This is a genomic window from Pseudomonas sp. SMV71, from assembly GCF_052042015.1.
Classification (GTDB): domain Bacteria; phylum Pseudomonadota; class Gammaproteobacteria; order Pseudomonadales; family Pseudomonadaceae; genus Aquipseudomonas.
Window position 1 is genome coordinate 1 of sequence record NZ_JBKGGU010000003.1, and the last position, 57,671, is coordinate 57,671.

Annotated in this window: 46 protein-coding genes, 1 tRNA gene, 1 pseudogene and 1 riboswitch (1 of these 49 running past the window's edge); of the genes and pseudogenes, 32 read left to right on the plus strand and 16 right to left on the minus strand. The window is 62.0% G+C overall.

The window, feature by feature from the left end; translation table 11 throughout:
• The first annotated feature begins 138 nt into the window (after positions 1-138).
• Positions 139-369, plus strand: a riboswitch (cobalamin riboswitch).
• 98 nt (positions 370-467) lie between these two features.
• From cobW to ACLEJQ_RS03315, 15 genes are all read left to right on the plus strand, one after another.
• The gene (gene cobW, locus ACLEJQ_RS03245; RefSeq protein ID WP_440792136.1) at positions 468-1,532 is read left to right on the plus strand and encodes a cobalamin biosynthesis protein CobW; all 1,065 of its coding nucleotides are present in this window, start codon (positions 468-470) and stop codon (positions 1,530-1,532) included.
• A 3-nt stretch (positions 1,533-1,535) separates the two neighbouring features.
• The gene (cobN, locus tag ACLEJQ_RS03250; protein WP_440792138.1) at positions 1,536-5,309 is read left to right on the plus strand and encodes a cobaltochelatase subunit CobN; all 3,774 of its coding nucleotides are present in this window, start codon (positions 1,536-1,538) and stop codon (positions 5,307-5,309) included.
• 195 nt (positions 5,310-5,504) lie between these two features.
• Positions 5,505-6,509 (plus strand): ATP-binding protein, encoded by a 1,005-nt coding sequence (locus ACLEJQ_RS03255; protein ID WP_440792140.1) that lies wholly within the window; start codon positions 5,505-5,507, stop codon positions 6,507-6,509.
• Positions 6,510-6,529: 20 nt separating this feature from the next.
• A complete protein-coding gene (locus tag ACLEJQ_RS03260) occupies positions 6,530-7,174 on the plus strand; it encodes a vWA domain-containing protein (RefSeq protein WP_440792142.1) in 645 nt (214 codons plus the stop codon).
• Positions 7,175-7,385: 211 nt separating this feature from the next.
• A complete protein-coding gene (locus tag ACLEJQ_RS03265) occupies positions 7,386-9,032 on the plus strand; it encodes a phospholipase D-like domain-containing protein (RefSeq protein WP_440792144.1) in 1,647 nt (548 codons plus the stop codon).
• Positions 9,033-9,096: 64 nt separating this feature from the next.
• On the plus strand, positions 9,097-9,345 hold the full coding sequence (locus ACLEJQ_RS03270; protein WP_440792146.1) for a type II toxin-antitoxin system Phd/YefM family antitoxin: 249 nt from the start codon (positions 9,097-9,099) through the stop codon (positions 9,343-9,345).
• An 87-nt stretch (positions 9,346-9,432) separates the two neighbouring features.
• Positions 9,433-9,756, plus strand: coding sequence for a hypothetical protein (locus ACLEJQ_RS03275; RefSeq protein ID WP_440792601.1), 324 nt, complete (start codon positions 9,433-9,435; stop codon positions 9,754-9,756).
• Between the two features lie 349 nt (positions 9,757-10,105).
• Positions 10,106-10,954 (plus strand): transporter substrate-binding domain-containing protein, encoded by an 849-nt coding sequence (locus ACLEJQ_RS03280; protein WP_440792148.1) that lies wholly within the window; start codon positions 10,106-10,108, stop codon positions 10,952-10,954.
• Positions 10,955-11,008: 54 nt separating this feature from the next.
• Positions 11,009-11,671 carry an amino acid ABC transporter permease gene (locus ACLEJQ_RS03285; protein WP_018608019.1) on the plus strand — a complete coding sequence of 221 codons (663 nt, stop codon included), beginning with the start codon at positions 11,009-11,011 and terminating at the stop codon, positions 11,669-11,671.
• 9 nt (positions 11,672-11,680) lie between these two features.
• Entirely contained in the window at positions 11,681-12,343 is a 663-nt protein-coding gene (locus tag ACLEJQ_RS03290; protein WP_440792150.1) for an amino acid ABC transporter permease, read from the plus strand.
• Positions 12,340-13,131 carry an amino acid ABC transporter ATP-binding protein gene (locus tag ACLEJQ_RS03295; RefSeq protein ID WP_440792152.1) on the plus strand — a complete coding sequence of 264 codons (792 nt, stop codon included), beginning with the start codon at positions 12,340-12,342 and terminating at the stop codon, positions 13,129-13,131. The genes ACLEJQ_RS03290 and ACLEJQ_RS03295 overlap by 4 nt, the downstream gene beginning before the upstream one ends.
• 25 nt (positions 13,132-13,156) lie before the next feature.
• The gene (locus ACLEJQ_RS03300; RefSeq protein WP_440792154.1) at positions 13,157-13,546 is read left to right on the plus strand and encodes a RidA family protein; all 390 of its coding nucleotides are present in this window, start codon (positions 13,157-13,159) and stop codon (positions 13,544-13,546) included.
• A 214-nt stretch (positions 13,547-13,760) separates the two neighbouring features.
• Entirely contained in the window at positions 13,761-14,525 is a 765-nt protein-coding gene (locus ACLEJQ_RS03305) for an IclR family transcriptional regulator (protein WP_440792156.1), read from the plus strand.
• Between the two features lie 41 nt (positions 14,526-14,566).
• Positions 14,567-15,784, plus strand: a complete 1,218-nt coding sequence (locus tag ACLEJQ_RS03310) for an amino acid deaminase (protein ID WP_440792158.1) — start codon at positions 14,567-14,569, stop codon at positions 15,782-15,784.
• Positions 15,785-15,935: 151 nt separating this feature from the next.
• Positions 15,936-16,853: a sugar kinase gene (locus ACLEJQ_RS03315; protein WP_440792160.1), complete on the plus strand. Its 918-nt coding sequence runs from the start codon at positions 15,936-15,938 to the stop codon at positions 16,851-16,853.
• A 134-nt stretch (positions 16,854-16,987) separates the two neighbouring features.
• Here the strand turns inward: ACLEJQ_RS03315 and ACLEJQ_RS03320 are convergent, their stop codons facing one another.
• Both ACLEJQ_RS03320 and ACLEJQ_RS03325 read right to left on the minus strand, forming a co-directional pair.
• On the minus strand, positions 16,988-17,263 hold the full coding sequence (locus ACLEJQ_RS03320) for a peptidylprolyl isomerase (protein ID WP_440792162.1): 276 nt from the start codon (positions 17,261-17,263) through the stop codon (positions 16,988-16,990).
• Between the two features lie 45 nt (positions 17,264-17,308).
• Entirely contained in the window at positions 17,309-19,846 is a 2,538-nt protein-coding gene (locus ACLEJQ_RS03325; RefSeq protein WP_440792164.1) for a PAS domain S-box protein, read from the minus strand.
• A 123-nt stretch (positions 19,847-19,969) separates the two neighbouring features.
• Here ACLEJQ_RS03325 and ACLEJQ_RS03330 point away from each other — a divergent pair, with 123 nt between their 5' ends.
• Positions 19,970-21,085: a PilT/PilU family type 4a pilus ATPase gene (locus tag ACLEJQ_RS03330; RefSeq protein WP_440792166.1), complete on the plus strand. Its 1,116-nt coding sequence runs from the start codon at positions 19,970-19,972 to the stop codon at positions 21,083-21,085.
• A 128-nt stretch (positions 21,086-21,213) separates the two neighbouring features.
• On the opposite strand, the gene ACLEJQ_RS03335 is transcribed toward ACLEJQ_RS03330, so the two are convergent.
• The 4 genes from ACLEJQ_RS03335 to ACLEJQ_RS03350 all read right to left on the minus strand — a co-directional run bounded on the left by ACLEJQ_RS03335 (position 21,214) and on the right by ACLEJQ_RS03350 (position 27,284).
• Positions 21,214-23,169 carry an acetoacetate--CoA ligase gene (locus ACLEJQ_RS03335; protein WP_440792167.1) on the minus strand — a complete coding sequence of 652 codons (1,956 nt, stop codon included), beginning with the start codon at positions 23,167-23,169 and terminating at the stop codon, positions 21,214-21,216.
• A 220-nt stretch (positions 23,170-23,389) separates the two neighbouring features.
• Positions 23,390-24,163 carry a 3-hydroxybutyrate dehydrogenase gene (locus tag ACLEJQ_RS03340; RefSeq protein WP_440792603.1) on the minus strand — a complete coding sequence of 258 codons (774 nt, stop codon included), beginning with the start codon at positions 24,161-24,163 and terminating at the stop codon, positions 23,390-23,392.
• A 10-nt stretch (positions 24,164-24,173) separates the two neighbouring features.
• Positions 24,174-25,565, minus strand: a complete 1,392-nt coding sequence (locus ACLEJQ_RS03345; protein WP_440792169.1) for a GntP family permease — start codon at positions 25,563-25,565, stop codon at positions 24,174-24,176.
• A gap of 303 nt (positions 25,566-25,868) precedes the next feature.
• Positions 25,869-27,284: a sigma-54 interaction domain-containing protein gene (locus ACLEJQ_RS03350; protein ID WP_440792171.1), complete on the minus strand. Its 1,416-nt coding sequence runs from the start codon at positions 27,282-27,284 to the stop codon at positions 25,869-25,871.
• 163 nt (positions 27,285-27,447) lie between these two features.
• Here ACLEJQ_RS03350 and ACLEJQ_RS03355 point away from each other — a divergent pair, with 163 nt between their 5' ends.
• Both ACLEJQ_RS03355 and ACLEJQ_RS03360 read left to right on the plus strand, forming a co-directional pair.
• Complete coding sequence (locus ACLEJQ_RS03355) at positions 27,448-27,663, plus strand: TIGR02450 family Trp-rich protein (protein WP_440792605.1); 216 nt, start codon at positions 27,448-27,450, stop codon at positions 27,661-27,663.
• 157 nt (positions 27,664-27,820) lie between these two features.
• Positions 27,821-29,155 carry a methyl-accepting chemotaxis protein gene (locus ACLEJQ_RS03360; RefSeq protein WP_440792173.1) on the plus strand — a complete coding sequence of 445 codons (1,335 nt, stop codon included), beginning with the start codon at positions 27,821-27,823 and terminating at the stop codon, positions 29,153-29,155.
• Positions 29,156-29,174: 19 nt separating this feature from the next.
• Here ACLEJQ_RS03360 and ACLEJQ_RS03365 read toward each other — a convergent pair whose 3' ends face one another.
• The 6 genes and pseudogenes from ACLEJQ_RS03365 to ACLEJQ_RS03390 form a co-directional block, all read right to left on the minus strand.
• Positions 29,175-30,749: an ABC transporter ATP-binding protein gene (locus tag ACLEJQ_RS03365; protein ID WP_440792175.1), complete on the minus strand. Its 1,575-nt coding sequence runs from the start codon at positions 30,747-30,749 to the stop codon at positions 29,175-29,177.
• A gap of 14 nt (positions 30,750-30,763) precedes the next feature.
• Positions 30,764-31,786: an ABC transporter permease gene (locus ACLEJQ_RS03370; protein WP_440792177.1), complete on the minus strand. Its 1,023-nt coding sequence runs from the start codon at positions 31,784-31,786 to the stop codon at positions 30,764-30,766.
• Positions 31,786-32,844, minus strand: a complete 1,059-nt coding sequence (locus tag ACLEJQ_RS03375) for a microcin C ABC transporter permease YejB (protein WP_440792179.1) — start codon at positions 32,842-32,844, stop codon at positions 31,786-31,788. The genes ACLEJQ_RS03370 and ACLEJQ_RS03375 overlap by 1 nt, the downstream gene beginning before the upstream one ends.
• Complete coding sequence (locus tag ACLEJQ_RS03380) at positions 32,844-34,712, minus strand: extracellular solute-binding protein (RefSeq protein WP_440792181.1); 1,869 nt, start codon at positions 34,710-34,712, stop codon at positions 32,844-32,846. The genes ACLEJQ_RS03375 and ACLEJQ_RS03380 overlap by 1 nt, the downstream gene beginning before the upstream one ends.
• Before the next feature lie 246 nt (positions 34,713-34,958).
• Positions 34,959-35,243, minus strand: a pseudogene (locus ACLEJQ_RS03385) (peptidylprolyl isomerase); the annotation flags it as partial.
• A gap of 90 nt (positions 35,244-35,333) precedes the next feature.
• Positions 35,334-36,209, minus strand: a complete 876-nt coding sequence (locus ACLEJQ_RS03390) for an esterase/lipase family protein (RefSeq protein ID WP_440792183.1) — start codon at positions 36,207-36,209, stop codon at positions 35,334-35,336.
• Between the two features lie 299 nt (positions 36,210-36,508).
• Here ACLEJQ_RS03390 and ACLEJQ_RS03395 point away from each other — a divergent pair, with 299 nt between their 5' ends.
• On the plus strand, positions 36,509-37,579 hold the full coding sequence (locus ACLEJQ_RS03395; RefSeq protein ID WP_440792185.1) for a hypothetical protein: 1,071 nt from the start codon (positions 36,509-36,511) through the stop codon (positions 37,577-37,579).
• A 582-nt stretch (positions 37,580-38,161) separates the two neighbouring features.
• Here the strand turns inward: ACLEJQ_RS03395 and ACLEJQ_RS03400 are convergent.
• Entirely contained in the window at positions 38,162-39,232 is a 1,071-nt protein-coding gene (locus ACLEJQ_RS03400; RefSeq protein ID WP_440792187.1) for a 3-deoxy-7-phosphoheptulonate synthase, read from the minus strand.
• 628 nt (positions 39,233-39,860) lie between these two features.
• Here ACLEJQ_RS03400 and ACLEJQ_RS03405 point away from each other — a divergent pair.
• The 5 genes from ACLEJQ_RS03405 (at position 39,861) to ACLEJQ_RS03425 (ending at position 43,617) form a co-directional block, all read left to right on the plus strand.
• Positions 39,861-40,295, plus strand: a complete 435-nt coding sequence (locus ACLEJQ_RS03405) for a GNAT family N-acetyltransferase (protein WP_440792189.1) — start codon at positions 39,861-39,863, stop codon at positions 40,293-40,295.
• Between the two features lie 122 nt (positions 40,296-40,417).
• A complete protein-coding gene (gene gacA, locus ACLEJQ_RS03410) occupies positions 40,418-41,059 on the plus strand; it encodes a response regulator transcription factor GacA (RefSeq protein ID WP_003182764.1) in 642 nt (213 codons plus the stop codon).
• A gap of 2 nt (positions 41,060-41,061) precedes the next feature.
• Positions 41,062-42,885 carry an excinuclease ABC subunit UvrC gene (gene uvrC, locus ACLEJQ_RS03415; protein WP_440792192.1) on the plus strand — a complete coding sequence of 608 codons (1,824 nt, stop codon included), beginning with the start codon at positions 41,062-41,064 and terminating at the stop codon, positions 42,883-42,885.
• A gap of 32 nt (positions 42,886-42,917) precedes the next feature.
• A complete protein-coding gene (gene pgsA, locus ACLEJQ_RS03420; protein ID WP_440792194.1) occupies positions 42,918-43,478 on the plus strand; it encodes a CDP-diacylglycerol--glycerol-3-phosphate 3-phosphatidyltransferase in 561 nt (186 codons plus the stop codon).
• Between the two features lie 63 nt (positions 43,479-43,541).
• A tRNA-Gly gene (locus tag ACLEJQ_RS03425) sits at positions 43,542-43,617 on the plus strand.
• Between the two features lie 212 nt (positions 43,618-43,829).
• Here ACLEJQ_RS03425 and ACLEJQ_RS03430 read toward each other — a convergent pair.
• The gene (locus tag ACLEJQ_RS03430) at positions 43,830-44,744 is read right to left on the minus strand and encodes a LysR family transcriptional regulator (RefSeq protein ID WP_440792196.1); all 915 of its coding nucleotides are present in this window, start codon (positions 44,742-44,744) and stop codon (positions 43,830-43,832) included.
• A gap of 111 nt (positions 44,745-44,855) precedes the next feature.
• Here ACLEJQ_RS03430 and ACLEJQ_RS03435 point away from each other — a divergent pair, with 111 nt between their 5' ends.
• Both ACLEJQ_RS03435 and treS read left to right on the plus strand, forming a co-directional pair.
• Positions 44,856-45,683, plus strand: coding sequence for an SDR family oxidoreductase (locus ACLEJQ_RS03435; protein WP_440792198.1), 828 nt, complete (start codon positions 44,856-44,858; stop codon positions 45,681-45,683).
• A 177-nt stretch (positions 45,684-45,860) separates the two neighbouring features.
• Positions 45,861-47,927, plus strand: a complete 2,067-nt coding sequence (gene treS / locus ACLEJQ_RS03440) for a maltose alpha-D-glucosyltransferase (protein WP_440792199.1) — start codon at positions 45,861-45,863, stop codon at positions 47,925-47,927.
• A gap of 185 nt (positions 47,928-48,112) precedes the next feature.
• Here the strand turns inward: treS and ACLEJQ_RS03445 are convergent, their stop codons facing one another.
• The gene (locus ACLEJQ_RS03445) at positions 48,113-48,853 is read right to left on the minus strand and encodes an SDR family oxidoreductase (protein ID WP_440792201.1); all 741 of its coding nucleotides are present in this window, start codon (positions 48,851-48,853) and stop codon (positions 48,113-48,115) included.
• A 119-nt stretch (positions 48,854-48,972) separates the two neighbouring features.
• On the opposite strand from ACLEJQ_RS03445, the gene ACLEJQ_RS03450 reads away from it, so the two are divergent.
• From ACLEJQ_RS03450 to ACLEJQ_RS03465, 4 genes are all read left to right on the plus strand, one after another.
• Positions 48,973-49,908 carry a LysR family transcriptional regulator gene (locus ACLEJQ_RS03450; protein WP_440792203.1) on the plus strand — a complete coding sequence of 312 codons (936 nt, stop codon included), beginning with the start codon at positions 48,973-48,975 and terminating at the stop codon, positions 49,906-49,908.
• A gap of 58 nt (positions 49,909-49,966) precedes the next feature.
• Positions 49,967-50,473, plus strand: coding sequence for an RNA polymerase sigma factor (locus ACLEJQ_RS03455; RefSeq protein WP_440792205.1), 507 nt, complete (start codon positions 49,967-49,969; stop codon positions 50,471-50,473).
• The gene (locus ACLEJQ_RS03460) at positions 50,470-51,396 is read left to right on the plus strand and encodes a FecR family protein (RefSeq protein WP_440792207.1); all 927 of its coding nucleotides are present in this window, start codon (positions 50,470-50,472) and stop codon (positions 51,394-51,396) included. The genes ACLEJQ_RS03455 and ACLEJQ_RS03460 overlap by 4 nt, the downstream gene beginning before the upstream one ends.
• Before the next feature lie 126 nt (positions 51,397-51,522).
• Positions 51,523-53,922, plus strand: coding sequence for a TonB-dependent siderophore receptor (locus ACLEJQ_RS03465; RefSeq protein ID WP_440792209.1), 2,400 nt, complete (start codon positions 51,523-51,525; stop codon positions 53,920-53,922).
• A 147-nt stretch (positions 53,923-54,069) separates the two neighbouring features.
• Here the strand turns inward: ACLEJQ_RS03465 and ACLEJQ_RS03470 are convergent, their stop codons facing one another.
• Positions 54,070-56,283: a TonB-dependent siderophore receptor gene (locus ACLEJQ_RS03470; protein WP_440792210.1), complete on the minus strand. Its 2,214-nt coding sequence runs from the start codon at positions 56,281-56,283 to the stop codon at positions 54,070-54,072.
• Positions 56,284-56,572: 289 nt separating this feature from the next.
• On the opposite strand from ACLEJQ_RS03470, the gene ACLEJQ_RS03475 reads away from it, so the two are divergent.
• Together ACLEJQ_RS03475 and ACLEJQ_RS03480 are read left to right on the plus strand one after the other, a co-directional pair.
• On the plus strand, positions 56,573-57,376 hold the full coding sequence (locus ACLEJQ_RS03475; protein WP_440792212.1) for an ABC transporter ATP-binding protein: 804 nt from the start codon (positions 56,573-56,575) through the stop codon (positions 57,374-57,376).
• Positions 57,373-57,671 carry the beginning of a FecCD family ABC transporter permease gene (locus tag ACLEJQ_RS03480; RefSeq protein ID WP_440792214.1) on the plus strand. 685 nt of this gene lie beyond the right edge of the window, so only the first 299 of its 984 coding nucleotides appear in the window; the start codon lies at positions 57,373-57,375; its stop codon lies off the right edge, out of view. The genes ACLEJQ_RS03475 and ACLEJQ_RS03480 overlap by 4 nt, the downstream gene beginning before the upstream one ends.

Sequence of the window (57,671 nt, forward strand, 5' to 3'; positions counted from 1 at the left end):
TTTTGGGTGGGGAGGAGCGCGAGGGGGCCCCCTGAGGTGTAAGGAGGAACCACCCCCCCCCCCCACAACGATGTCCATCCATAACAATTTCCCGTGTCATGGAAAAGCAGCAGACATTGACCCGCCCCCACACCCTGCGTAGCCTTGCGCCTTCGAGGTTCTTCGATACGCGTCGAAGCTAAGAAGGGAACGCGGTCCAAGCCGCGGCTGCCCCCGCAACTGTGAACGGTGATGTTGCTGCAAGGCCACTGTAGATGCCTTTATCCAGGCACACGGGAAGGCGCAGCGAACGCCAGTGCCAGGCTTTGTTTGAAAAGCCGGGACCGGCCCACCGTCAGCCAGGAGACCTGCCTCGAGACAGATTCTCACTACAACCGGGCGGGGTGATCCGGTGGCGAAATCTTCCGCGCACGCCTGTGCCTGCGGTTGTCGTCCCGTTTGCCCGCCACCTTGCCAAAGGGCATCCGATGAAAACACTGGCCAAACTTCCCGTCACCATCGTCACCGGTTTCCTCGGCTCGGGTAAAACCACCTTGCTGCGACACATGCTCGATAACGCCCAGGGCCGGCGTATCGCGGTGATCGTCAACGAGTTCGGCGAGCTGGGCATCGACGGCGAGATCCTCAAGCAGTGCTCCATCGGTTGCAGCGAAGAAGAGGCCAACGGTCGCGTCTACGAGCTGGCCAACGGCTGCCTGTGCTGCACGGTGCAGGAAGAGTTCTTCCCGGTGATGCGCGAACTGGTGGCGCGGCGTGGCGATCTTGACCATATCCTCATCGAAACCTCCGGCCTGGCCCTGCCCAAGCCGCTGGTGCAGGCCTTCCAGTGGCCGGAAATTCGCAGCGCCTGCACCGTCGACGCGGTGATCACGGTGGTCGACAGCCCGGCCGTGGCCGCCGGCACCTTCGCTGCATTCCCCGATCAGGTCGATGCCCAGCGCAAGCTTGACCCGAACCTGGATCACGAATCCCCGCTGCACGAGCTGTTCGCCGATCAACTGGCCAGCGCCGACCTGGTGATCCTCAACAAGGCCGACCTCATCAGTCCCGAAGACCTGGCGAAAGTGCGCCTGGAAGTCGCCGAAGAGCTGCCACCGGCGGTCAAGGTCATCGAAGCCAGCAGCGGTCGCCTGCCGCTGGACGTGCTGATCGGCCTGGGCGCCGGCTCCGAAGAGCACATCGACAGCCGCCACAGCCATCACGATCATCACCATGACGGCGACGAGGACGATCACGATCATGACGCCTTCGACTCCATTTCCATCGAACTGCCCGAGGCCGACGAAAGCCTGCTGCTGGATGCGCTGACGCAACTGGTGGTCGAGCACAACGTGTTGCGGGTCAAGGGATTCGCGGCGATCCCGAACAAGCCGATGCGTCTGCTGATTCAGGGGGTTGGCACGCGTTTCGACAAGCATTTCGACCGCCAGTGGGGCGCCGGGGAAGCGCGGGTCACCCGTCTGGTGCTGATCGGCCAGACGCTGGACGCGACGCAGCTTGAAGCGCAGTTGCGCGCCGCCCTCAGCGCCTAAGCCATGCACCTGCTCAGGACCCAGCCCGGCGGCTTCGTATCGGACGACAACATTGCCGACCTGGGGCAAACCCCCGCCGAGCTGGTGATCCTGTGCAGCGGCGATTCCAGCCTGGCGCTGCTGGCTGAAGCGGCGCGTCAGTTGCCGGACGATTACCCGCCGTTTCGCCTCGCCAACCCGATGCAGGTACAGAACCATGCGTCGGTGGACCTGTATGTCGAAGACGTGCTGCGTCACGCCAAGGTTATCCTGCTGTCGCTGCACGGCGGCATCGGCTATTGGCGCTACGGCATCGAGCGCCTGATGGAACTGGCCGGACGCGGTGTGAAGTTGATCCTGGTGCCGGGGGATGATCGACCGGATCCGGAACTCAGCGACCTGAGCAACGTGCCCGTCGAGGACCGCGACCGGCTCTGGCAGTTTCTGCGCCAGGGTGGGCTGGGCAATGCCCTGGATCTTTTCCACAACCTCGCCAGCCAATGGTTCGGCCGCGATTATCCATGGGGCGAACCCCAGGCCTTGCCGCGCACGGCGATCTACCATCCAGGGAAAACCGCCGCGACCCTCGCGGACTGGCGGGCCGACTGGCACGCCGGGCAACCGGTGGCGGCGCTGCTGTTTTATCGCTCCCACCTGCAAGCGGCCAACACCGCGTTCATCGACGTATTCTGTCAGCGCCTGCAAGCGGCGGGGCTCAATCCGCTGCCGATTGCCGTGGCGAGTCTCAAGGAGCCCGGTTGCCTGGCATCGGTCGAAGACTGGCTGGATCAAGTCGAAGCCGCGGTGATCCTCAACACCACCGGATTTGCCCAATCCAGTCCCGAGGCCCCACACCTGCGGCCGTTTCGTCGCGACATCCCGGTGATCCAGGCGATCTGCGCCCAGGACAACGAACCGGGCTGGCGCGCCAGCGAGCAAGGACTCGGCCCGAGGGATCTGGCAATGCACATTGCCTTGCCCGAGCTGGATGGACGGATCATCAGCCGTCCCATCAGCTTCAAGGACCTGGCCTGGCGCAGTGAGCGCAGCCAGAGCGACGTGGTCTGCTACCGTGCGGTGCCTGAGCGCATGGATTTTGTTGCCGAACTGGCCCGGCGCTGGACCCGCCTGGCACGCTTACCCAATGCAGAAAAGCGCGTGGCGCTGATCCTCGCCAATTACCCGACCCGGGACGGGCGCATCGGCAACGGCGTCGGCCTGGACACCCCGGCGGCGGCGTTGAACATCCTGCGGGCGTTGCAGGCCGAAGGCTATCCGCTACCGGCGCAACTCCCTGCCAGCGGCACGGCGTTGATCCAACAACTGCTCGGCGGCGTCAGCAATGACCTGGACAGTCTCGACCTGCGACCCTGCCATCAGAGCCTGGCGCTGGACGCCTACCAGACAATGTTCGACGCGCTGCCCGAGGCCAATCGCCAGGCGGTGCTGGAACGCTGGGGCCCGCCCGACCACGACCCGATGTTCCGCGACGGGCGCCTGATGATCGCCGGCCTGCGCCTGGGCCTGACCTTCGTTGGCATCCAGCCGGCCCGGGGCTATCAGGTCGATCCGAGTGCGGTTTACCACGATCCGGACCTGGTCCCGCCCCATGGTTACCTGGCGTTCTATTTCTGGCTGCGCCACACCTACGGTGCCCACGGGGTGATCCACGTCGGCAAGCACGGCAACCTCGAATGGTTGCCGGGCAAAGGCGTCGGGTTGTCCGAGCATTGCTGGCCGGACGCGTTGCTGGGACCGCTGCCGAACATCTATCCGTTCATCGTCAACGATCCGGGCGAGGGCGCCCAGGCCAAGCGGCGCACCCAGGCGGTGATCATCGACCACCTGATGCCGCCGCTGACCCGAGCCGAGACGTACGGGCCGCTGCGCAATCTGGAGCTGTTGGCCGACGAATACTACGAGGCGCAACTGCTCGACCCACGCCGCGCCCGGGAATTGCAGCGGGACATCCTCAACCTGGTGCGCGAGACCCACATCGACCGCGAGCTGCAACTGGATGCCAGCCTCGACAGCGATGCGGACGCAGCGATCTGGTTGCCGCGCCTGGACACCTACCTGTGCGACTTGAAAGAGTCGCAGATCCGCGACGGCCTGCACATTTTCGGCGAGTCGCCCAGCGGACGCCTGCGCATCGACACCCTGCTGGCGTTGCTGCGCATCCCCCGTGGCGATGGCAAGGGCGCGCAGTCGAGCCTGCTGCGGGCGCTGGCGAAGGCGTTCGAGCTGGGTTTCGATCCGCTGGATTGTGCCTTGGCCGAGCCGTGGACTTGCGTCCGTCCCCCGGCGTTGGTCGAGGTCAGCGCGGAGCCCTGGCGCACCGTCGGCGATACCCGCGAACGCCTGGAATTGTTCGCCGGGCAGTTGATCGAGCAGGCCCTGGCGGGGGAGGTCGAGCGACTGCACGCACCCGGCTGGGAGACGGTGGGGAGCATCGTCGAGCATCTGCGCTCGGTCGTGGCGCCGCGCCTGGACGCCTGCGGTCCGGCGGAGATCAGCGGCCTGCTCGATGCGCTGAACGGGCGTTTTGTGCCTGCTGGCCCCAGCGGCGCACCGAGCCGTGGGCGTCTGGATGTGTTGCCCACCGGGCGCAATTTTTTCTCGGTCGATGTGCGTAACCTGCCCACCACTACGGCGTGGCGCATCGGGTTTCAATCGGCGAACCTGATTCTCGAGCGGCACTTGCAGGACCACGGCGACCACCTGCGCCAGCTCGGCCTCTCGGTATGGGGCACTGCCACCATGCGCACCGGCGGCGACGACATTGCCCAGGCCATGGCGCTGATGGGCGTGCGTCCGGTGTGGGCCACGGGAAGCCAACGGGTCGACGACTTCGAGATCCTGCCGTTGAGCCTCTTGGACCGGCCTCGGGTCGATGTCACGTTGCGGGTCTCCGGATTTTTCCGCGACGCCTTCGCCAATTTGATCCGCCTGTTCGATGCGGCGGTTCAGGCGGTTGCCGGGCTCGATGAGCCGGCGGACATGAACCCGCTGGCAGCCAAGGTGCGCAGCGAGCGCGATGCGTTGTTGGCGTCTGGCCTTGAACCTGCGGTCGCTGCGCGTCAGGCCGGTTGGCGGATCTTCGGCGCCAAGCCCGGGGCCTATGGCGCGGGCGTGCAGGGCGCCGTTGACGGTCGGTTGTGGCAGAGCCGTGAGGACCTGGCCGAGGTCTACTTGAATTGGGGCGGTTACGCCTACGGCGGCAGCGATGAAGGCACTGCGGCCCGCGATCCGTTCTCCCGGCGTCTGAGTCAGGTGCAGGCGGTGCTGCAGAACCAGGACAATCGCGAGCACGACCTGCTCGATTCCAACGATTACTACCAGTTCCAGGGTGGCATGCTGGCGGCAGTGGAGACCCTGAGCGGTGCCGCAGCGGCCAGTTACCATGGCGATCACAGTCAGCCGGATTTGCCCAAGGTCCGCACCCTTAAGGAAGAACTCAACCGGGTCATCCGCTCCCGTGCGGCCAATCCGAAGTGGATCGAGGGGGTCAAGCGCCACGGCTATAAAGGTGCATTCGAACTGGCGGCCACCGTGGACAACCTGTTTGCGTTCGACGCCACCACGCAGTTGATCGATGATCACCAGTACGCCTTGTTGGCCGATGCCTACCTGCTGGATCCCGACACCCGGGAGTTCGTCCGCCAGCACAACCCCGATGCCTTGCGCGACATGACCGAGCGCATGCTCGAAGCGCAGCAGCGGGGGATGTGGCAGGCGCCGGGGGAGTATCGCAAGGCGCTGGAGAATCTGTTGTTGGATATCGAGGAAGACAGCTAGTGGCAGCGACAGACGCACCCCTGTGGCGAGGGAGCTTGCTCCCGCTGGGCTGCGAAGCAGACCCATGATTTCAGCCATCGCGTAGCAACGGGCGCTGGCGCGCCCAGCGGGAGCAAGCTCCCTCGCCACGACGGCCCCTTCACCCTAGTAAGCTACTGCCTACAGGAACCACCGATCACCCATGAGACATCACCCATGACCCACACCCCACATTTCCCGCTCTGCGCCGTGGTCGGCGCCGATGACCTGAAACTGGCGCTGTGCCTGGCTGCGATCGATCCGAAAATCGGCGGCGTGTTGATCGAAGGCCCACGGGGCATGGCAAAGTCGACGCTGGCTCGCGGCCTGGCGGATCTGCTCGCCAGCGGTCAATTCGTCACCCTGCCCTTGGGCGCCACCGAGGAGCGGCTGGTGGGCACGCTGGATCTCGACGCGGCGCTGGGGGAAGGGCGTGCGCAGTTTTCTCCCGGCGTGTTGGCGAAGGCCGACGGTGGCGTGTTGTACGTCGATGAAGTGAACCTGCTACCCGATCATTTGGTGGACCTGCTGTTGGATGTGGCCGCCAGCGGCACCAACCTGATCGAGCGCGACGGCATTTCCCACCGACATCCGGCGCGCTTTGTGCTGATCGGCACCATGAACCCGGAAGAGGGCGAGCTGCGTCCGCAACTGCTCGACCGGTTTGGCCTGAACGTGGCCCTGAGCGGCCATGCCGCGCCTGCCGAGCGGGGGCAAATCATCCGCCGGCGGCTGGATTTCGACAGCGATCCGCTGGCGTTCTGCGCGCAGTGGGCAGCGGCTCAAGAGCAATTGCGCGAACGTTGCCGGCAGGCCCGGGAGCAACTGGCCGCGATCTCCCTGGATGATCAGGCCCTGGAGCAGATCACCGAGCGCTGCTTTGCCGCCGGGGTCGATGGCCTGCGCGCCGACCTGGTCTGGCTGCGTGCGGCGCGGGCTCATGCCGCATGGCGCGGGGCCGAGGCCATCGAGGCTGAAGACATTGACGCAGTGGCGGAGTTTGCCTTGCGTCATCGCCGACGCGGGCATTCGGCGACCGCGCCGGCGCCGTCCCAGGCACCGACGACGGCCGACAGCGCCTCGCAGCCACAGGAAGGCCAGGGCCAGTGGGGCGACTTGCCGGCCCGGGCGTTACCGACCGGCGCCCGGCGTGACGTGCCGAGCTGGCCAAAAAAGCCCTAGGCATTCGTCCCCGCTCGGCTATGGGGGCGAATGCCAAGCCCCGAGCAGGCCGGTTGGACCAGGGGCGCAAGGGCCGCAGCAAAGCCGCCGCCAGTGGTGCGGTGAACTGGCCGGGAACCTTGCTCAAGGGCCGTCCACGGCTCCGGGAGGATTTGCTGTTTCAGGCTCGGCATCGCTCGCCCCATGAGCTGTGGCTGGTGATCGTCGATGCGTCGGCATCGACCCGGCGCCATCACGCGCTGAGCGACGGCAAAGGTCTGTTGGCGCAACTGTTCGACGACGCTTACCGAAAGCGCGCCCGCTTGGCACTGCTGACGGCCAGCGGTAGTGCGCCGAACTGGCAGATCCAGGGCCTCAAGGCCTCCGCCGGGCTTCGGGACTGGCTCGACAGCCTCGGCGCCGGTGGCGGTACGCCGTTGCTGGCGGCGCTGAACGAGGCCGGACGCTGGCTGGCGGCCCGGCGCAAGCGCTATCCGGCGGAGCAGCAACGGGTGCTGGTGATGACTGACGGGCGGGTGAAGGACGGTCTCTCGCCGCCGTTGCTGGATTGTCCATGCCTGCTGATCGACATTGAGCGCGGCCCGATCCGCCTGGGTCGGGCCCGGCAGTTGGCGCAGGGATTGGGGGCTGAGTATCGGCATCTGGATGAGGGGTTGCCTGGCTAAGGCATCTGTTGGCTGAAGGGCCTCATCGTCGGATCGCCGCCCGGAGCAAGCTCGCTCCCATGAGGATCTGTGGGGTGAATCAGTTATGTATACACAACACATCCTATGTGGGAGCGAGCTTGCTCGCGATAGCATCGCCTCGGTACTTGGTTCTGCCTACCCAAATCGAATCGCTGAACTATCCTCAGCCAGCCCTCACAAGGAGTGAACCATGCGCACCCTCGTCACCAACCCTCAGGACGATTTCCGGGTCAAGGCCTACGCCGGCACCAACGGCGTGCTGCTTGCCATGGACCTGGCTGAAAACCGGCGCAAGGGCTTGCTGGGCTTTGCCATCGAGAAACAACAGGGCGACAAGCCGTGGTTGTTCCTGTTCAACAGCCTGACCTTTCCCGGCAAGGCCCACACCTTTCCCCAGTTCCACGCCCCCCCCAGCGACAAGGCACCCCTGCAGAAATTTCGTTGGGCTGACTACGCTGTCAATCCGGGCGTGACGATGCACTACCGCGTGCATCTGGCTTATGGCAGTCCCGATGCACCGCAACTGGGCGAATTCCTTGAAGTCACGGTCACCAGCGACGACGGCCAGCCGGCCAACCAACAAGTGATCTTCAACCGCGCCGTGGCCGCGAGCCAGGCTTTCCAGCGCAAATTCCCCGAGCTGGATGCGCTGATCAGTGCCAACCGCAACCTGTCCATCGAGGACTGGCCCGATGCGCCGCGCCGTTGGCTGGAAAATGGCCTGCTGGGACGCTTGATCGGTTTTATCGACCGGGCGCTGGATGCCGCTTGGGCCCTGGACGTCGCGATCTATGAGTACGAGCTGCCGGTGATTGTCGACGCGGTCAACGCTGCCCATGCTCGCGGCGCCCGAGTGCGGGTGCTCTATCACGCCGAGCCGGGCGACGACACCACGCTGCGCAATGAGGCCAGCCTCGAAAAGCTTCCATCGGCCAACAAGCGGGGCCGGGTGACCCAGAGCATTTTCCACGACAAGTTCATTGTCCTGAGCAAGGTCGACGGCAATGGCGCGTTACAACCCGAAGCCGTGCTGTGCGGCAGCACCAACTTCACCGCCAACGGCGTCTACCGTCAGGCCAACGTGGTCCATGTACTGGACGATGCACGGGTCAGCGACAGTTATCGCCAGGTATTCGAGCAGATCTGGGCCGCGCCGCAGGACGTCGATGCCACTCGCCAATGGTTGACCCTGAACAACCCCATGGCGCCGGAGCAGCCATTGTTCGCCGGGTTCTCGCCACGTACGGGGCAGGGTGACCTGGACCGTTTCGTCGACATCATCCATGCCGCCCGCAAGGACTTGTTGTTCGTCACCGCGTTCGTGTTGCCGGACCGGATCCTCGACGCCTTGCTCGGCCAGCCCAATGACGATGTGCTGCGCTACGGCCTGCAAAACACCGCCAGCCGCATCACCGGGTTCCACGCCGACCGCACCGCCGAGTTCGCTGCCACCGCGTTGCTCAACACCGGCCTGGAAGGCTGGCTGCGGGAAAACATGAAAGGCCAGAAAGGCAACCTGCTGGTGCACACCAAGGCCATCGTCACCGACTTCACCAGCGACACGCCGACCATCATCAGCGGCAGCCACAACCTGAGCGCCGCGGCCAGCGGCAGTAACGACGAGAACTACCTGATCATCCAGGGCGACACCGACCTGGCCGACCGCTACGGGTTGGAACTGTTGCGCTTCTACGAGCATTACCGGTTTCGCTACTTCGCCAGGAAACTCGCGCTCAAGCAGGTCAATCCGCTGGCGGTGGATGACAGTTGGAGCGATGACTATTACCGGGATGGGGATCTGAGGATGATGTCTCGGGTGAGGTTTTGCGGGCGCTGAGCACGTCCAAACCATTTAAGAATGCTTCTATTGATAACATCAAGAGCGCTCAAGGACTCCTTTCATGCCACATATTGTGCTGTCTCAAGTTGTATCTGGCGTTACTGAATTCAAGAAAGACCCTATGGGTACTGTCGCGGCAGGTGAGGGGGCTACGGTAGCGATACTAAATCGCAACGTGCCGGTCTTTTATTGCGTCCCCGCTAGGGAATATGAATGCATGATGGACAGGCTTGAACATTATGAGTTGGCTGTGCTTTGTGGCGAACGGGAGAACGATCCAGTGATCAAGGTTGCTCTCGAAGACTTATAAGCTGGTAAGTCTCGGCGTTAGGTCTAATTCAGTGCTAGCATAGAGCCATCTATCAGCCTGGACGCTGTTATGCACCTCTGTCACGGAATGTCGGGTCAGCTTCGCGCCAGTGTGGCGATTCTGTTGTTGATCGTCTGTGCCTCGGCCATCGCCGCGAACAAGCCGTGCTCCGGGAGCAAAGGCGGAATCGCCGGGTGCGACGGGGACACGTTCCTGTGCAATGACGGGTCCATCAGCGCGTCGAAAAAATCCTGTTCCGCTGAGCTGGGGCTTCGCAATGAAGCCCGGCCGCAGTCGTTGCTCAAACAGGCCAACGGTTGCCAATGCGGCAGCGGCAATTATTGTGTTGGTCCTCGAGGTGGGGTGTATTGCCTTACGCCCGGCGGCAGCAAGAGTTACAAGCGCAAGTAGCGACACCACCGACCCCCTGTGGGAGCGAGCCTGCTCGCGATAGCGTCAACTCAGACACCCTTCATATTGACTGATTCACCGCTATCGCGAGCAGGCTCGCTCCCACATAGGGCAAGGTGTGGCACCGGTCTGGGGCGCTGCTACCCGCTAGCCGTATCCAACGGTAGCAATCCCCAGGCTTCTTCCTGGCCGTCCCGGCACGACCCGTTTCTCCATCTCCCTGATTTGTATCGCTTTCCTTTTTCCCTCCCCAAAGGCCTCGGCCCTGTGGCACACTTTCTGCTGTCTATTCCGTTGTTACATACCATGTTCCGGTATAGCGGAATAAACCCATCCTGGAGTGCTTGCCATGCAATGCCGACCTTCCTTGTTCAAAGCGTGTGTTTTTCTCTTCGCGGCCACGACGGCTGCCATGGGTGTCGCTCAGGCGGCCGACAGCAAGCTGGACAGCGTGCTGCAACGAGGGAAATTGATAGTGGGCACGGGCAGTACCAACGCGCCGTGGCACTTCCAGGGAGCGGATGGCAAGTTGCAGGGCTTTGATATCGACATTGCGCGAATGGTCGCCAAAGGGTTGTTCAACGACCCGGAGAAAGTCGAGTTCGTGGTGCAGTCTTCCGATGCGCGCATTCCCAACCTGCTGACCGACAAGGTCGACATGAGCTGCCAGTTCATCACCGTCACCGCCAGCCGTGCCCAGCAGGTGGCGTTCACCTTGCCGTATTACCGTGAAGGGGTTGGCCTGTTACTGCCGAACAACAGCAAGTACGAGGAAATCGAAGACCTGAAGGCGGGCGGTGATGGCGTCACCGTAGCGGTCTTGCAGAACGTGTACGCCGAAGAACTGGTGCACCAGGCGCTGCCCAAGGCCAAGGTCGACCAGTACGACAGCGTCGACTTGATGTACCAGGCAGTGAACTCCGGTCGCGCCGATGCCGCCGCCACCGACCAGTCGTCGGTCAAGTACCTGATGGTGCAGAACCCTGGCCGCTATCGCAGCCCGGCCTACGCCTGGAGCCCGCAGACCTACGCCTGCGCGGTCAAGCGCGGCGACCAGGACTGGCTGAACTTCGTTAACACCACTTTGCATGAAGCCATGACCGGCGTGGAGTTCCCCACCTACGCCGCGTCGTTCAAGCAATGGTTCGGTGTCGAGCTGCCATCGCCGGCCATCGGTTTCCCTGTCGAATTCAAATGACCCCGTGAGCCCGGAGCGTCGTTTCAGGGCGCTCCGGCGCAGGTACTGCGAACCATGAATTATCAGTTGAATTTTGCCGCTGTCTGGCGCGATTTCGACACGCTGCTGGCGGGGCTCGGCCTGGGGCTGTCCCTGGCGCTGGTGTCGATCGCCATCGGTTGCGTGATCGGCCTGGCGATGGCCTTCGCGCTGCTCAGCAAGCATCGCGTCTTGCGAGTGCTGGCGTCGGTGTACGTCACGGTGATCCGCAATACGCCGATCCTGGTGTTGATCCTGTTGATCTATTTCGCCTTGCCCAGCCTGGGCATCCGCCTGGACAAGCTGCCGTCGTTCGTCATCACTCTGTCGCTGTACGCCGGAGCCTACCTGACCGAAGTGTTCCGGGGTGGGTTGCTGAGCATCCACAAAGGGCAGCGCGAAGCGGGACTCGCCATCGGACTGGGCGAGTGGCAGGTCAAGGCCTACGTCACCGTGCCGGTGATGCTGCGCAACGTGCTGCCGGCCCTGTCGAACAACTTCATTTCGCTGTTCAAGGACACCTCCCTGGCGGCCGCGATTGCCGTGCCGGAGCTGACCTACTACGCCCGCAAGATCAACGTGGAAAGCTACCGGGTGATCGAAACCTGGCTGGTGACCACGGCCCTGTATGTCGCGGCCTGTTACCTCATTGCCATGGTGTTGCGGTATTTCGAGCAACGCCTGGCGATCCGCCGTTAGGAGCGTCCCATGTACGAATCCCCCAGTTGGTTGCATGAGTTGTGGGTCGCCCGGGACACCCTGTGGGCGGGCTTCCTGACCAGCGTGCAGTGCTCGCTGCTGGCGATTTTGCTCGGCACCCTGATCGGCCTTTTCGCCGGGTTGGTGCTGACCTACGGTCGGACCTGGATGCGCGCGCCGTTTCGCTTTTACGTCGACCTGATTCGCGGCACACCGGTGTTCGTGCTGGTGCTGGCCTGTTTCTACATGGCGCCGGCCCTGGGCTGGCAGATCAGTGCGTTCCAGGCCGGGGTACTGGGTCTGACGCTGTTTTGCGGCTCGCACATGGCCGAGATCGTGCGCGGTGCCTTGCAGGCGCTGCCGCGTGGCCAGATGGAAGCGAGCCAGGCCATCGGCCTGACGTTTTTCCAGGCGTTGGGTTATGTGCTGTTGCCCCAGGCGTTGCGGCAGATCCTGCCGACCTGGGTCAATTCCTCCACTGAGATTGTCAAGGCGTCGACTCTGCTGTCGGTGATCGGCGTCGCCGAACTGCTGCTCAGCACTCAACAGATCATCGCCCGGACCTTCATGACCCTGGAGTTCTACCTGTTCGCCGGGTTTCTCTTTTTCATTATCAATTACGCCATCGAGTTGCTCGGGCGGCACATTGAAAAGCGGGTGGCCTTGCCATGAATGAAGTTTCCAACCTTTCGAACGCGCAACCGCTGCTGGATATTCGCGGTCTGCGCAAACAATACGGCCCGCTGGAGGTGCTCAAGGGCGTGGACCTGAGCATGCAACGTGGCAACGTGGTCACCCTGATCGGCTCCAGTGGCTCGGGCAAGACCACGCTGCTGCGCTGCGTGAACATGCTGGAAGAATTCCAGGGCGGCCAGATCGTGCTCGATGGCGAATCCATCGGCTATGAGGATGTCGGCGGTAAGCGTGTTCGCCATCCCGAAAAAGTCATCGCCCGGCACCGGGCCATGACCGGCATGGCCTTCCAGCAATTCAATCTGTTTCCTCATCTGACCGCGTTGCAGAACGTCACCCTTGGCCTGCTCAAGGTGAAGAAAATGCCCAAGGACGAAGCAGTGGCCCTGGCCGAGAAATGGCTGGAGCGGGTCGGGTTGCTGGAACGTCGTGATCACTTCCCCGGTCAGTTGTCCGGCGGTCAGCAGCAGCGCGTGGCGATTGCCCGTGCGATTGCGATGAATCCCAGCCTGATGCTGTTCGACGAAGTTACCTCGGCCCTGGACCCGGAACTGGTCGGCGAGGTGCTCAACGTGATCAAGGGCCTGGCCGAGGATGGCATGACCATGCTCCTGGTCACTCACGAGATGCGCTTTGCCTTCGAAGTGTCGGACAAGATCGTGTTCATGAACCAGGGCCGCATCGAAGAGCAGGGCCCGCCAAAAGAATTGTTCGAACGCCCGCAGTCCCCGCGTCTGGCGGAATTTCTCAAGAACACTCGTTTTTAATCCCATTCAACAAGGAGAAACACCCATGAGTATTACGCGCTATGGCACCGGCAGCACCGCAGGTGGCGGTCAGCCACGCCCATTCGCTCGCGCGGTGGAAGCCGATGGTTGGCTGCACGTGTCTGGCCAGGTGCCGGCGGTGAACGGCGAGATCATTGTCGGCGGGATCGTCGAACAGACGCACCAGACCATGAAGAACCTGATCGCCATTCTCGCTGAAGCCGGTTATGGCCTGGAGGACGTGGTGCGCTGCGGCGTGTGGCTGGACGACCCGCGGGATTTCTGGAGCTTCAACAAGGTGTTCGGCGAATACTTCAGCCCCGAACACGCCCCGGCCCGCGCTTGTGTGCAGGCGAGCATGATGGTCGATTGCAAGGTCGAGATCGATTGCATTGCCTACAAGAAAAAAACCTGAACCCAGTGACAACACTGTTACTCAAGGCTTGTTTGATTCATCGTGGCGAGGGAGCTTGCTGTGGCGAGGGAGCTTGCTCCCGCTGGGTGGCGTAGCCGCCCCAAAAAGCTCAGGGCCGCTGCGCGCTGGAGCGCCAGCCCGGCCCAGCGGGAGCAAGCTCCCTCGCCACAGTGAAGACATGCAATCTACGAGTGACTGATCGGGAACCCAAGACATGACCGAAGACACCATCAAACGCCGGGCCCGGGGACTGGATCGGGCGTTCGATATCCTCGATTTCCTCAAGGAAATCGGCCAGCCGTTGCGCCCGAACGATATTGCCAGTGGCATCGGCAGCCCCAAGTCCACGGTCTACGAACTGGTGGCCTCGCTGCTGGAACGGCGCATCCTGGAGCCCGTTGGCAAGGACGGCCATGTCTACCTGGGACGTCAATTGTATTTCCTGGGGCAGGCGCACCTGCGGCATTTCGACTTGAGCCGCGAGGCCGACCATGCGTTGCAGGAGATCGTCAGCCAGACCCGCGAGACCGCCCAGATGTGCCTGCTCAACGGGCGCAAATACACCGTCGCGCTGATGAAGGAGGGCGAGCGGCATTTCCGCATTTCTTCGGACATCGGTGAAAACGCGCCCATCCCCTGGACGGCCTCCGGTCGCCTGCTGCTGGCGCATTTGAGCGACCAGCAGATCGTCGACTTGATCGACCCTGACGACTTCATCCTGCCGGACGGCGAACGCCTGCCCCTTGAGCAATTCCTCAAGGAAATCCGCCAGGCCGGGCTCGATGGATTCTTCTCGTTCGACAGTGTGGCCGACACCTTCACCCATTGCTTCGCCGCGCCGGTCAAAGACCCTAGTGGCGTCGCCATCGCGACCCTGTGCATCGTCGCCCCCCGGGCCGACGCGAAAAACAACTACGCCGACTACCGCCGGGTGCTGATCGAAAGCGCCAACAACCTGGCCCGGCGCATCAATGATTAGATAACCACGGCTGTTCACGGCCGTGCGTGAGGAGTTCGACCATGTCTTCTGCCATTCATAACGCCAACGTGGAGAAGGGCGCGGCCAGCGTCGGTGCGCATCTGCTGCGCGATGTCAGCCTGCCGGCGTTGGTCCTACACCGTGAGGCGCTGGAGCACAACATTCGCTGGATGCAAAAATTCGTCAGCGGCAGCGGCGCCGAACTGGCCCCCCACGGCAAGACCAGCATGACCCCGGCGTTGTTTCGCCGCCAGCTCGAGGCCGGCGCCTGGGGCCTGACCCTGGCCACTGCGGTGCAGACCCGTGCCGCCTACGCCCATGGCGTGCGCCGGGTGCTAATGGCCAACCAACTGGTCGGCGGGCCGAACATGGCCCTGGTCGCCGATCTGCTGGCCGACCCGACGTTCGAATTCCATTGCATGGTCGATCACCCGGACAACGTGGCCGACCTGGGGGCGTTCTTTGCCGCTCGCGGTCTGAAGCTCAATGTGATGATCGAGTACGGTGTGGTGGGTGGCCGTTGTGGATGCCGGACCGAGGCCGAGGTGCTGGCCCTGGCCGAGGCGGTCGGCGCACAGCCGGCGCTGGCGCTGACCGGTATCGAAGGCTATGAAGGGGTGATCCACGGTGACCACGCCATCAGCGGCATCCGTGGGTTCGCCGCGTCCCTGGTACGCCTGGCGGTGCAATTGCAGGACAGCGGCGCGTTTGCCATCGACAAGCCGATCATCACCGCCTCGGGTTCGGCCTGGTACGACCTGATCGCCGAATCCTTCGAGACCCAGAACGCTCAGGGACGTTTTCTCAGTGTGCTGCGCCCCGGCAGTTACGTGGCACACGACCATGGCATTTACAAAGAAGCCCAATGCTGTGTGCTGGAGCGCCGCAGCGACCTGCACGAAGGTTTGCGCCCGGCCCTGGAGGTCTGGGCCCATGTGCAATCGCTGCCGGAGCCGGGCTTCGCGGTGATTGCCCTGGGCAAGCGCGACGTGGCCTACGACGCCGGGCTGCCGGTGCCGCTCAGGCGCTACAAGGCCGGTGCCGATGCGGTGCCGGGGGATGACGTGAGCGGCTGCAAGGTGACGGCGGTGATGGACCAGCATGCATTCATGACCGTGGCGCCGGGGGTTGAGCTGCGGGTGGGCGATGTGATTGCGTTTGGTACTTCTCATCCGTGCCTGACCTTTGACAAGTGGCGGGTGGGCTGCCTGGTGGATGAGGGGTTGCGGGTGGTTGAGAGCATGGAGACTTGTTTCTAGGGCTTGAGACCGCGTCGCTGCAATCGCGAGCAAGCTCGCTCCCACATTGGCCCGCTGTGAACACAACGTTGGTGATCACCATCATTCCCTGTGGGAGCGAGCTTGCTCGCGATAGCGGCCTGCCAGACACCACAGATTGATCAGGAGCCCCATGAGCAAACCAAAACCCCGCATCGCCCTGATCGGCGAATGCATGATCGAACTCCAGCAACGCGCCGACGGCAGCCTGCAGCAAAGCTTCGGCGGCGATACCCTCAACACCGCGGTGTACCTGGCCCGCGCCTTGGGCGACAAGGGCTCGGTGGATTACGTCACGGCCCTCGGCGATGACAGTTTCAGCGACGCCATGTGCCGCAGCTGGGCCGAGGAAAACATTGGCCTGGAGCGGGTCCAGCGCTTGCCCGGACGCTTGCCGGGTCTGTACTGCATCCAGACCGACGCAGCCGGCGAGCGGCGGTTTCTGTACTGGCGCAACGAGGCGGCGGTCCGTGATTGTTTTACCACGCCGGCTGCCGCGCCGATTCTGGCGGCGCTGGTGGACTACGACGTGCTGTATTTCAGCGGCATTACCCTGGCGGTGCTCGGCGAGCAAGGGCGCGCCAGGCTCATCGAAACCCTGGTCGAAGCGCGGCGCCGTGGCGCCCAGGTGGTGTTCGACAACAACTACCGGCCCAGGCTCTGGGCTTCGGTCGAGGCGGCCCGCGCGGCGTATGGCAGCGTTCTGCCGTACGTGGAGCTGGCGCTGTTGACGGTGGACGACGAGCAGGCGCTGTTCGGACATGCCGACACGCAGGCGGTGTTCGCCGCCTATGAGCGCTTCGGCACGCCCGAGGTGGTGCTCAAGCGCGGCGCCGAGGCCTGTCTGATCCGCTGCGACGGCCAGTCCTGTGAAGTGCCCGCCCGGCGCGTCGAGCGGGTAGTGGACACGACGGCGGCGGGGGATTCCTTCAGTGCCGCATACCTGGCGAGCCGTTTGCTGGGCGGCGGCCCGACCGAGGCGGCCGAGGCGGGGCATTTGTTGGCGAGCCGGGTGATTCAGGTGCCGGGGGCGTTGATTCCCAAGGACTGAAACACCGAAGCCTGGGGCGGCCCCTGTGGCGAGGGAGCTTGCTCCCGCTGGACTGCGCAGCAGGCCCAAAAATTAGCGGCTGCTGCGCAGCCGAGCGGGAGCAAGCTCCCTCGCCACAGGGGCGCTGCTCCATGCTAATCCCGGTAGAACACCTGCACCAGGTGATACCCGAACTTGCTCTTGATCGGCCCATGCACCACCCGCAGCGGTTTCTTGAAGATCACCGCATCGATCATCCCGACCATCTGCCCCGGGCGCACTTCGCCCAGGTCGCCGCCGCGTTTGCCGGAGGGGCAGGTGGAGAACTTCTTCGCCAGCACGTCAAAGGCTTCGCCCTTGGCGATGCGTTGCTTGAGCTGTTCGGCTTCTTCGGCGGTTTTCACCAGGATATGGCGCGCTTGGGCTTTCATTGCTGCGGTGACCTGAACGTAACGGGGCGGCGATTATGCCTCAAGTCAGGAGACATGGTTGATCATCGCTCGGATCTTGGTCGCCAGCAGGTCCAGGGTGAAGGGCTTGGCAACCATGTCCATGCCATGTTCGAGGAAGCCCTGACGCTCGGTGGCTTTCTGCGCATACCCGGTCATGAACAGCACTTTCAGATCGGGCCGGTGCTGGCGAGCGATCTCGGCCAGTTGTCGGCCATTCATTCCCGGCAGCCCCACATCGGTCACCAACAAGTCGATTCGGCGGTCGGTTTCCAGCCAATCGAGGGCCTTTTTCGCGTCCTGGGCTTCCAGAGCCGTGTAGCCCAACGCTTCCAGTAGATCGAAAACCAGCATCCGCACCGCGGGTTCGTCTTCCACCAACAACACGGTTTCCCCGGCGATGGCCGCCGGCACGTCGGTCGTTTCCACCGCCGCAGGCTGTTCGACGGGCGTTACGTGCAGTCGCGGCAGGTATAGCTGCACCCGCGTGCCCTGGCCTGGCACGCTGTCCAGGCTCAAGTGCCCGCCGGACTGCTGGGCGAACCCGTAGATCATGGACAAACCCAAGCCGGTGCCCTGGCCGATGGGTTTGGTGGTGAAGAACGGATCGAAGGCCTTGGCCAGCACGGCGGGGGTCATGCCGCTGCCGTTGTCGCTGACGGCGATCATCACGTAGTCCCCGGCTTTGACCGGTTCCAGGGTACTGATATCGCTGCCGTCGAGGTAGACATTGGCGGTCTCGATGGTCAGCTCGCCGCCGTCGGGCATGGCGTCCCGAGCGTTGATGACCAGGTTGAGCAGGGCGTTTTCCAACTGGCTGGCATCGGTGCTGACTGGCCACAGATCGTCGGTCAGTTGCAGGCGCAGCAGGATGTGATCGCCGGTGGTGCGGCTCAGCAAGTCTTCCAGTGACTGGACCAGTTCATTGGCGTCCAGCGGCTTGCGGTCCAGGGACTGGCGCCGGGAGAAAGCCAGCAGGCGATGGGTCAGCGCCGCGGCGCGGTTGGCGGAGGACACCGCTGCTTCGGTGAAGCGACCGATCTCGGCAGCCCGGCCGTTGGCGATGTAGCGCTGAATCAGGTCCAGGCTACCCAGAATGCCGGTAAGCATATTATTGAAGTCGTGGGCGATGCCACCGGTGAGCTGGCCCACCGCTTCCATTTTCTGCGCGTGGCGCAGCGCTTCTTCGGCACGCTCGCGCTCGAACATCTCGCTCTGCAGACGCTGGTTGGCTTCGGCCAGTTGCTGGGTGCGGGCGATGACCCGCTCTTCCAGCGTTTCGTTGAGGTTGCGCAGCGCTTCCTCAGTTTTCTTGCGCTCGGTTTCATCGATCACAAAGATGTAGAACCCGTTCACCGCGCCGTCTGCCCCGTGGCGGGGCAAGTAGTTGGTCAGCGCGTGACGTGGGCGGCCGTCACGATGCGCCGCTTCTACGGGGAAGCTGCAAGGCTTGCCCGCCAGCGCCCCGGCGATCTGCTCGGCCCGGACTGCGTAGGCTTCTTCGCCCAGCACCTCGCGGATGGTCTTGCCGTAGAGCTCCTGTGGGGTCAGGCCGTACCAGTCCAGGTAGGCGCTGTTGTTCAGCCGGAACCGCTCTTCCCGGTCGACGTAGCTGATGAGGATCGGCATAGCGTTGATGATCAGTTGCAGCTCAGTCTGGCTCTGGCGCAGCGCCTGTTCGGTGCGCTTGCGCTCGCTCAGGTCCAGGGCGGCGCCGAGAAAGCGCTTGGGCCGCCCGTGACGGTCCTTGTAGCAGCGGCCGCGCACATACACCCAGCGCAGTTCGCCGTCGGGCTGCAGCAGGCGATATTCCTCGGCGTATTCGGTGCCGTGGGTGATGCAATGCTTGATGCTGCGGGCAACGGCGGCCCGGTCTTCGGGATGCACACCCTCCAGATAAGCGCTGATAGGCAACTGCCGCGACAGACTCGGATCGACGCCATGCAGCAGGGCGAAGTGCGCGTCGGCAACGAAACGATCCTCGCTGATGTCCCAATCCCAGGTACCCAGTGCGTCGGCGGCGGCCAAGGCCAGTTGCAGACGTTCCTCGCTTTCCTGCTGGGCCTTGAGACTGGCCTCCGAGCGCCGTTCGAACTCCAGGGCCAGGCGACGTCGTTCGCTGGTCTCGATGGCGGTGATCAGGACGCCGGCGACGCTGGCATTTTCGTCGTGTACCGGGCTGTAGGTCAGGTCCAGCCAGACATCGCAAAGGCGACCGGCAAAGGGGACGCGCCAGAGTTGATCGCGACAGGTGTGGGTCTGTCCTTGCAACACGCGCTGGTAGATCGCTTCGGTAACGCCCTTGAGTTCGGGCCACGCGCTATGCGTAGGTTGGCCAAAGGCATGGGGATGCTTGTCGCCGGCCAGTCGGGAGAAGGCATCGTTGTAGAGCTGGACCAGCTGCGGCCCCCACAGCAAGGCCATCGGCATCGGGGAATGGAGCACCATGTCCACCGCGGTGCGCAGGCTCTGCGGCCAGGTTTGGCTGGCGCCCAGCGGGCTTGAGGTCCAGTCCATTCGGGCAAGCAGGCGTTGTGTATCGCTGCCGGCGGGTATTGCGTTCATCACGGAATCCCTGGATGTCGTGGTGTGTCGACTATCCTCTGAAGAAGGAAAGCGCGGGTTGGTCTGTAAGGTCGCATGTTCGGGTCAGCTTGTTTCATTGATGTCTCGCGGAAGCTTCAGTCCATGGAAATCGATCCATTGTTACGAATCCTGGCCAGCCAGGATGGTTCCGACCTCTACCTGTCCACCGGTGCGCCGCCGTGCGCAAAATTCGAGGGTGTGCTCAAGCCGTTGGGCACCCAGGCGTTCAAGGTCGGCGACATTGCCAGGCTCGCCGAGTCATTGATGGACGCCGAACAGCGCCTTGAGTTCGATCGAGAACTGGAAATGAACCTGGCGATCTCCCTGGCCGGCGTCGGGCGGTTCCGGGTCAATATCTTCAAGCAGCGCAACGACGTGTCCATGGTGATCCGCAACGTCAAGCTGGACATCCCGCGTTTCGAAGACCTGAAACTGCCGCCGGTGTTGCTCGAAAGCGTCATGCACAAGCAGGGCTTGATCCTGTTCGTCGGCGCGACTGGCTCCGGCAAGTCTACCTCGCTGGCGGCGCTGATCGACTTTCGCAATCGCAACAGCAGCGGCCATATCATCACCATCGAAGACCCGGTGGAGTATATCCACCGTCACAAGAAATCGATCATCAACCAGCGTGAAGTGGGTGTCGACACCCGCAGTTTCCATGCAGCCCTGAAGAACACCTTGCGCCAGGCGCCGGACGTGGTGTTGATCGGCGAAATCCGTGACCGAGAAACCATGGAACATGCCCTGGCATTTGCCGACACCGGGCATCTGGTGATCTCCACCCTGCATGCCCATAACGCCAACCAGGCCCTGGATCGAGTGATCAATTTCTTCCCGGAAGAGCGTCGGCCGCAATTGCTCCATGACCTGGGCAACAACCTCAAGGCGTTCGTGTCCCAGCGATTGGTACGCACCCGAACCGGCGGACGCCGGGCGGCGGTGGAAGTGTTGCTGGGCTCACCGACGGTGGGCGACCTGATCCGCCGCAACGAACTGGGCGAACTCAAGGGCATCATGGAAAAGTCCGAAGAGATGGGCATGCAAAGCTTCGATCAGGCGTTGTTCAACCTGGTAGTCGAAGGCGCCATTGATGAGGAAGAGGCGCTGAAAAACGCTGATTCGGCGAATAACCTGCGCCTGCGCTTGAAGCTGCATGCCGAGTCGGGCGCGGCGGCTGCGCCTGATAGCGCGGCGGGGGATTGGGGGTTGGTGGAGTGATTTGATTCGGGCAGGATTTCCTGTGGCGAGGGAGCTTGCTCCCGCTCGGGTGCGAAGCAGCCGCAAGAAGGCCTGCTCCGCAGTCCAGCGGGAGCAAGCTCCCTCGCCACAACAGCGTCTTGCAGTGCCTATGTAGCCAGCTCCGGCCGGTCCCGAAATTGCTCCAGCGCCTCTGGGTTGGCCAGCGCATCGGTGTTCTTCACCACTTCGCCATGCACCACATTGCGCACCGCCAGTTCCACCACCTTGCCACTGATGGTCCGCGGGATGTCGCTGACCGCCAGGATCTTCGCCGGTACGTGACGGGGCGTGGTGTTGGCACGGATGACCTGGCGGATCTGCGCCTCCAGGTTTTCATCCAGCGTCACACCGTCGCGCAACCGCACGAACAGCACCACCCGCACATCGCCTTGCCACTGTTGACCGATGGCGACGCTGTCCAGCACCTGTTCGACCTTTTCCACCTGGCGATAGATTTCCGCGGTGCCGATGCGCACGCCACCGGGGTTGAGCACCGCGTCGGAGCGGCCGTGGATCAGCAGGCCGCCGTGGGGCAGTTCCTCGGCATAGTCGCCTTGGGCCCAGACACCGGGGAACTGGCTGAAGTAGGAGGCGCGAAGTTTGTCTTGCCGGGGATCGTTCCACAAACCGATGGGCATCGCCGGAAAATGCCGGGTGCACACCAGTTCGCCTTTCTCGCCGATTACCGCTTTGCCAGTCTCGTTCCAGACCTGCACCGCCATGCCCAGGCTCTTGCCTTGCATCTCGCCGCGCCTTACCGCGGACAGCGGGTTGCCGTTGATAAAACACGACACGATGTCGGTGCCGCCGGACATCGAGGCCAGGCACACGTCGGGCTTGAAGTCGCGGTACACGTAGTCGTAGCTGTGGGGCGCCAGTGCTGAACCGGTGGACAGCAGTGTCTTGAGGCTGCCCAGATCGTGGCTTTGCCGAGGCTTGAGACCCTGGCTTTCCAGGGCCGCGAGGAATTTAGGGCTGGTGCCGAACACCGTGATGCGCAGCTCATCGATCAAGTCCAGCAGGCGCTCGGGACCGGGGTGGAACGGCGAGCCATCATAAAGCACCACGGCGCTGCCGACGGCCAGGGCCGAGACCAGCCAGTTCCACATCATCCAGCCGCAGGTGGTGTAGTAGAACAGTCGGTCCTCGGGGCCGAGATCGACGTGCAGGGCGTGTTCCTTCATATGCTGCAGCAGCACGCCGCCGGTGCCGTGGACGATGCATTTCGGCACGCCGGTGGTACCACTGGAATAAAGGATGTACAGCGGATGATCGAACGGCACGCTGGTGAATTCCGGGGCGCCGCCGGGTTGGTAAAACCCGTCCCACAACGTTACGTCGGCCGTGGTCCTGAAGTCGTCCACGGTGGCATCGATGCGGGCGTAAGGCAGCACGATCAACTGCTGCAACGACGGCAGGCGTTCGAGGATTTCATTGACCTTGGCCCGCTGGTCGATGACCTTGCCGGCGTAGCGGTAGCCGGCGCAGGTGATCAGCACCTTGGGCTCGATCTGGCCGAAACGGTCGATAACGCCCTGGGTGCCGAAATCCGGTGATGAACACGACCAGATCGCCCCCAGGCTGGTGGTGGCGAGCATGCCCACCAGGGTCTGCCAGGTGTTGGGCATGCACGCGGCCACTCGGTCGCCCTGGGTGACACCGGCGGCCCGCAGGCTTCGTTGCAGGCCAGCGACGTTGGCGGCGAGTTCGGCCCAGGTCAGCTGTTCCTGGCCGCCACTCTCGTCGACGGCCACCACCGCCACGGCGTCATCGCGACGGCGCAGCAGGTGCTCGGCAAAGTTCAGCGTCGCCCCAGGGAACCAGTGGGCGCTGGGCATCTGTGGGCCTTCGACCAACACCTCGGTGGGCGCTTGGTGGAAACGGATCTCGAAGAAATCGACGATGGCCTGCCAGAAGGCTTCACGCTGGTCGATGCTCCAGGCGTGCAGGGCGGGGTAGTCGTGCAATTGCAGTGAGTGTCGTACGTTGACGAACCGGCGGAAGGCGTCCATGCGTGACTGGGCGATGCGTTCGGGGGCGGGTTGCCAGAGGAGATCGGACATGGGGTGCCTCTTATTCTTTTATCAGGCTTATAAACATTGCAGCACAAGGCGACCTTCGTGGCGAGGACACCCTTGTGACGAGGGACGCTTCTGTGGCGAGGGAGCTTGCTCCCGCTGGGTGGCGCAGCCGCCCCAAGAAGCTTAGGGCCGCTTCGCGCCCCAGCGGGAGCAAGCTCCCTCGCCACGGAAAGTCCCTTGTTACAGTGGTAACGGCATGACGTTACTGAGCCAACCACCCACCGTCGATATTCCACGCCGCGCCGCGCACCTGGCTGCCCGCTTCGCTGCACAGGAACAGCACCAACTCGCCCAGTTGCGGCGGGGTGACGAACTCCAGGGACGGCTGTTTCTCGGCCAGCAGGTCATGCTGCGCCTGTTGCGGGTCGACGCCGCTGGCAATCCGGTCGTCGATCTGTTTCTGCACCAACGGTGTCAGCACCCAGCCGGGGCAGATGGCGTTGCAGGTGACGTTGCTGGTGGCGGTTTCCAGGCCGACCACTTTGGTCAGGCCGATCACCCCATGCTTGGCCGCGACGTACGCCGCCTTGCCCACCGACCCCACCTGGCCGTGCACTGAGGCGACGTTGATGATTCGTCCCCAGCCTTTGGCGCGCATGCCCGGCAGGCTCAGGCGCGTGGCGTGGAACACCGAGGACAGGTTGATGGCGATGATCGAATCCCAGCGCTCCACCGGAAAATCTTCCACGGCGGCCACGTGCTGAATGCCGGCGTTGTTCACCAGGATGTCGACGCCGCCGAACTCACGCTCGGCGTAGGCGAGCATCTCGGCGATTTGTGCCGGGTCGCTGACGTCGGCCGGATGATGACCGACCTTGCCGCCAAACTGTCCCACTTCGGCAATCACCGCTGTGGCGTCGCCGAAGCCGTTGAGGATCAGGTTGGCGCCGGCCTTGGCCAGGCTCAGGGCGATGCCCAGGCCGATGCCGCTGGTGGAGCCGGTGACCAGGGCGGTCTTGCCCGAAAGAATTGTCATCATTGCAACCTCACACAATGCCAGTGGCGTAGAACACACCGATCACTACGAAGACCGCCAGGGTCTTGATCAGCGTGATGCAGAAGATGTCTTTATAGGCTTCCCGATGGGTCAAGCCGGTCACGGCCAGCAGGGTGATCACCGCGCCGTTGTGGGGCAGGGTGTCCATGCCGCCGCTGGCCATCGCGGCCACCCGGTGCAGCACTTCCAGCGGGATGTTGGCGGCGTGGGCGGCGCTGATGAAGCTTTCGGACATCGCCGCCAGGGCGATGCTCATGCCGCCCGACGCGGAGCCGGTGATCCCGGCCAGCAGCGTGACCGTCACCGCTTCGTTGACCAGCGGGTTGGGAATGCTCTTGAGCCAGTCGGCCAGGACCAGGAAGCCGGGCAGGGAGGCGATGACCGCGCCGAAACCGTATTCCGAAGCGGTGTTCATCGCCGCGAGCAAGGCACCTCCTACCGCGCTTTTGCTGCCCTCGGCCAGTTTGCTGCGGATCGCCCGGAAACCGAACACCAGCACGATGATGATGCCCACCAGCAGAGCCGCTTGCACCGCCCAGATCGCGGTGAGCTTGGCGACGTCGCTGGTCACCGGCGCGGCCATGCCGGGCAGCGTCAGGCTGTGGCTCTTGCCGTACCACTGGGGAATCCACTGGGTGAACAGCAGGTTCATGACGCCCACCGCCAGCAGCGGTGAAAGGGCGATCCATGGATTCGGCAGCTTGAGGTCTTCGGCGGTTTCCGGTTCGTTGCGCAGTTCGGTGCCGTAGCCTTCGCCCAGGCGCTGGGCCTTGTTGCGTTGGCGTTGCAGGAACAGCATGCCGATGCTGAACACAAACAGCGTGCCGATTACCCCCAGCCATGGCGCGGCCCAGGCCGTGGTGTTGAAGAACGTGCTGGGGATGATGTTCTGGATCTGCGGCGTGCCGGGCAAGGCGTCCATGGTGAACGAGAACGCGCCGAGGGCGATGGTCGCCGGGATCAACCGCTTGGGAATATTGCTCTGGCGGAACATCTCGGCGGCGAACGGATACACCGCGAACACCACCACGAACAGCGATACGCCGCCGTAGGTCAGCACGGCGCAAACCAGCACGATCACCAGCATCGCCTGGCGCGTACCGAGCAAACGGATCGCCGCGGCGACGATGGAGCGCGAGAACCCCGACAATTCGATCAGCTTGCCGAACACCGCGCCGAGCAGGAACACCGGGAAGTACAGTTTGATGAAACCGACCATTTTCTCCATGAACACCCCGGTGAAGGCGGGTGCAACGGCCGAAGGATCAGTCAGCAGGACGGCGCCGAGGGCGGCGATGGGGGCAAAGAGAATGACGCTATAGCCACGGTAAGCGGCGACCATCAGCAGCGCGAGGGCTGCCAAGGCAATGATCACACTCATGGTGTGTCTCCTGGGATTGTTATTTTTGTGGGTGAAGCGGTGGGAGGGCTTTAGCGAGTTTTGTGCCAGGTACGTAACTTGTTGAAATACATAGGGAATTTATAAGTATGATCAAGTCGAAATGAAGGTTTGTCTCTGTTTTGAGATTTTCGGAAGGCTGCTGGCCTCATCGCGAGCAGGCTCGCTCCCACAAGGGGTGAGGGAAATTTCTGACGGACGCGTTCCACTGTGAGAGCGAGCCTGCTCGCGATGAGTGCGAAGCACTCCAAAAAAACCGTCTACGAATAGAGATAGATCGTCTCTCTAGGGAGATTCCGCAATTCCCAGCGCCACCATCTTCTTATACAGAGTCGACCGTCCCAGCCCCAACCGCTGCGCCGCCTCAACCACCTTGCCTCCACATTGCGCTAGGGTGGTTTCGATCAGTTGCCGGTCAAATCGGGCCCGGGCCTGGGCGAAGGTTTCCTGGGGCAATGGCTCCAGGTGTGTGCTGGCTGAGCGGGTCACCGGTGTGAAGGTGCCGATGGCGGCGCGGATGTCTGTGGCGGTCAGCAGCGAGGTGTCGCTCAGTAGCGCGGCCCGTTCCAGCACGTTGCGCAGTTCGCGGATGTTGCCCGGCCAGGCATGTTGCCGCAGCAGGCTCAGTGCGTCGTCGTTCAGTTCGTGCTGGCTGCGCAACTCCTCGAGGATCGCTTCGCTCAGGGCCGGCAGGTCGTCCAGGCGCTCGCGCAGCGGCGGAACCTGGATTGGCAGCACGTTGAGGCGATAATACAGATCGGCGCGGAACTCGCCACGCTTGATTGCGGCTTCCAGGTCCGTGGAGGTGGCGGCGATCACCCGCACATCGCTGTGCAGCACGTCGTTGGAACCCACCGGTTCGTATTCCTTTTCCTGGAGCACCCGCAGCAGTTTGCTTTGCAGCGGCAACGGCATGTCGCCGATCTCGTCCAGGAACAGCGTGCCGCCCTGGGCAATCTGCAACTTGCCGGGACGGCCCTTGCGATCAGCGCCGGTAAAGGCGCCGGGGGCGGTGCCGAAGAACTCGGCTTCCAGCAGCGATTCAGGAATCGCCGCGCTGTTGATACTGACGAACGCCTTGTTCGCCCGCGGCGAGGCGCTGTGGATCGACTGGGCCAGCAATTCCTTGCCCGTACCGGTTTCGCCGAGCAGCAGCACCGGCGAATCGGTGCTGGCGCTACGCCGGGCGCGGCGCTTGACCTCCAGGCTGGCGCTACTGGTGCCAATGAAGTGCGCGAAGTTGTACTTGGTCTGGCGTGCCCGCAGCAGCGAACGGGTGGAGGCCAGTTCTTCCTGCATGCTCTGGTAGCGTTTGAGCATCGGCGACAGGCTGTGCAACTCCCCGAACAAGGCAAAACCGATGGCGCCGATTACCGCGCCCGCACTGTCGTGGATCGGCAGGCGCATCACCACCAGTGGCTCCTTGGGCATGTCTTGCATGTCCAGCAGGATCGGTCGCCCGGTGCGCACCACTTCGCGCAGCAGGCTACCGGGGATCACGCTCTCGCAGGCCCGCCCAATCGCCTCCTGCGCCGAGTCCAGGCCGAAGCGCCGGGCGTAGCGTTCGTTCATCCAGACGATGTTCGCGTCACGGTCGACAATCACCGTGCCTTCGCTGGACTGCTCGATGATCTCGAACAGCGAGCGGATCGCCAGGGTGCGAACCCGTTTGTAGTCCTTGAGGTTTTCGGTGGGGTTCATCAGGCATTCCAAAGAGGGATTTGCCACACCCGCGGACGGGTTGCCAAGAGCATGCATTATGCCGGGGAAATTGCAGCACCGAAGCTTCGCCGCGTTTTTTTGGGTAATCTTGTACATCTGTCAGTGGGTGTACATGATTTTTTCCGTCTTTTCTGTAGGGCATATGAACATATTCAATCCCCGCAAGCTGAAACTCTCCAAATGGACGGCCTGTGTGCCAGTCAATCGAGAGAAGCACTTTCTGGTTACTCGAGTGATCTGTGATGAAACGGATCGCCCCATTAGCGTTGAGCTTCAGGCGGTGCACAGCGGGCGCGCGGAACTGCTCGACTGGACGGAGCTGCGGGATGAGAAACGTTGGAGAATGGGTTGGCATTGAAATGCCAGTAGCCGTTACGTGTTCATTTATCTTGTACAAAAAATAAAATATGTACAATTTTTCAGGAATGATGGCTTAATGACTCCTCCCAGTTAGAGGCATCGTGCCTTAAGGTCGGCTACGGCCTGGCACCCTACGTTTCCGGAGCGGCATCGCCATGTTCATTCGCACCCGCAAGCATCAGGAAGTCTTGCATCCGATCCAGGCCAGGCAGGCCGTGCTCGAGGCCGAACGGGCCGCTCTCAATCAAGCCATGGCGATCATGGAGCTCGATCCGATGGGGCAAGTGCTCGACGCCAATTCACTGTTCTTGAAAATGACGGGCTACACCCTGGCGGATATCCGGGGCCGGCACCACAGGATGTTCTGCGAGCCCGCTTATGCGGGCAGCCGGGAATATGCGACGCTGTGGCAGCAGTTGGGGCAGGGCCTGAGTGTCGATGCGCAGTTCTTGCACCTGACCCGCGAGGGGCACTGGCTCTGGGTTGAGGCCAACTGCGTTCCAGTACTGGATCCGCGAGGAATACTGCAGCGCATCATCGTAGTGATCCGTGACGTCAGCGAGCGTGTCCTTCGAAGCCAGACCGAGTCAAGTTTCAGGGTGGCGATCGACCGTTCCATGGCCGTCATCGAGTTCGACCTCAGTGGCCAGGTGGTGAATGCCAATGCGAATTTCCTGAAGGTGATGGGCTATCGGCTGGAGGAGGTCTGCGGTCAGCACCACCGTCTGTTCTGTCAGCCTGGCGAAGTACAGAGTGATGCCTACCGCAGATTCTGGGCGGGATTGAATCGCGGTGAGTACGTGACTGGCCTGTTTCAGCGCATCGACAAACAGGGCGCGACGGTCTGGCTGCAGGCGACCTATAACCCGCTCTACGACGCCCAGGGAAGATTGTACGGGGTGGTCAAGTTTGCCACCGATCACACCGGTGAGGTTGAGCAGCGCCGGAACGAATCGAACGCGGCGCGACTGGCCTTCGAGACATCGCGCCAGACCGATGCGCACACCCAGCGTGGCACGGCGGTGGTGCAGGAGACGGTGACCGTGGTGCAAAGCATCGCCGATGAACTCCAGCAGGTGGCGACGGGAATCAATGCATTGAGCGCTCAGTCCGAGGAAATAGGCAGCATTGTCGATGCCATCCGCGGCATCGCCGAGCAGACCAACTTGCTTGCGCTCAACGCGGCCATTGAAGCGGCGCGTGCGGGAGAGCAGGGACGCGGTTTCGCAGTGGTTGCCGATGAAGTGCGCAACCTCGCACGTCGCACGAGCCAGGCCACCGTCGCCATCACCGAGGTTGTAGGCAAGAACCGCGACCTCGCCAGGCAAGCCGTGACCAGCATGCAATCCAGCACGCACAAGGCGGAGCAGGGCGTGAAGCTGGCGAACCAGGCGGGCAGCGTTATCCTCGATATCCACCAAGGGGCCCAGCAGGTCGTGGGGGCGATTGGCGAATTTGCCCAGGCGTTGGATCAGCGACGCGACAACTGAGTCCCAGGGGCGGGGCCCCTTACCGGGGATGCGCCGCCGCCAACAGTTCTTTGGTGTAAGGATGCCGTGGCGATTCGAACACCTCGTGGCTGGCGCCTTGCTCCACCACCTTGCCGTCCTTGACCACCACCAGGTCGTGGGCCAGGGCACGTACCACCGCCAGGTCATGGCTGATGAACAGATAGGTCAGGCCGTGTTTTTCCTGGAGCTGGCGGAGCAGGGCGACCACCTGTTTCTGCACGGTGCGGTCCAGGGCCGAGGTCGGTTCGTCCAGCAGGATCAGGGCCGGCTTGAGTACCAGTGCCCGGGCGATGGCGATGCGTTGGCGCTGGCCGCCGGAGAATTCATGGGGGTAGCGGTGGCGGCTCTGCGGATCGAGGCCGACCTCCTTGAGGGCCTGGATCACCTGGGCTTCGCATTCCTTGGGGTTGGACGGGCTGTGGACTTCCAGGCCTTCGCTGATGATCTGCTGCACCGACATCCGTGGGCTGAGGCTGCCGAACGGGTCCTGGAACACCACCTGCATCTGCTTGCGCCATGGCCGCAGTTCCTTTTGCGACAAATGATCCAGCGCCTGGCCTTGGAAGCGAATGCTGCCTTCGGATTCGATCAGTCGCAGGATCGCCTGGCCGAGGGTCGACTTGCCGGAGCCGGATTCGCCAACGATGCCCAGGGTCTTGCCGCGCTGGATGTTCAGGCTGATGCCGTCCACCGCGCGCAGGTATTCCTTGCGCCGGAACAGCCCGCCGCCCAGCGCAAAGCTCACTCGTAGGTCCTGCACTTGCAGCACGTCTTCGCGCTCGTCGCGGGGCAGGGCTTCGCCTTCCGGTTCGGCGTGCAGCAGCTCGCAGCTATAGGGGTGTTTCGGCGCACTGAAGAGCGTTTCGCACGGCGCCTGTTCGACGATTTCCCCGGCCTTCATCACGCAGACTCGCTGGGCGATGCTGCGTACCAGGTTCAGGTCGTGGCTGATCAGCAGCAATGACATGCCGAGCCGCTGTTGCAACGATTTGAGCAGCAGCAGAATCTTGCGCTGCACCGTCACGTCCAGTGCGGTGGTCGGTTCGTCGGCAATCAGCAGCTCCGGCTCACAGGCCAGGGCCATGGCGATCATCACACGTTGGCGCTGGCCGCCGGACAGCTGATGGGGATAGGCCTTGAGTCGCTCGGTGGGTTTTTGAATGCCGACCAGGGCAAGCAATTCGAGGATGCGCTGACGGGCCGCCTTGCCACCCAGGCCCCGGTGCAGCATCAAGGTTTCGCCGATCTGCTTTTCGATGCTGTGCAACGGGTTCAGCGAAGTCATCGGCTCCTGGAAAATCATCGCGATCCGGTTCCCGCGCAGTTCGCGCAACGCCTTGGCCTCGGCGCCCACCAGTTCCTGGCCGCGATAGCGAATGCTGCCGGTAGTGCGGCTGGCATTTTCGGGCAACAGTTGCAGGATCGAATGGGCCGTCACCGATTTGCCGGACCCCGACTCGCCGACCAGGGCCAGGCATTCACCGGGGCGAATGTCCAGGCACAGGTTGCGCACCACGGTGTGGTCGTTGAAGGCCACGTTCAGATCGCGGATCTCGATCAGGTTTTCGCTCATTTCAACGGTCCGCTTCATGCTCGTGGGTCAAAGGCGTCACGCAACGCCTCTCCAATGAATACCAGCAGAGAAAGAATCAGCGCCAGTGTGAAGAAAGCCGTCAGCCCCAGCCAGGGTGCTTGCAGGTTCTGTTTACCCTGGCCGATCAATTCGCCCAACGATGCACTGCCTGCCGGCATGCCGAAGCCGAGGAAGTCCAGGGCCGTAAGGGTGGAAATTGCCCCGGTGAGGATGAACGGCAGGTAGCTCAGGGTGGCGTTCATCGCGTTGGGCAGGATGTGCCGCACGATTACCTTGCGGTCGGACAGGCCCAGGGCGCGGGCGGCTTTCACGTATTCGAGGTTACGCCCGCGCAGAAACTCGGCGCGAACTACGTCCACCAGGGCCAGCCAGGAAAACAGCGCCATGATCCCCAGCAACCACCAGAAATTCGGTTCCACGAAGCCGGACAGAATGATCAGCAGGTAGAGCACCGGCAGCCCGGACCAGACCTCCAGCAAGCGTTGCCCCAACAGATCCACCCAGCCGCCGTAGTAACCCTGCAACGCACCGGCGGCGATGCCGATCAGCGCACTGATGGCGGTCAGGGCCAGGGCGAACAGGATCGACACCCGTGCGCCGAAGATCACCCGGGCCAGCACATCCCGGGCCTGGTCGTCGGTGCCCAGCCAGTTCACTGCCGAGGGCGGGCTCGGCGCCGGTTGAGTGAGGTCATAGTTAGGCGTGTCGTCGCTGAAAGGGATCGGCGGAAACAGCAGCCAGCCGCCATCCTTGCGGATCAGATTCTGCACATAGTTGCTGCGGTAGTCGGCCTGGAATGGCAGTTGTCCGCCGAATTCCTGCTCGGTATAGCGTTTGAACACTGGGAAATACAGCGAGCCTTGGTAGCTGACCAGCAGCGGCTTGTCGTTGGCGATCAATTCGCCGCCCAGGGTCAGGATGAACAGGCCGACGAACAGCCACAGCGACCACCAGCCCCGGCGGTTTTTCTTGAAGCGCTCGAAGCGCCGACGACCCAACGGAGAGAGCAGCAACATCAGGCGTTCCTCGCGGCGAAGTCGATGCGCGGATCCACCAGGGTGTAGCAGAGGTCGCCGATGAGTTTGATGAGCAGGCCGAACAGCGTGAAGATGAACAGCGAGCCAAATACCACCGGGTAATCCCTGGAGACGGCGGCCTCGTAACTCATGCGTCCAAGGCCATCGAGGGAAAAGATCACCTCGATCAGCAGCGAGCCGGCAAAGAACACGCTGATGAACGCCTGGGGAATGCCCGACACCACCAGCAACATCGCGTTGCGGAACACGTGGCCATACAGCACCCGACGTTCGCTCATGCCCTTGGCTCGCGCCGTGACCACATACTGGCGGGTGATTTCGTTGAGGAACGAATTCTTGGTCAGGATCGTCAGCGTAGCGAAACCGCCGACCACCAGCGCCGTGACCGGCAGCACCAGATGCCAGAAATAGTCGGCGATCTTGCCCAGGGTCGACAACGACTCGAAGTCATCGGACACCAGCCCGCGCACCGGGAACCAGTTCAGCGACGTGCCGCCGGCGAACACCACGATCAGGAACATCGCGAACAGAAACGCCGGCATGGCGTAGCCGATGATGATCGCCGTGCTGCTCCACACATCGAATGCCGAGCCGTGCCGCACGGCCTTGCGGATTCCCAGGGGAATCGACACCAGGTAGGTGATCAGTGTCGCCCAGAGCCCGAGGGAAATGGTCACCGGCATTTTTTCCAGGATCAGGTCAGTGACCGTGGCGCCACGGAAGAAGCTCTTGCCGAAGTCCAGCCGGGCGTAGCTGCTGAGCATCAGCCACAGGCGTTCATGGGCCGGTTTATCGAAGCCGTACTGTTTCTCGATGTCCTTGATCAACTGTGGGTCCAGCCCTCGACTGGCACGCGAGCTGCCGGTCATGGCGTTGCCCGAACTGCCGACGGTGCCGCTGCCGATGCCTTGCAGGTGGGCGATGGCTTGTTCCACCGGCCCGCCGGGAGCAGCCTGCACAATGACAAAATTCACCAGCAGGATGATCACCAGCGTCGGAATGATCAGTAGCAGGCGCCGCGCAATATACGCCCACATCAGTGTGGCCCTCCCGGTGAGCCGCGCTTGATGCGCTCGGCGGTCATCTGCTCGTTGGTCAGCGGCGTGGTGCTGATTTCCCACCAGCTTTCGATGGCCTCGTCATTGCTGGCCTGGACTTTCGGAATGCCGAAGCGATTCCACCAGACGGTCGAGCTGCCGGGCGGGTAGTAGTTGGGGATCCAGTAGTAGTTCCATTGCAGCACCCGATCCAGGGCGTGGGCGTGGCGCAGCATGTCGCTTTTTGTGGTGGCCTTGACCAGTCCGTCGATCAGGGCGTCCACCGCCGGGTTCTTGAGGACCATGTAGTTGTTGGAGCCCGGATCGTTGGCGGCCGCCGAGCCGTAGTAATTGTAGAGTTCCATGCCGGGTGAGGTGCTGACCGGGTAGCCGGTGATGATCATGTCGTAGTCACGGCTCATCAGGCGGTTGACGTATTGGGAGGCGTCGATGCGCCGGATGCTCATGTCGATGCCGATCTGCTTCAAGGTCCGTTTGTACGGCAGCAACAGTCGGTCGATACCGTTCTGGCTGTTGAGGAAGGTGAAGCTCAGCGGCTCGCCCTCGGCGTTCACCAGGCGATCGCCTTCGGGTTTCCAGCCGGCCTGTTCCAGCAATGCCAGGGCCTGCAGCTGTTTGTCGCGGATCACGCCGCTGCCGTCGGTCTTTGGAGCCTCGAAGACCTGGGTGAAGACTTCATCGGGAATCTGCCCGCGCAGCGGTTCGAGGATTGCCCGTTCACCTGCATCGGGCAGTTGTTGGGCGGCGAGGTCGGTGTTGGAAAAGAAACTTTGCTGGCGCACGTACAGGTTGCGCATCATCTGGCGGTTGCTCCATTCGAAATCCCAGAGCATGGCCAACGCCTGGCGGACCCGACGGTCCTGGAACTGCGGGCGTTGCAGGTTGAATACGAAACCCTGGGCGGTCTGCGGCGCTTCTGTAGCCAGGTGGGCCTTTTGCAGGCGACCATCGCGCAGGGCGGGGCTGTCGTAGCCGATGGAGTAGCCGGTGGCGGAAAACTCGCGGTTGTAGTCGTAGGCGCCGCCACGTAGCACCTGGCGGGCCACGTCGGTGTCGCCGAAGTACTCGATGCTGAAGTGGTCGAAATTGTAGAGTCCGCGGCTGACCGGAAGATCCTTTCCCCACCAGTCGGCGTTGCGCTCGAAGGTGATGCTGCGTCCGGAATCGACCTTGCTCACCCGGTATGGGCCGCTGCCCAGGGGAGGCTCGTAGCCGCCGCCGTTGGCGAAGTCACGGGTCTTCCACCAATGTTCGGGGAGGACAGGCAAAGTCGCGATATCCAAGGGCAGGGTGCGGCTTTCATTGTTCTTGAAGTCGAAACGCACGGTGCGTTCGGACTCGACCTCGACACCTTTGACGGCAGCGAATTGGGTGCGATAGCGCAGACTGCCCTGGGTGGTCAGCAATTCGAAGCTATAACGCACATCCTCGGCGGTGATGGGCTTGCCATCGGCGAAGCGGGCCTTGGGGTTCAGGTAGAAACGCAAGGACCGGCCATCGTCCGAGCGCTCCATCTTCTCGGCCACCAGACCGTACACGGTGTAGGGTTCATCCAGCGAGCGCTGGGCCAGTGGTGAGTAGAGCAGTCCATCGATCTGGCTGACGCCGATGCCTTTGTCGATGTACGGCAGGAGATGGTCGAAGTGGCCGATCTCGACGGCCGAGCGGCGCATGGTCCCGCCTTTGGGTGCCTGGGGGTTGGTATAGGCGAAATGACTGAAGCCTTCGGCGTACTTGGCCGGTTCGCCATAGACGGTCAGGGCCTGCTGTGGTGCGGCGTACCCACTGGCGGCGCCCGTCAGCAGGATCGCGGCAGTGAGAAACGGTGAAAGAAACGCCAGTCGCATTGTCAGCCTTAAAGCCGGGTGATCGATGAGCACGATTTGTACGCGAGCGGCGCGCTGATCGCCAGTCCTGTGCATGAAAGCTTATGGGGCGAGGGAGCTTGCTCCCGCTTGGCCGGGCTGGTGCTCCAGTGCGAAGAAGCGACTGGAAAATCGGCCTGCTTCGCAGTCCAGCGGGAGCAAGCTCCCTCGCCACAGGGGATCAGGCCAGCCTTGAGTGAGCGGCGCGTCCCGTATCGATAAGCGGGATCAGTCCTGGCGGCTGGTCACTTCCAGCAGGTGATAGCCGAACTGAGTCTTGACCGGACCCTGGACAGTATTGACCGGCGCGCTGAACACCACGGTGTCGAACTCCTTGACCATCTGGCCCGGGCCGAACGAGCCCAGGTCACCGCCCTGGCGGCTGGATGGGCAAGAAGAATTGGCCTTGGCGACTTCGGCGAAGTCGGCGCCGGCTTCGATCTGGGCCTTGAGTTCGTTGCACTTGTCTTCGGTGGAAACCAGGATGTGACGGGCAGTGGCTTTGGCCATGGGAAATTCCTTCGGATATTTTGAAAGGTGTTGAGCCTACCGGATTCGTTAACCGGTTGTTGTCAAAATTGCGTCAAAACCTTGGACCGGCGATCAAAGGCCTGCCTTGGACAGGCGCTCGGCGTGGCGCAGGTAGAGCATGATCGGGTCTGTTTCCCTGGCCGTTTTGCCGAGCGGCAGGTTGAGGGTGTCCAGGTGGTCCATGGGATAATCGGAGCGGATAACCTTGCCCAGATGCGAGCTGAAGCGTCCGACCATGCCATCGTTCTGTCCGGCTTCGGTAATGAAGTATTGGGAAAAGGCGCGACAGAAAACCTGCAAGGGGTTGGTTGCGTCGAGCCCTTGCGGCATTGCCGGCAGCGTGCCGCTCCAGGAGTAGTAGCGCACCCCGTTGACCCGCTGGGGGCCGTTCTCGCCCCAGTTCCTCGGCAGCCCCTGGGGGTATTTGTCGTTGAAAGCGCCGACGCCTTCGGTGGTCAGCGAGGCCAGCGTGGCGACGGCTGCCGCAGGCAGATGCGCCTGGCCCCCCAGCAAGGTGATGAAATCAGCGTACAGCGTTGCGACCTTGCTCGCTACACGTCCCGGCAGCCGTCCCGGGGTCAGGGCCCTGTGCAGGAAATCGGCCAATTCAGAACCGTGGTTGGGTCCGCTGACCGAGGTCACCGAAGCCACCTTGTCGGGCGCAATCGCGGCGACGTAACGGGCCGCCAGTGCGCCCTGGCAATGGCCGATCAGATTGACCCTGCCCGCACCGGTACCGCTCAGGACTCGATCGATCTGCGCCAATAATTGCTCGCCTCGGGCTTCGTTGCAGTGGGACGCCGACAAATGCGGGATGAACACCTGGGCGCCCGCGCTACGCAAAGCCTGCTTGATGCCATGGAAAAGTTCGAAGCCGCCGATCCTGTCAAACCCGAACAACCCATGGACCAACAGGATGGGAAATTGAGTGGTTGCATTCCGTTGCATGTTCGTACCTTTTTCGAAGAGGTTCACGTTGAGTTCGCGACCTCACTCTAATGCACGCGTTGCATGGGTGGTGTAGGAAGAAACCGCGCTGCGCTACTGAAAATGGAATAAAAGCAGCGGGAAGAATCTGACCAGCCGCGGCGGTGCCGAACATGCGCGGATACGTCCGATGGTATGTGGGGTGCGCTACTACAACGGAGGCTGCCGGGTACCACGCTCTCTGTCGTGTTGTCTGACTGAAGGGGAGAGGGCCTTCGGGTTTCAATGGGCATCGTATATCCAAGGAGTGGAACCCGGACATGAACACTGACAGAACTGCCCAACGATCCCGTCTCGCCTCAAGTACAAGATTGCCGGCACCGTCGCTGGCTGCGGCCAGGACAGGGGTGATCGACCCGGCCTGGCGCAAGGTTGTCGTCACTATCGAGCCCTACCCGATGATGACCTGCGGCGATGAAGTCGTGCTTTTATGGCACGGCCTCAATTCGGACGCCGAGCCGTACCGGCATGAAATGCGCGGATTTATCACTGAACGGCACGTCGGACGCCCCGTGGTGTTCGTGGTGCGCGAGCCCCATATCGCCGAACTGGACAGCGGTTCGCTGGAAATCTCCTATCGCGTAACGGGGCGACAGTTGCCGGCTTCGTTGGAATCTGAATCTCTGTTGTTAGACATCGGCGATGTACCGTTGCAACAGCTGCCGGTGGTTGCTGACGATGCGGTAGGTGGCAGCCTCGATCCCGCTCGGGTGCCGGAGGGCACGCGGATGACTGTCCGGCCTTATTCCAGAATGGCCGTGGGCGACCGGTTGATCCTGATCGCCAGCAAGCAGGGCAAGGCGCTCTGGCGAGATGTGCTGGATATACAGAGCCATGCCGTCGGCCGGGAGGTATCGTTCTGGCTGGATCACTCGCAGATCGCGCCCCACCTGGGACATGACCTGAGCCTGACGTACGTCGTTCGGCACGGGCATTCCGTGCGCCGGGCCGAGCCGTTGTCGGTGCACATCGGCCCCCTGGTGCGTCCCGCGCTGAAGGCTCCACGGATACTGGCAGTGGAGAATGGCGTGCTGGATATCGACGAGCACCCGAATGGTGTAACCATCGTCATCGAGGGCGCGGGCCTTGAGGCGGGCGAGTGGGTCTGGTTGCAATGCAACGGGAACAATATTCACATTGAGGAGCGTGAGATCACCCAGGCCATGGCCGGCCAGCGCGCGACCTTCGTCGTGCCGGCGAGTTATTGGCAGGATCAGCGTGGCCGCGCGGTGCAGTTGTTTTATCAGATCGAGCGCCTGGATGACGTCAGTCAGCATTCCGAATGGGTGACGGTGGAGGTTCGGTCCTCTGCCGGCTTGGATTCCGAGTAGTTTGGGACGGCCTCATCGCGAGCAGGCTCGCTCCCACAGGGGACTGATGTTGTTTGCAGGATTGCAGGCACGCCGCAGGACCTGTGGGAGCGAGCTTGCTCGCGATAGCGGGGTTTCAGCTTGCATCAATGTTGAACGTGCCGACGCCTTCGCGGGCAAGCCCGCTCCCACAGGGGACTGGTGTTGTTTGCAGGATTGCAGGCACGCCGCAGGACCTGTGGGAGCGAGCCTGCTCGCGATAGCGGTGTTTCAGCTTGCATCAATGTTGAACGTGCCGACGCCTTCGCGGGCAAGCCCGCTCCCACAGGGGATTGATGTTGTTTGCAGGATTGCAGGCACGCCGCAGGACCTGTGGGAGCGAGTTTGCTCGCGATAGCGGTGTTTCAGCTTGCTCGATGTTGAACGTGCCGACGCCTTCGCGGGCAAGCCCGCTCCCACAGTGGAGCGGCGTTGATGGCGATTTAGAGTTCGCACAGATCCAATGTGGCGAGGGAGCTTGCTCCCGCTTGAGTGCAAAGCACTCATAAAAGAGGGGCCGCTTCGCAGCCCAGCGGGAGCAAGCTCCCTCGCCACGGTTGCCCCTCAGCCAGCCGATTGCAATTGGCGATGGGCCTGGCGCAACAGCTCCTCGGTGGACGCCCAACCCAGGCATCCGTCGGTCACTGACACGCCATAGCGCATCGACGCGCCCAGCGGTTGGCAGCCTTCGAACAGGTGGCTTTCCAGCATCATGCCGATCAGCGAACGATTGCCTTGCAGGCGTTGCTGGAGTACGTCATTGAACACCTGGGGCTGGCGCAGCGGGTCCTTGCCGCTGTTGGCGTGGCTGCAATCGACCATGATCCGCGCCGGTATCTTGAGGCGGGTCAGGTCGGCCTGGATCTGCGCCACGCTCTGGCTGTCGTAGTTCGGCCCGCGATGGCCGCCGCGCAATACCAGATGAGTGTCGGGGTTGCCCTGAGTCTGGATGATTGCCGGATGGCCCTGGCTGTCGACCCCGAAGTGCCGATGGGGATGAGCCGCCGAGCGCATTGCGTCGCAGGCGATACCGACGCCACCGTCCGTGCCGTTCTTGAAGCCCACCGGAATGCCCAGGCCGCTGGCCATCTCCCGATGGATCTGCGATTCGGTGGTGCGGGCACCGATGGCGACCCAACTGAGCAGGTCATCGAAGTAGCCGGCTGCCATCGGTTGCAGCAGTTCGGTGGCGACGGGCAGGCCCAGCTCCAGCATTTCGCGCATCAGCTCCCGGGACAGCGCCAGGCCTGTGGCCATGTCATCGCTGCCGTCCAGGCCCGGGTCGTAGGCCAGGCCTTTCCAGCCTACGGTCGTACGCGGTTTTTCTACGTAGGCACGCATCACCAGCAGCATGCTGTCGCTCACTTCATGAGCCAGGCGTGCCAGGTTGGCGGCGTATTCCAGGGCGGACTTCGGGTCATGGATCGAGCAAGGGCCGACGATGACCAGCAGGCGGGAGTCTTCGCCGTCGAGGATCGAACGAATGGCCCGGCGGTGGGTGTCGACCTGTTGGTTGAGGACGACGCTGAGCGGCAACTGATGTTTGAGTTGCAATGAGCTGGGCAGACGCAGGGTCAGGGCTTCATTGGCCGGGTTGAGCGAGGACAGCGGCAAAGCGGAGACGGATGAATTCATGATCTGGCTTCCTGGACGGGCGGCGGGTGCTTTCCCGCGCCGGTCCTAGTGGGGTGTTCGACAATTGGCCGGATTGGCCCGCAATTGAGGCTTGCCACCGGTAGGTGACCGATCGGAGGCGGCAGGCTGTCCCGAGCGGTGGCTGGTAAATCGCCAGGCGGAAAAACTGTCGTAACGGTAATAAGTGGCGTAGTTCATGGCTCAGTCCTCAAGTTGTCTGGTGTTGCAAATGTGTAGCCGGAAAAAACAAAACCCCCGGTCGGGAGGCCGACCGGGGGTTTGGAAAACTCTGGAAGGCGACCCGTTTGAAGTGGGCGCCGGTGGGGTATCAGGCGCGCCAGTGGCTAAACCAATACCCGAAATAAAAGTTGACGGGAGTTTGAACACTGTTCGCCCAGGCAGCCGCAACCGAGCGCGGGGCGCTGGCGGTGTGACGCTGTGAGAGGGCATTGAACATGGTCTGTCTCCGATGAATGGCCCCGAGCTTACTAGAGGGCAGGGCGCCGCTTCAATCAGAAAATGCTATCGCTGCCATGCAACGGTTCGCACTGGCTTGAGTGAGGCGGACTTTGTGACACACTTTTGCTTTATGTTGTCCGTTGTAGGACGCCCCTTCGAAGAGGAAATCATGAACCTTGAATGGCGTGCAGCCACGGCCGGGGACATTGGCTTCGCCCGCAAACTGACCTGTCGCAATATGCTTGCCTATTATCTGCAGCATGATCTGCTCTGGCAGGATGAGGCGTTCGACCTGGCCTGGATCATTCGTCAGAACTGGATCATCTACCGCGGTGACCGGCCGTTGGGGTTCGTCAGTCTCAGTCGCGATGCGCGGGCGTTGTATATCCGCGAATTGCAGATCGACGAGGCGTTTCGTGGGCAGGGCGTCGGAACCTGGGCGATCGGACAGGTTTGGCAGATGGTGGCGCTTGAGCGACGACCGGCGTTGCGCCTGACGGTTTTCAAGAATAATCCGGCCAGGGTGCTCTACGAGCGCATGGGGTTGCGGGTCGTGGGCGAGGATGAGTGTTTCCTGAGGATGGAGCGAGACGCCAGTGCTTGACGCTGCGGACGCGCTACCTATAAAGATTCGCTGTAACTTTTATATGCCCCTTTGCGCTAGGTCTGCTGGATGCTTTTTGCTAAGGTGTGGGGCAACCCAAATAAGACCAATGAGGTGTCTGCTTGATTAGGGTGTTGGTGGTCGATGACCATGATCTCGTCCGTACGGGCATTACGCGAATGCTGGCCGACATCGATGGTCTGCAGGTGGTTGGCCAGGCCGAATCCGGGGAAGAGGCGCTGATCAAGGCGCGTGAACTCAAGCCCGACGTGGTGCTGATGGACGTCAAGATGCCTGGCATCGGCGGTCTTGAGGCCACGCGCAAGTTGCTGCGCAGTCATCCGGACATCAAGGTGGTCGCGGTGACCGTCTGCGAAGAAGACCCGTTTCCCACCCGGTTGTTGCAGGCGGGCGCGGCGGGCTACCTGACCAAGGGCGCCGGTTTGAACGAGATGGTACAGGCCATTCGTCTGGTTTTCGCCGGGCAGCGCTACATCAGCCCGCAGATTGCCCAGCAATTGGCAATCAAGTCTTTCCAGCCCACCAACGATTCTCCGTTCGATGCATTGTCGGAGCGGGAAATCCAGATCGCCCTGATGATCGTCGGCTGCCAGAAAGTACAGATCATCTCCGACAAGCTGTGCCTGTCACCCAAGACCGTGAACACCTACCGTTACCGTATCTTCGAGAAACTTTCGATCAGCAGCGACGTTGAGTTGACACTGCTGGCGGTGCGCCACGGCATGGTCGATGCCAGCGCCTGATAATGACCGAATTGTTTGATCCCAGTGCTTTCCTGTCCACATGCAGCGGCCGCCCAGGCGTCTACCGCATGTTCGACAGCGATGCGCGCCTGCTATACGTCGGCAAGGCCAAGAACCTCAAGAATCGCCTGGCGAGCTATTTCCGCAAAACCGGCCTCGCCCCGAAGACGGCTGCCCTGGTGGGGCGCATCGCGCAAATCGAAACCACCATCACCGCCAATGAAACCGAAGCGCTGCTGCTCGAGCAGACGCTGATCAAGGAATGGCGTCCGCCGTACAACATCCTGTTGCGCGACGATAAATCCTACCCGTACGTGTTCCTGTCCGACGGGGCGTTTCCACGCTTGAGCATCCATCGCGGTGCCAAGAAGGCCAAGGGACGGTACTTCGGTCCTTACCCCAGCGCCGGGGCGATTCGTGAAAGCCTGAGCCTGCTGCAGAAGACGTTCTTCGTTCGCCAATGCGAAGACAGCTATTACAAGAACCGCACCCGACCCTGCCTGCAATACCAGATCAAACGCTGCAAGGCGCCGTGCGTGGGGCTCGTCGAGCCTGAGGTCTACGCTGAAGATGTGCGTCACTCGGTGATGTTTCTGGAAGGGCGCAGCAACGCGCTGACCGATGAGCTGTCCGCAGCCATGGAAGAGGCAGCGATCAACCTTGAATTCGAAAAAGCCGCCGAGCTGCGCGACCAGATCGGCCTGCTGCGTCGTGTCCAGGACCAGCAGAGCATGGAAGGCGGCAGCGGCGATGTCGACGTGGTGGCCTCCTTCATCAACCCGGGCGGCGCCTGCGTGCATCTGATCAGCGTGCGGGGCGGGCGAGTGCTGGGCAGCAAGAATTTCTTTCCCCAGGTGGGCATCGAGGAAGACGTCGCACAAGTCATGTCGGCGTTTCTTGGCCAGTACTACGTCAGCAGCCCGGAACGCGACTTGCCGAGCGAGTTGATCGTCAACGTGGTCCATGAAGATTTTCCCGTCCTGGTCGAGGCCATCCATACGCTGCGCGGTCGTGAGTTGACCATCAGCCACCGCGTTCGCGGCACTCGCGCCCGCTGGCAGCAGCTGGCGGTGACTAACGCCGAACAGGCCCTCGGCGCACGCTTGGCCAACCGTCAGCACGTGGCGGCGCGGTTCGATGCCCTGGCTGAGGTCCTCAACCTGGACGAGCCACCGCAGCGGCTTGAGTGCTACGACATCAGCCATTCCAGCGGGGAGGCCACCGTCGCCTCCTGTGTGGTGTTCGGTCCGGAAGGCCCGATCAAATCCGATTACCGTCGCTACAACATCGAAGGCGTGACACCTGGCGATGATTACGCGGCGATGCACCAGGCGCTGATGCGTCGCTTCGGCAAGCTGAAGGACGGCGAGGGCAAGCTGCCGGATATCCTGCTGGTGGACGGCGGCAAGGGCCAGCTGTCCATGGCCCGCGACGTGCTCAATGAGCTGATGGTCCCCGACCTGATCTTGCTGGGCGTGGCGAAAGGCGCCACCCGCAAGGCCGGGTTCGAGACGCTGTACCTGAACGACGCCGCCCACGAATTCACCCTGAAGGGCGATTCGCCGGCGCTGCACTTGATTCAGCAGATCCGTGACGAAGCCCACCGCTTCGCCATCACCGGTCACCGCGCCCGCCGTGGCAAGACCCGCCGTACCTCTACCCTGGAAGGTGTGGCCGGGGTCGGGCCGACGCGGCGCCGCGACCTGCTGAAACATTTTGGTGGATTGCAGGAGCTGTCTCGTGCCAGCATCGAAGAGATAGCCAAAGCACCCGGTATCAGTAAAAAGCTCGCTGAGTCGATTTATGCAAACCTGCACAGCGAGTAGAATGCCCGTTAACTTCGCAGCCAGTTGTGCCGATGAATATCCCAAACCTGATTACCGTTCTACGCGTCCTGCTCATCCCGATCTTCATAGTGCTGTTCTATTTGCCGTACCACTGGAGCTACGTGGCCTCGGCCTCGGTCTTCGCGTTCGCCGCCGCCACCGACTGGCTGGACGGCTACCTGGCCCGACGCCTGGAGCAGAGCACGCCATTCGGCGCGTTCCTCGATCCGGTGGCCGACAAACTGATGGTCGCGGTGGCCCTGGTGCTGCTGGTGCAGGAGCACGGTAACCTCTGGCTGACCCTGCCGGCGGCGGTGATCATCGGTCGTGAAATCGTCGTCTCGGCACTGCGCGAATGGATGGCCGAGCTGGGTGCCCGCGCCCAGGTCGCGGTATCGAACCTCGGCAAATGGAAAACCGCCGCCCAGATGCTGGCCCTGGTGATCCTGCTGGCGAACCCGTCGGACTTCAGCTTCTGGGTCCTGCTGGGCTACGCGCTGTTGCTGGTCTCTGCGGGCCTCACGCTCTGGTCGATGGTTCAATACCTGCGCGCCGCCTGGCCGCACCTGCGGACGGACGTAGACCCGAAATAAAACTTTTTTGAATCAAAGGCTTGACGGCGCAATCTGAATCTATAGAATGCGCCACACCAAGACGCGGGAATAGCTCAGTTGGTAGAGCACGACCTTGCCAAGGTCGGGGTCGCGAGTTCGAGTCTCGTTTCCCGCTCCAGGATTCACAAAAAAAGCCACTCAGATGAGTGGCTTTTTTTATGTCTGAAGTTTTTATGGTGAAGGCGTGGGCCTTGGCATTTGTAATCAGTTGTGGTCGCCGCTGCCATGACGATTGACTGAACGGCGAGTACCTTGAGTATCCGTGTGGCCAAGCCATCGACCTAGCCCTAACGATAGCTGTCTGAAGGCAATGGCAGAAAGCCCTGAGTCTCATTCTTCAACATTAGCTGTGGTGCATTCCCTCAGGACTTCGATGAATGCCTGCAACCCGGATGGGATATGGCGATGTCCCGGGTAGTATAGAAACAGTCCTGGAATCGGCGGGCACCAGTCTTCCAGAACCTTCACCAGTCGGGCGTCAGCCAAAGCTCGCGCGGCTATGCGCTCTTGCACGTAGGCGATGCCGAGTCCGGAAATGGCGGCTTCGGCCATAATTTCCGGGTTATCGAGGGTCAGCTGTCCTTTGGGATCGATTACCAATGACTGCCCGTGTTTTTCAAACTCCCATCGATAAGGCTTGCCACTCGGCATTCGGATGCCGATGCACTGATGTTGTAGCAGATCATCTGGGGTCAATGGGTATGGATGAGTCTTGAGGTATTCCGGCGAAGCGACGGTTACAAATCGGATATCCGGGCCTATCGGGACGGCGATCATGTCTTGAGGTATTGACTCACCCAAGCGGATGCCCGCGTCGAAACCGTTGGCTACGACATCAACCAGGCGACCATCGGTGACAAGATCGACCGACATCTGCGGGAAACGTTGCAGGAATGTCGGCAGGGCACACTCCATCAGAACACGGGCAGCCTGATCGCTTGCGTTTATGCGCAGGGTGCCGCTTGGAAGATCCCGATACTTATTAACTTCATCTACAGCCAGCGCAAACTCCCGCAACACCGGGTTCAATCTGCTCAGCAGGCGTTCCCCCGCCGCCGTCGGAGCGACGCTGCGCGTTGTGCGATTAAGCAAACGAATCCCGAGCCTTGCTTCGAGGGTTCTTATCAAATGGCTAAGCGTGGAAGCAGACAAACCCAGCTCATCCGCCGCCTTGCGGAAGCTTCGGTGACCAACAATCAGCGCCAACGCACGTACATCAGAGAGTGACAGAGGGAGTTCATTCATGGCTATTTTTCATTAGGTCATCCTCATTCTGCTGGATAGTATCAGCAATCCAAGGCGCGTAGCGTTAGATCCTCGCAAGCCTTCCTGGCTCGCTCTAAGGAGAAGACCTCGATGAATAAAACCTGGTTAATCACTGGCAGTTCGTCCGGCATTGGCTTGGCGGTAGTAGAACAATTGCTGGAGCGAGGGGATCGCGTGGCGGCTACGTTGCGTGATCTTCAAGCACTCAGCCACTTGAAAGAGCGCTACGGCGAACGGCTGTGGACAGCGGCGCTGGATGTGAACGATACGTTCGCCATTCGCAATGTCGTTAACCGTGCATTCACTGAATTGGAGCGCATTGATGTCGTGGTAAGCAGCGCAGGATACGCATTATTCGGCGCCGCGGAGGAATGCAGTGACGAACAAATCGATCAGCAATTGCAAACTAACCTGGTCGGCTCAATCCAGCTGATTCGCGCTTGCCTGCCTTTTCTCCGTCGCCAAGGGGGCGGTCGAATTCTGCAAGTATCGTCGGAGGGAGGCCAACTGGCTTATCCAAACTTCAGCCTTTATCACGCCAGCAAATGGGGCATCGAGGGGTTTGTCGAATCAGTCGCGCAGGAGGTTGCACCTTTTGGCATTCAGTTCACCCTTGTAGAGCCAGGCCCGACTCGTACGAACTTTGGCAGGGCCTTGGTTAGCCCTCCAGTGATGGCGGAATACGAACAGACGCCTGCCGGCGAGGTGCGTAGAGCGATCGCCAGTGGTGCTTTTCCCTTGACCGGAGATCCGCAGAAAATGGCCAAGGCCATGCTGGATATCGCCGAAGCCGAACCGGCGCCAAAACGTCTGCTGTTGGGCAGCGGTGCTTATGAACGGGTCCACGCAGCACTGAACCAGCGAGTGGCTGAGCTGGAACAGTACAAGGCAATTGCAATGAGTACCGAGATCGAGTGAGTTCCGTTCGGGAAAGAGTCGCAACCGATTGGACCTGGCTCTGGACTCGCGGATTGCGCCTCGCAGGCTCTCCTGATTCGATGCAACGATTGTCGCGTGATGGCCTCATATGAAAACGGACAGCGCCTCGGTTGGAGAAGGGCGACTGCATTTTTCATGACAGAGGTGATTGTTTCCATGACGGCAGCTGAGAAAAATCATGTCGACTGGCTGGTTGAACAATCGATGCTCGGTGCTGCGAGGAAGCGCGCCAAGCTCTATTCGGGGCAAGGTCGATTGTGGCAGCAGCCATACGCGCATACTCGGCCTCGTGACGCCTCGGCATTATCCTCGGTATGGTTCACCGCGTATCCGGCGTCCATTATTACTCGTGAAAATGGCACTGTGCTGGAAGCGCTGGGGGATGAAGCCCTATGGCACGCGTTGTCGAGGATCGGTATTCAGGGCATTCACAATGGGCCGTTGAAACGCGCTGGAGGTCTTTGCGGCACTGAATACACCCCGACGATTGACGGAAATTTCGACCGCATCAGTTTCGACATCGACCCGCAGTTGGGCACCGAGGCGCAGTTGCAGGCATTGACCCGAATGGCCGCCGCGCACAATGCGGTCGTCATTGAGGATGTCATCCCGTCTCATACCGGCAAAGGCGCGGATTTCCGTTTGGCCGAGATGGCGTATGAAGATTATCCGGGGCTCTACCACATGGTGGAAATCCGCGAGGAGGATTGGCCACTGCTGCCCGACATTGCCGAGGGGCGCGATGCACAGAACCTCACCCCGCAGCAGGTCGACGTTCTGCGGGATAAGCATTACATCGTCGGACAGCTGCAACGGGTGATCTTTTTCGAGCCAGGGGTCAAGGAAACCGATTGGAGTGCGACGCCGGTGGTGGTGGGCGTTGACGGCAAGCCGCGCCGTTGGGTCTATCTGCATTACTTCAAGGAAGGGCAACCGTCGCTGAACTGGCTGGACCCGACCTTTGCCGCTCAGCAGATGGTCATCGGGGACGCGCTGCATGCCATCGATGTCTCGGGGGCAAAAATCCTGCGTCTGGACGCCAACGGATTTCTTGGTGTGGAACGCAAGCTGGAGGGTACCGCCTGGTCCGAGAGCCATCCGCTATCGATCACCGGAAACCAATTGCTCGCTGGAGCGATTCGCAAGGCCGGCGGCTTCAGTTTCCAGGAACTGAACCTGACCGTAGACGATATCGCCGCCATGTCCCATGGCGGAGCGGATCTCTCCTACGACTTCATCACCCGACCGGCCTATCAACACGCCTTGCTGATGGGCGATGCCGAATTCCTGCGATTGATGCTGCGGCAGATGCACAGCCTCGGCATCGATCCGGGATCGCTGATTCATGCGTTGCAGAATCATGATGAATTGACCTTGGAGCTGGTGCACTTCTGGACCCTGCACGCGCACGACACTTATCTCTACCAGGGACAGACCTTTCCCGGCAGCATTCTGCGCGAGCACATCCGCGAGCAGATGTACGAGCGCCTCACTGGAGAGCACGCGCCCTACAATCTGAAATTCGTCACCAACGGTGTGTCCTGCACCACCGCGAGCATCATCACGGCGGCGTTGGGGATTCGCGATCTCGACGCCATTACGGCGGCAGATGTCCAGCAGATTCGCCAGGTTCATCTGCTACTGGTGATGTATAACGCGATGCAGCCCGGCGTATTCGCCTTGTCTGGCTGGGACCTGGTCGGCGCGTTGCCGTTGCCGGCCGAACAGGTCGAGCATCTGATGGGCGACGGCGACACCCGCTGGATTCATCGCGGTGCCTACGATCTGGTGGATCTCAACCCTGATGCGGCATTGTCGGCCGGCCAGATGCCACGTCCGAAGTCCCTGTACGGCAGCTTGCCCAGCCAGTTGAAAGATCCGGATTCGTTCGCCTCGCAACTGCGCAGGATCCTCGCGGCGCGCCGTGCCTATGACATCGCCTCCAGTCGCCAGATTCTGATTCCGGACGTTGAGCATCCGGGACTGCTGATCATGGTTCACGAACTGCCGGCCGGTAAAGGTACGCAAATCACCGCGCTGAACTTCGGTTCGGAGCCGATCACTGAAACCTTGCACCTGCCTGACATCGCGCCCGGGCCGGTGGTCGACATCATCAATGAACGGGTCGAAGGTGATCTCACGCCTGAGGGCGAATTCACCATTACGCTGGATGCGTTCGAAGGGTTGGCGTTGCGGGTGGTGAGCACCTCACCGATGATTTAAGGCTGGGGAAAGCGAGGGGTTGATCGCTCAACCACCTCGCGGTGTTCTGAACGCTAGAGACATTCCTGTTTCAATGCCGCGCCGGTTTTGCGCGCGTCATCTTGTTGGGTGGGGACGACCCAAGCGCGCCGAGGCGCAGGGAATCAAATAGCGTGGTCATGATCAGGCTCTCAGGTGAGGTAGCGTCAAACCAGGCGCGCGCCGCCATCGATGTTGAGTACGGCGCCGTTCATGAAGGTGTTGCTCATCAAGAACACCGCCGCTGCGCCCGCTTCATCGGCGGTGCCGAGGCGATGCAAGGGCAGGATCTGTTCCAGAGAAGCGACGAATGCGTCACGCCCTGCGCCCAGTGCCTTGTCGAAAATCGGTGTGTTGATCGGGCCGGGAGACAATGTGTTGACACGCACTGGCGCCAGTTCCAGAGCCAGACCGCGAGCCAGGGCTTCCATTGCCGCCGATGCGGCTGCGAGCACGGCGGTGCCGTGAGCGTTCGGTCGATCCGCCAGGGAGCCGGAGATGAACGTGATCGAGCCATCTTTTGCCAACCGTTCACCGAGCACCCGAATCGCATTGATCGACGCCCAGATGCGTTCATCGAAGGCGCGGCGCAGGTAGTCGAGGTCCGCCGTCAGTACGGTACCGGCAACGAATGTTCCGGCGAGCAGAACGAGATGATCAACCTGGGGAATATCGGCCAATGCGGTTTCGACCGCCTGGCTGTCGGTCACGTCCGCGGCGCGCCAGCCGTCCAGGCCGTGCTCGATGGCTGCTTGTTCGGCACGCGCCGCGTTTGAGCCGATCACAATGACCCTGGCGCCAACTGCTTTCGTCTGTACCGCAGCAGCAAGCCCGATGCCGGAAGTGCCGCCGAAAATGACCACCGTTTTGTCGGTGAGGGAGGAGGGAAGTGCGTGGCTGATGTTCATGGGAAGTCTCCGTCTGGAACACCGGTATGGCGTTCGATGGGGAAAGACTACTGCCACGAAGGCGGGTTGATAATCAGGGATAAAGTCGCTTTACTAATGCCATGAAGGCACAAATTGGATTGGATCGTCTAACCGGGCTTATCGCCTTTGCACGAGCGGCCTCGCTGGGCAGCTACACGGCGGCTGCGCGGGCACTCTCGGTGTCACCTTCTGCGGTGAGTAAAAGCGTGCAGAGGCTGGAAGAGCATTTTGGGCTGATGCTGTTCACCCGCACGACGCGGTCGTTGATCCTTACACCGGAGGGGCGCGACCTGTATGAGCGTGCACTGCGGATTCTGCGAGAAGTCGAAGACATTGATCAGGCAGCCGTCGCTTCCCGAGCCGAGCCCTCCGGTGTCCTGAAAGTCACGGCTCCGTTGCCGATCGGTTTGAACATTCTTGCGCCCGCACTGCCCAGGTTCCGTGAGCAATATCCGCGTCTGGCCATCGACCTGAGGCTCGGAGACCAGTATTCGGATATCGTCGAGCAAGGAATCGATGTCGCCCTCCGTGTCGGCAACCTGACCGATTCGCGTCTGGTTTCCAGGCCCCTGGGACCCCACCGAATCGGTGCGTTTGCATCACCTCATTACCTCAAGCGCAAAGGCGTCCCGTTGACGGCCGAAGATCTCGCAGCTCATGAATGCGTGAATTTTCGTTACCAGAGCACGGGGCAGAGTTTGAAATGGCCTTATGAGGCAGATAACAAGCAGCTTGAGCTGGCGCCCGATTCAGCGTTTACCGTTGATGTCAGCGATGCGGTAGCGGCGGTAATGGCTGCAGGCGGCGGTATCGGTATCTCACCGCATTACGTGGCCGCGCCGTATGTGCGTCGGGGCGAACTGGTGCCGATCCTTCCACAATTCACCGCGGAGCGATTCGTCATCACGGCTTTATGGCCGCAAAGCCGTCGAGGTAGCCCGAACGTAAAGGCATTCATCGCGTTTCTGATTGAGCTGTTCCCTGCGACGCCACCCTGGGAAGAAGTCGTCAGCCAGGTCCTTGCAGGTGACTAATTGAAAGTCATTATCATTTGATATATTCTCGCGATTCCTCCTCGCTTGAGTCGCTTGCGTGTCCCGGCCACCCGATCCTCATTCTGCTGACGGCCAGTTCGAGAACCATTCGAGCGAACTGCTGCGCTTCCTCACGCGGCAAGTGAAGTGCGAAGAGCTGGCGGCCGACCTGCGCCAGGAGACGTGGTTGCGCTTTCGCCGGCGGGAGTCAGGAAAGGAGATCGGTAATCTTCGTGCCTTCCTCTATCGCATCGCGCGCAACTTGATCATTGACTATCGCCGACAGCAAAAAGCCCGCCCCATCGAAGAGCAGATATCCATCGAGTTGGTCAGCGCCGATCCAGATCCGGAGCGTGCCGCAAGCGACGCCGAGCGTCTGGAGCGACTGCAGCGCGTCGTCCAGGGGTTGCCGCCCCACCTGCGCCAGGCATTGCTGTGGAATCGCCTGGACGGGCTGACCCAGCGTGAAATCGGCGAGCGCCTGGGTGTCTCGGAAAGCATGGCCGGACGCTATATTCTGAAAGCCCTCGAACACTGCCAGCAGCAGATGGACCCGCAGCCGTGACTCAACCTTCGCTTCTCGACCAGGCCCGGCAATGGCAGGTGCTGCTGCATTCTGGCCGCGCCACCGCTGCTGATCGCGATGCCGCGCAAGCTTGGTGCGAGGCGGCGCCCGAGCATGAGCAGGCGCTGCGTGAGGTACAAGGATTGTGGTCGTTGCTCGGTCAGATAGAACGTCCGGCGGAGCAGCCTCAGGTACGGGTGATGCGTCGCCATCGACGCTGGATGGCTCCGCTGGCCTGCGCCGCGCTGCTGCTGCTCGCCCTGTGGCTACCGCGCGGCACCTGGATCGGCCTGTATGCCGATGTCAGTACCCAACCGGGCGAGGTGCGTGAGTTGCGTCTGGCGGACGGTTCGCTGTTGACGCTCAACGGCGATTCGGCGCTGGACTGGCAGTTTGTCGACGGTCGCCGCGAGGTCAGGCTGTACCGCGGTGAGGCGGATTTCCAGGTCGCCCATGACCCGGCCCGGCCGTTCATTGTCAGGGCCGGCGAGGCGCGCGTACGTGTCACCGGCACGCGCTTTGACGTGCGCCTGGAGGGGGGCGGTGTTGACCTCGCGGTCAGCGAGGGCCGAGTGTTGGCCTCCAGCGAGGGGCGCGAGCCGCTGTCGGTGGTCGGCGGACAGCAGGTGCAGTGGCGCGGCGGGGCGCTACAGGCGCCGCAGGCATTGGATGCGCGCCAGCGCCTGGGCTGGCAACGCGGCAAGCTCGTCTTCCGCGACCGACCTCTGGAGCAGGTGTTCGCCGAGCTTGAGCGCAGCCAGTCTGCGCGGGTGCTGTTTGTCGACGAAGCTGCTCGCGGCCTACAGGTGACCGGTGTATTCGCTCTGGACGATCCACAGGCGGTACTGAGTGCGGTGGAAAGCACCTTGCCGGTGCGTCTGGTGCGCCTGCCGGGGTTGATTCTGGTCACGTCACGCCGCTAAGGGCCGCGCCTGGACCTTCAAGAAAAAAGAAAATATTTAGGCGGCGATGGTTCAGAAATCATCGCCGCCTTCGTCTTCCGTACCTGCAAATGCGACTTCTTCGTATTGATACCCAAGGACATCAGCATGCGGTCGACTTCCCTCCTTGCGGCGCTAGCCGTTCTTCCCCTGGCCATGACTGTTGTGAAGGCGCAAGCCGTCGAGCTCGACGTGCCTGCCCAGCGGCTCGACGCGGCGCTCACCGAATTTGCCGAGCAGGCCGACGTGCGTCTGCTTTATGACGCCGGCCTGACCCGTGGCAGCGGCATGGTGCCGGCGCTCAAGGGCGATTATTCGGTGGCCGACGGCTTGCAGCGGTTGCTGGAGGGCAGCGGGTTGACCTTCCAGGCCGGTAACGACGGCACCTTCACCTTGGTGCCGCTGCCCGAGCAGGGCGTGTTGGAGCTGGGTCCGATCAATATCGGGGGAATCGCCGAAGGCCGTGTCGACCTGCCGGCCGAATACGCCGGTGGCGAAGCGGCGCGGGGCGCCCGCATCGGCGTGCTGGGCAACCAGGACATGCAGGATGTACCTTTCGCGTTCTCCAGCTACACCTCCGAGTTGATCGAGAAGCGCCAGGCGCAGACCCTGGCCGATGTGTTGGCCAGCGATCCGGGCGTGCGTCAGTCGTTCGGCTTCGGCAACTTCTCCCAGGTATTCGTCGTACGCGGGTTTCAGCTGTTCAGCGACGACATTGCCTTCAACGGGCTGTACGGCATTCTGCCCCGGCAGATCATCTCCACCGAATCGGTCGAGCGGGTCGAAGTGTTCAAAGGGGCGAACGCCTTCGTCAATGGCGTATCGCCGTCGGGCAGCGGCGTCGGCGGGGCGATCAACGTGGTGTCCAAGCGTGCCGAGGACACTCCCACCCGCAGCGCCACTCTGGACTATGCCAGCGACAGCCGCGTTGGCGGGCACCTCGACCTGGGCCAGCGCTTCGGCGAGGACAACCGCTTCGGCGTGAGGCTGAACCTGGCCCAGCGCGAGGGCGAGACAGCGGTGGACGATGAACACTCGCGCTTCAGTCTGGCCACCCTCGGTCTGGACTATCGCGGTGATCGTCTGCGACTGTCTGCGGATGTCGGTTACCAGAAGCAACGGGTCAACGAAGGGCGTTCGGTGGTCTATCTGACCACGACAGGGCCTACCAGCACACTCAACGGCAAGACGCCGTCGGCGCCCGACTCCGACCATAACTACGCGCAACCCTGGAGCTGGTCGCAGCTCGAAGACACCTATGGCATGTTCAGCGCCGAATACGACCTGTCGCCCACCTGGACCGCCTACCTGAGTGCAGGCGGCAAATACACGCGGGAGAACGGTGTCTACGCGTCCAACTACGTCTACGGCAGAAATGGCGACGCACGTATCGGCCGCCTCTACTCGCCGCTGGACCAGGAGACCCTGAGCGCTGTCACGGGGCTGCGCGGTGAACTCATGAGCGGGCCGGTCAGCCACCGCATCAATCTGGCCGCCAACGGCATCTGGCAGGAGAAGCGCAACGCTTTCGAATCCACCGCGGCGGGCAGCCGTGGCTTCGGCAATCTGTATGAGAGCCATCCCGTCGCCGAACCGCCGGCCACCAGCGTCTCCGGAGACATCCACGACCCGGACACCGTCGCCAAGGTGCAGAACCGCAGCCTGGCGGTGTCCGATACCTTGGGCTTGCTCGACGACCGCGTGCTGCTGACACTGGGCCTGCGTCGGCAGTCCATCGGTTCTGATGCCTGGAGCGCGGCCAGCGGTGCCCGCACTGCCAATTATCAGGAAAGCATCACCACGCCGGCCTACGGCCTGGTGATCAAGCCCACCGAGTACCTGTCGCTCTATGCCAACCGTGTCGAGTCCCTGCAGCAGGGGCCCACTGCGCCGGTCGCTGCGCTGAACAACGGTGAGATGTTCGCACCCTATCGCTCCAAGCAGACTGAGGTGGGCGCCAAGCTCGACTGGGGGGCCTTCGGCGGCAGCCTCGCTCTGTTCCGTATCGAGCAACCGCAGGGCGTGCTTGGCGGCGACGGCTACTACCGGGTGGACGCCGAGCAGCGCAATCGCGGTGTGGAGCTGAGCGTGTTCGGAGAGGCACTGGACGGCTTGCGTCTGCTGAGCGGCGCCACCTGGACCAAAGCCGAGCTGCGCGGCACCGCTGGCGGTCGCGATGATGGCAACCAGGCGGTGGGTGTGCCGCTGTTCCAGTTCAATCTGGGCGCCGATTGGGATGTGCCCGGCTTCACCGGGCTAAGCCTGAACGGACTGCTATTGCGCACTGGCGGCCAGTTCGTCGACAGCGCCAACGAATACAGCATCCCTGCCTGGACCCGCGTTGACCTGGGTGCGCGCTATCGAACGAAAATGGAGGGCCGTGCCCTGACCTTCAACGCGATGCTGGAGAACGTTGCCGACGAGAACTACTGGGCCTCGGCCAACGGAGGCTATCTGACCCAAGGTGCACCGCGCACCCTGAAAGTATCGGCCACTGTTGATTTCTGATACCGCTCGCCACAAGCGTGTGGGAGCAACGCTTGCTCGCGATTGGGGCAGCTCAGTCTACAACTGTGTCGACTGGACTTCCGCTATCGCGAGCAAGCTTTGCTCCCACAGGTTTTGCAGCGCATCAATTCGAGGCTGGAGGACGCCTTACCACCGGAAGTTGACGGACGTCACCAGCTCGCGTTCGTCACCGTAACGGCAAATGGCAAATTCACAGTAGGTGTATTTCTTGTTGGTCACGTTGTTTGCGTTGACGGAAACATCCCAGTTCTTGTCGATCTGGTAGCTGGCCATGGCGTCGAACAGGGTATAGGCCGGCATGTGCGAATCGATGCCTGAAGCCTGGGTCGTGCCCTTGTAGCGAGCGCCGCCACCCACTTTCAGCTGCGGCAAACCGAACAAGGCGAAGTTGTAGTCGGCCCATACGGCGGCCTGGTGGTAAGGCGTGTCTTCGCTGCGCTGGCCTACTTCGCTCTGGATCGCGCTTTTGGTGATGCGCGCATCGGTGTAGGCGTAGGTCGCAATGACACTCAGTTGAGGTGTCACGTCTGCCTTGGCTTCCAGTTCCAGGCCACGGGAGCGCTGCTCGCCAATTTGAGAAGCGTTGCCACCCAGATCAAACTTCAGCACGTTCTCCTGGGTCAATTCATAGACGGCCGCGCTCAGCAGCATGTTGCTGCCAGGGGGCTGGTAGCGGATGCCGACTTCGTACTGCTTGCCTTCGGTAGGATCGAACGTCTGACCAGGCGCTTCGGACACCGCGACGGGGAAGAACGACTCGCTGTAGCTGATGTACGGCGCCAGGCCGTTATCTGCCTGGTACACAAGGCCCGCACGCCAAGTGGTGGCCTCGTTGCTCTGGTCGAGCTTCTGGCCCGTGGCAAAGCCTTTCTGGTCCTGGTCGGCCCAGTCATGTCGGCCGCCGAGCAGCAGCAACCAATGATCGTCGAACTTGATTTGGTCTTGCAGGTAGACGCCTGTCTGCAAGGTATCGATCTGCGAACCGCGATCACGGCTCTGGCGCTTGTCCACCACTACCGGCTGCCCGTAGTTGTAGTCACCGATATTGATGGACGAGGTGTTGGCCCGGAAGTTATGCGAGTCATACGAGGCGTCGTAGGTGTCGGCGCCCACCAGGAACGTGTTCTCCACGCTACCGATATTCCAGCGGGTTTCGACATTGGTGTCGCTGGCGAGGGCTCTGGAGCGCTCACGTCGATCGCTGTACTGCCGACGCAGGATGCCGGTGGTAGCGGCGGCATTGATCGCCGCGGCACTTGTCTGGGCCTGCAGGTATTTCCATTTCACATCCGCTTCGTAGTAACGCAGTTTGTTGCTGATGCGGGTGTGCTCGTCGAAACGGTGTTCGAATTCGTAGCCGATGGCGGACATCTCGCCATTCATATCGTCGTAGTCAGGCTCGCCGATGAAATCGTGGCGGCCGATGGTGAACGGGCCGTTGCCGACACCCTTGACGAGTTGATAGGGCAGGGGGGCGGAGAAGCGTGTGTCGCTCTTTTGATAGAAGGACAGCAAGGTCAGCGACGTATCTTCATCGGGGCGCCAGGTCAGGGCCGGCGCGATGTAGGTTTTGTCGTCGTTGATATGATCCTGTTGGGTGTCACTGTCGCGCTTGAGCATGGTCAGGCGATAGCTGAGGGTCTCGCTGTCGCCGAGCGGGCCGCTGAAGTCGCCTGTCAGTTGTTTGCGGTCATGATTGCCGTATTGCAGACCCAACTCGTGCAGAGGGGCTTCCGTCGGGCGCTTGCTGACGCCGTTGACGAACCCACCCGGTGACAGCTGCCCGTACAGGACCGAGGCTGCGCCGCGGATCACTTCCACGCGCTCCAGCCCATAGGGCTCCTGAACGCCGTCATAGGAGTTGTTTTGCAGGCGCAGGCCGTCGCGTAGCGAGCCGCCGGTGGCGGATTCAACGTCGAAGCCACGGATGCGGAATCGATCGGACGTGCGATTGAAGCTGCTGGGCTGGCTGGTGAAGCCCGGTGTGTAGCTCAGGGCATCGGCCATGGTGTCCGATTTGCGATCGCGCATTTCATCGGCGGTCACCACGGACAACGATTGCGGCGTTTCGGTGATCGCCGCGTTGGTCTTGGTCGCGCTGGTATTGCGCAAGGCGACTTTACCGGCCAACGGGCCTGTCGGGTTCTCAATGGCGGCGGCATTGATGTTGATTTCGCCCAGCTGGACCGTCGTGCCCTTATCGGAAGCGTCCTGCTGTGCGGCCATCGCCTGCGCTGAGAAAATGCTCCCCAAAGCCAGCGCAAGGGTGCTCATGTGAAAGGCTGGATGACGCACGCCGTAACGTTTTTCGCTGCCAAGTGTTATTTTTTTTCCGAGCATCGACGAAGTCCTTGAGTTTATTGTTTGCTCTTAGGGAGCCTTGTGCCCTGGTTCCGTTGTGCCAGGCAGACCTTCAGGGTTGGTGTCTACTGGCCATATGTTAGCTGTAAATGATAAAGGTTTGCATTAGTATTGTCAGGCTTGTAGGCATTTAATTTATTTCGACATATCCTGTCGCCCACTTAGGGCCCTCCAGCTGATTACCTATCGTGTTAAAGGACGACAAGCGCTGCGGGAGGCAGCTCGATAACCCATTCGGTCAGGCCTTTTCGGGCATGGAGGGACGGTCATGCTGAAAGCCACCGATGTGCGGCTGAGCTATGGCGAACAGCAGATTCTCAACGGCGTGAGCCTGGAAATTCCCGAAGGCCGCTTTACGGCCTTGATCGGCGCCAATGGCTGCGGCAAGACCACGTTATTGAACGTGCTTGCCCATATGCTGCGGCCGAGTGCCGGCAGCGTGCAGCTGTCAGGCAAGCCCTTGGGGCAGCATTCGCGTCGGGCGCTGGCGCAACGCATGGCGTTATTACCCCAGCGCACCACCTCGCCGGCCGGCATGAGCGTGCGTGAGCTGGTGATGCAGGGCCGCTTTCCCTGGCAGAGCTGGTGGCGCCAATGGTCCGAGCAGGATCAACAGGCCATTGACCGCGCCATAGACCTGGCCGGTATCGGTCCGTTGCTCGATCGTTCGCTGGCCACCTTGTCAGGTGGACAATTGCAACGCTGCTGGATCGCCATGACGCTGGCCCAGGATACCCCGGTGATTCTGCTGGATGAGCCCACGACGTTTCTCGACATCGCCCATCAGATCACGTTGCTTGAATTGCTGGTCGATCTGCGCGACAAGGGCAAAACCATCGTCGCGGTACTTCACGATCTGAACCAGGCCGCGCGTTATGCCGACCATCTGGTGATGATGCGCGAAGGGCGCTTGGTCGCCCAGGGCGCGCCGGCCGAGGTATTCACTCGGGAAAATCTCAAGGCAGTGTTCGATCTGGATGCGCACATTATTACCGACCCTTATTCCGGTGATCCGTTGTGCGTGCCCCAGACCCATCGAAGCCCGCCGCTGGCCGTGCGGGAGGCGATGTGATTCACGGTCTGCGGTTACCGGTCTGGTTGGGTTTGCTGGTGGCGATCGCCCTGACGGCGCTGCTGCATCTGGCCGTCGGCGCGAAGGACATCCCCTGGCAGGAGGCCTGGCAGGCCTTGGTCGCCTATGCGCCAGACAATCCCGACCAGAGTGTCATTCGAGGCAGCCGCTTGCCGCGCCTGCTGGTCGCGATGCTGGTGGGCGCCAGCCTGGGACTCGCCGGGGTCATCATGCAAGCGGTGGGTGACAATCCGCTGGCCGACCCGGGTATTCTCGGCATCAACAGCGGGGCTGC

Coding starts and splice junctions, on each gene's coding strand:
- cobW (WP_440792136.1), top strand. CDS start 468: ATGAAAACACTGGCCAAACTTCCCGTCACCATCGTCACCGGTTTCCTC.
- cobN (WP_440792138.1), top strand. CDS start 1,536: ATGCACCTGCTCAGGACCCAGCCCGGCGGCTTCGTATCGGACGACAAC.
- ACLEJQ_RS03255 (WP_440792140.1), top strand. CDS start 5,505: ATGACCCACACCCCACATTTCCCGCTCTGCGCCGTGGTCGGCGCCGAT.
- ACLEJQ_RS03260 (WP_440792142.1), top strand. CDS start 6,530: ATGGGGGCGAATGCCAAGCCCCGAGCAGGCCGGTTGGACCAGGGGCGC.
- ACLEJQ_RS03265 (WP_440792144.1), top strand. CDS start 7,386: ATGCGCACCCTCGTCACCAACCCTCAGGACGATTTCCGGGTCAAGGCC.
- ACLEJQ_RS03270 (WP_440792146.1), top strand. CDS start 9,097: ATGCCACATATTGTGCTGTCTCAAGTTGTATCTGGCGTTACTGAATTC.
- ACLEJQ_RS03275 (WP_440792601.1), top strand. CDS start 9,433: ATGTCGGGTCAGCTTCGCGCCAGTGTGGCGATTCTGTTGTTGATCGTC.
- ACLEJQ_RS03280 (WP_440792148.1), top strand. CDS start 10,106: ATGCAATGCCGACCTTCCTTGTTCAAAGCGTGTGTTTTTCTCTTCGCG.
- ACLEJQ_RS03285 (WP_018608019.1), top strand. CDS start 11,009: ATGAATTATCAGTTGAATTTTGCCGCTGTCTGGCGCGATTTCGACACG.
- ACLEJQ_RS03290 (WP_440792150.1), top strand. CDS start 11,681: ATGTACGAATCCCCCAGTTGGTTGCATGAGTTGTGGGTCGCCCGGGAC.
- ACLEJQ_RS03295 (WP_440792152.1), top strand. CDS start 12,340: ATGAATGAAGTTTCCAACCTTTCGAACGCGCAACCGCTGCTGGATATT.
- ACLEJQ_RS03300 (WP_440792154.1), top strand. CDS start 13,157: ATGAGTATTACGCGCTATGGCACCGGCAGCACCGCAGGTGGCGGTCAG.
- ACLEJQ_RS03305 (WP_440792156.1), top strand. CDS start 13,761: ATGACCGAAGACACCATCAAACGCCGGGCCCGGGGACTGGATCGGGCG.
- ACLEJQ_RS03310 (WP_440792158.1), top strand. CDS start 14,567: ATGTCTTCTGCCATTCATAACGCCAACGTGGAGAAGGGCGCGGCCAGC.
- ACLEJQ_RS03315 (WP_440792160.1), top strand. CDS start 15,936: ATGAGCAAACCAAAACCCCGCATCGCCCTGATCGGCGAATGCATGATC.
- ACLEJQ_RS03320 (WP_440792162.1), bottom strand. CDS start 17,263: ATGAAAGCCCAAGCGCGCCATATCCTGGTGAAAACCGCCGAAGAAGCC.
- ACLEJQ_RS03325 (WP_440792164.1), bottom strand. CDS start 19,846: ATGAACGCAATACCCGCCGGCAGCGATACACAACGCCTGCTTGCCCGA.
- ACLEJQ_RS03330 (WP_440792166.1), top strand. CDS start 19,970: ATGGAAATCGATCCATTGTTACGAATCCTGGCCAGCCAGGATGGTTCC.
- ACLEJQ_RS03335 (WP_440792167.1), bottom strand. CDS start 23,169: ATGTCCGATCTCCTCTGGCAACCCGCCCCCGAACGCATCGCCCAGTCA.
- ACLEJQ_RS03340 (WP_440792603.1), bottom strand. CDS start 24,163: ATGACAATTCTTTCGGGCAAGACCGCCCTGGTCACCGGCTCCACCAGC.
- ACLEJQ_RS03345 (WP_440792169.1), bottom strand. CDS start 25,565: ATGAGTGTGATCATTGCCTTGGCAGCCCTCGCGCTGCTGATGGTCGCC.
- ACLEJQ_RS03350 (WP_440792171.1), bottom strand. CDS start 27,284: ATGAACCCCACCGAAAACCTCAAGGACTACAAACGGGTTCGCACCCTG.
- ACLEJQ_RS03355 (WP_440792605.1), top strand. CDS start 27,448: ATGAACATATTCAATCCCCGCAAGCTGAAACTCTCCAAATGGACGGCC.
- ACLEJQ_RS03360 (WP_440792173.1), top strand. CDS start 27,821: ATGTTCATTCGCACCCGCAAGCATCAGGAAGTCTTGCATCCGATCCAG.
- ACLEJQ_RS03365 (WP_440792175.1), bottom strand. CDS start 30,749: ATGAGCGAAAACCTGATCGAGATCCGCGATCTGAACGTGGCCTTCAAC.
- ACLEJQ_RS03370 (WP_440792177.1), bottom strand. CDS start 31,786: ATGTTGCTGCTCTCTCCGTTGGGTCGTCGGCGCTTCGAGCGCTTCAAG.
- ACLEJQ_RS03375 (WP_440792179.1), bottom strand. CDS start 32,844: ATGTGGGCGTATATTGCGCGGCGCCTGCTACTGATCATTCCGACGCTG.
- ACLEJQ_RS03380 (WP_440792181.1), bottom strand. CDS start 34,712: ATGCGACTGGCGTTTCTTTCACCGTTTCTCACTGCCGCGATCCTGCTG.
- ACLEJQ_RS03390 (WP_440792183.1), bottom strand. CDS start 36,209: ATGCAACGGAATGCAACCACTCAATTTCCCATCCTGTTGGTCCATGGG.
- ACLEJQ_RS03395 (WP_440792185.1), top strand. CDS start 36,509: ATGAACACTGACAGAACTGCCCAACGATCCCGTCTCGCCTCAAGTACA.
- ACLEJQ_RS03400 (WP_440792187.1), bottom strand. CDS start 39,232: ATGAATTCATCCGTCTCCGCTTTGCCGCTGTCCTCGCTCAACCCGGCC.
- ACLEJQ_RS03405 (WP_440792189.1), top strand. CDS start 39,861: ATGAACCTTGAATGGCGTGCAGCCACGGCCGGGGACATTGGCTTCGCC.
- uvrC (WP_440792192.1), top strand. CDS start 41,062: ATGACCGAATTGTTTGATCCCAGTGCTTTCCTGTCCACATGCAGCGGC.
- pgsA (WP_440792194.1), top strand. CDS start 42,918: ATGAATATCCCAAACCTGATTACCGTTCTACGCGTCCTGCTCATCCCG.
- ACLEJQ_RS03430 (WP_440792196.1), bottom strand. CDS start 44,744: ATGAATGAACTCCCTCTGTCACTCTCTGATGTACGTGCGTTGGCGCTG.
- ACLEJQ_RS03435 (WP_440792198.1), top strand. CDS start 44,856: ATGAATAAAACCTGGTTAATCACTGGCAGTTCGTCCGGCATTGGCTTG.
- treS (WP_440792199.1), top strand. CDS start 45,861: ATGACGGCAGCTGAGAAAAATCATGTCGACTGGCTGGTTGAACAATCG.
- ACLEJQ_RS03445 (WP_440792201.1), bottom strand. CDS start 48,853: ATGAACATCAGCCACGCACTTCCCTCCTCCCTCACCGACAAAACGGTG.
- ACLEJQ_RS03465 (WP_440792209.1), top strand. CDS start 51,523: ATGCGGTCGACTTCCCTCCTTGCGGCGCTAGCCGTTCTTCCCCTGGCC.
- ACLEJQ_RS03470 (WP_440792210.1), bottom strand. CDS start 56,283: ATGCTCGGAAAAAAAATAACACTTGGCAGCGAAAAACGTTACGGCGTG.
- ACLEJQ_RS03475 (WP_440792212.1), top strand. CDS start 56,573: ATGCTGAAAGCCACCGATGTGCGGCTGAGCTATGGCGAACAGCAGATT.